At 50.5% G+C, this 57,671-nt stretch carries 49 protein-coding genes and 1 riboswitch (1 of these 50 running past the window's edge); of the genes, 19 read left to right on the top strand and 30 right to left on the bottom strand.

All coding sequences use genetic code 11. The features are described from left to right. The 4 genes from RN22_RS03330 to RN22_RS03315 all read right to left on the bottom strand — a co-directional run. Positions 1-445, bottom strand: the start of a protein-coding gene (locus tag RN22_RS03330; RefSeq protein ID WP_046303073.1) for a methanol/ethanol family PQQ-dependent dehydrogenase. 1,364 nt of this gene lie to the left of the window's left edge; the window shows 445 of its 1,809 coding nt (coding positions 1-445); its start codon is at positions 443-445; the stop codon falls past the left edge of the window. 512 nt (positions 446-957) lie between these two features. Further along, complete coding sequence (locus RN22_RS03325; RefSeq protein ID WP_046303072.1) at positions 958-1,743, bottom strand: quinoprotein dehydrogenase-associated SoxYZ-like carrier; 786 nt, start codon at positions 1,741-1,743, stop codon at positions 958-960. A gap of 15 nt (positions 1,744-1,758) precedes the next feature. Beyond that, positions 1,759-2,655, bottom strand: a complete 897-nt coding sequence (locus RN22_RS03320; protein WP_046303071.1) for a quinoprotein relay system zinc metallohydrolase 2 — start codon at positions 2,653-2,655, stop codon at positions 1,759-1,761. Continuing rightward, positions 2,652-3,143: a rhodanese-like domain-containing protein gene (locus tag RN22_RS03315; protein WP_156168159.1), complete on the bottom strand. Its 492-nt coding sequence runs from the start codon at positions 3,141-3,143 to the stop codon at positions 2,652-2,654. The genes RN22_RS03320 and RN22_RS03315 overlap by 4 nt, the downstream gene beginning before the upstream one ends. Before the next feature lie 205 nt (positions 3,144-3,348). On the opposite strand from RN22_RS03315, the gene RN22_RS03310 reads away from it, so the two are divergent. Continuing rightward, complete coding sequence (locus RN22_RS03310; protein ID WP_046303069.1) at positions 3,349-4,284, top strand: LysR family transcriptional regulator; 936 nt, start codon at positions 3,349-3,351, stop codon at positions 4,282-4,284. A gap of 59 nt (positions 4,285-4,343) precedes the next feature. Here RN22_RS03310 and RN22_RS03305 read toward each other — a convergent pair whose 3' ends face one another. Then, complete coding sequence (locus tag RN22_RS03305; RefSeq protein WP_002539493.1) at positions 4,344-4,964, bottom strand: FKBP-type peptidyl-prolyl cis-trans isomerase; 621 nt, start codon at positions 4,962-4,964, stop codon at positions 4,344-4,346. Positions 4,965-5,201: 237 nt separating this feature from the next. Here RN22_RS03305 and RN22_RS03300 point away from each other — a divergent pair, with 237 nt between their 5' ends. After that, positions 5,202-5,825 (top strand): OapA family protein, encoded by a 624-nt coding sequence (locus RN22_RS03300; RefSeq protein ID WP_046303068.1) that lies wholly within the window; start codon positions 5,202-5,204, stop codon positions 5,823-5,825. A gap of 60 nt (positions 5,826-5,885) precedes the next feature. Here the strand turns inward: RN22_RS03300 and RN22_RS03295 are convergent, their stop codons facing one another. Both RN22_RS03295 and RN22_RS03290 read right to left on the bottom strand, forming a co-directional pair. Continuing rightward, the gene (locus tag RN22_RS03295; protein WP_046303067.1) at positions 5,886-6,338 is read right to left on the bottom strand and encodes a GNAT family N-acetyltransferase; all 453 of its coding nucleotides are present in this window, start codon (positions 6,336-6,338) and stop codon (positions 5,886-5,888) included. A gap of 166 nt (positions 6,339-6,504) precedes the next feature. Beyond that, positions 6,505-8,457, bottom strand: a complete 1,953-nt coding sequence (locus tag RN22_RS03290) for a bifunctional 2',3'-cyclic-nucleotide 2'-phosphodiesterase/3'-nucleotidase (protein WP_046303066.1) — start codon at positions 8,455-8,457, stop codon at positions 6,505-6,507. 271 nt (positions 8,458-8,728) lie between these two features. On the opposite strand from RN22_RS03290, the gene cysG reads away from it, so the two are divergent. The 5 genes from cysG to cysC are packed head-to-tail and all read left to right on the top strand — an operon-like array spanning position 8,729 to position 14,922. Continuing rightward, a complete protein-coding gene (gene cysG / locus RN22_RS03285) occupies positions 8,729-10,150 on the top strand; it encodes a siroheme synthase CysG (protein WP_046303065.1) in 1,422 nt (473 codons plus the stop codon). A gap of 14 nt (positions 10,151-10,164) precedes the next feature. Beyond that, positions 10,165-11,073, top strand: coding sequence for a sulfate adenylyltransferase subunit CysD (gene cysD / locus RN22_RS03280; protein ID WP_002536513.1), 909 nt, complete (start codon positions 10,165-10,167; stop codon positions 11,071-11,073). A 10-nt stretch (positions 11,074-11,083) separates the two neighbouring features. Then, on the top strand, positions 11,084-12,517 hold the full coding sequence (gene cysN, locus RN22_RS03275) for a sulfate adenylyltransferase subunit CysN (RefSeq protein ID WP_046303064.1): 1,434 nt from the start codon (positions 11,084-11,086) through the stop codon (positions 12,515-12,517). Positions 12,518-12,522: 5 nt separating this feature from the next. Further along, positions 12,523-14,250, top strand: a complete 1,728-nt coding sequence (locus tag RN22_RS03270) for an SLC13 family permease (RefSeq protein ID WP_046303063.1) — start codon at positions 12,523-12,525, stop codon at positions 14,248-14,250. 51 nt (positions 14,251-14,301) lie between these two features. Next, positions 14,302-14,922, top strand: coding sequence for an adenylyl-sulfate kinase (cysC, locus tag RN22_RS03265; RefSeq protein ID WP_002536509.1), 621 nt, complete (start codon positions 14,302-14,304; stop codon positions 14,920-14,922). 95 nt (positions 14,923-15,017) lie between these two features. Here cysC and RN22_RS03260 read toward each other — a convergent pair whose 3' ends face one another. Next, on the bottom strand, positions 15,018-15,935 hold the full coding sequence (locus RN22_RS03260) for a TIGR03899 family protein (protein WP_046303062.1): 918 nt from the start codon (positions 15,933-15,935) through the stop codon (positions 15,018-15,020). Between the two features lie 293 nt (positions 15,936-16,228). Further along, the gene (locus RN22_RS03250; protein WP_046303061.1) at positions 16,229-16,783 is read right to left on the bottom strand and encodes a YtfJ family protein; all 555 of its coding nucleotides are present in this window, start codon (positions 16,781-16,783) and stop codon (positions 16,229-16,231) included. Between the two features lie 383 nt (positions 16,784-17,166). On the opposite strand from RN22_RS03250, the gene RN22_RS03245 reads away from it, so the two are divergent. After that, a complete protein-coding gene (locus RN22_RS03245) occupies positions 17,167-17,373 on the top strand; it encodes a DUF1107 domain-containing protein (RefSeq protein WP_002536503.1) in 207 nt (68 codons plus the stop codon). Between the two features lie 60 nt (positions 17,374-17,433). On the opposite strand, the gene msrA is transcribed toward RN22_RS03245, so the two are convergent. Further along, a complete protein-coding gene (gene msrA / locus RN22_RS03240) occupies positions 17,434-18,069 on the bottom strand; it encodes a peptide-methionine (S)-S-oxide reductase MsrA (protein ID WP_197076241.1) in 636 nt (211 codons plus the stop codon). Between the two features lie 303 nt (positions 18,070-18,372). Between msrA and RN22_RS03235 the strand changes: the two genes are divergently transcribed. Together RN22_RS03235 and RN22_RS03230 are read left to right on the top strand one after the other, a co-directional pair. Continuing rightward, positions 18,373-20,097 (top strand): autotransporter assembly complex family protein, encoded by a 1,725-nt coding sequence (locus tag RN22_RS03235; protein ID WP_046303059.1) that lies wholly within the window; start codon positions 18,373-18,375, stop codon positions 20,095-20,097. Beyond that, complete coding sequence (locus RN22_RS03230; protein WP_046303058.1) at positions 20,094-23,816, top strand: translocation/assembly module TamB domain-containing protein; 3,723 nt, start codon at positions 20,094-20,096, stop codon at positions 23,814-23,816. Before RN22_RS03235 ends, RN22_RS03230 begins: the two co-directional genes overlap by 4 nt. 68 nt (positions 23,817-23,884) lie before the next feature. Here the strand turns inward: RN22_RS03230 and fbp are convergent, their stop codons facing one another. Beyond that, positions 23,885-24,901, bottom strand: coding sequence for a class 1 fructose-bisphosphatase (fbp, locus tag RN22_RS03225; RefSeq protein WP_046303057.1), 1,017 nt, complete (start codon positions 24,899-24,901; stop codon positions 23,885-23,887). Positions 24,902-25,204: 303 nt separating this feature from the next. Here fbp and mpl point away from each other — a divergent pair, with 303 nt between their 5' ends. After that, positions 25,205-26,560 (top strand): UDP-N-acetylmuramate:L-alanyl-gamma-D-glutamyl-meso-diaminopimelate ligase, encoded by a 1,356-nt coding sequence (gene mpl / locus RN22_RS03220; RefSeq protein ID WP_082111344.1) that lies wholly within the window; start codon positions 25,205-25,207, stop codon positions 26,558-26,560. A gap of 7 nt (positions 26,561-26,567) precedes the next feature. After that, entirely contained in the window at positions 26,568-27,200 is a 633-nt protein-coding gene (locus RN22_RS03215) for a flavin prenyltransferase UbiX (protein WP_046303055.1), read from the top strand. 64 nt (positions 27,201-27,264) lie between these two features. Here RN22_RS03215 and RN22_RS03210 read toward each other — a convergent pair whose 3' ends face one another. The 3 genes from RN22_RS03210 to argR form a co-directional block, all read right to left on the bottom strand. Further along, the gene (locus RN22_RS03210) at positions 27,265-27,702 is read right to left on the bottom strand and encodes a universal stress protein (protein ID WP_046303054.1); all 438 of its coding nucleotides are present in this window, start codon (positions 27,700-27,702) and stop codon (positions 27,265-27,267) included. 51 nt (positions 27,703-27,753) lie between these two features. Continuing rightward, positions 27,754-30,324, bottom strand: a complete 2,571-nt coding sequence (locus RN22_RS03205; protein WP_046303053.1) for a TRAP transporter permease — start codon at positions 30,322-30,324, stop codon at positions 27,754-27,756. 404 nt (positions 30,325-30,728) lie between these two features. Beyond that, complete coding sequence (gene argR / locus RN22_RS03200) at positions 30,729-31,199, bottom strand: transcriptional regulator ArgR (RefSeq protein ID WP_046303052.1); 471 nt, start codon at positions 31,197-31,199, stop codon at positions 30,729-30,731. A 308-nt stretch (positions 31,200-31,507) separates the two neighbouring features. On the opposite strand from argR, the gene mdh reads away from it, so the two are divergent. Continuing rightward, positions 31,508-32,443, top strand: coding sequence for a malate dehydrogenase (gene mdh, locus RN22_RS03195; RefSeq protein WP_046303051.1), 936 nt, complete (start codon positions 31,508-31,510; stop codon positions 32,441-32,443). A 61-nt stretch (positions 32,444-32,504) separates the two neighbouring features. Here the strand turns inward: mdh and RN22_RS03190 are convergent, their stop codons facing one another. Together RN22_RS03190 and ispB are read right to left on the bottom strand one after the other, a co-directional pair. Further along, a complete protein-coding gene (locus RN22_RS03190) occupies positions 32,505-33,191 on the bottom strand; it encodes a DUF3313 domain-containing protein (protein ID WP_046303050.1) in 687 nt (228 codons plus the stop codon). Positions 33,192-33,247: 56 nt separating this feature from the next. After that, positions 33,248-34,219, bottom strand: a complete 972-nt coding sequence (gene ispB / locus RN22_RS03185; RefSeq protein WP_046303079.1) for an octaprenyl diphosphate synthase — start codon at positions 34,217-34,219, stop codon at positions 33,248-33,250. A gap of 269 nt (positions 34,220-34,488) precedes the next feature. Here ispB and rplU point away from each other — a divergent pair, with 269 nt between their 5' ends. The 4 genes from rplU (at position 34,489) to folA (ending at position 37,245) form a co-directional block, all read left to right on the top strand. Next, the gene (rplU, locus tag RN22_RS03180; RefSeq protein WP_002536481.1) at positions 34,489-34,800 is read left to right on the top strand and encodes a 50S ribosomal protein L21; all 312 of its coding nucleotides are present in this window, start codon (positions 34,489-34,491) and stop codon (positions 34,798-34,800) included. Between the two features lie 17 nt (positions 34,801-34,817). After that, positions 34,818-35,075, top strand: a complete 258-nt coding sequence (gene rpmA, locus RN22_RS03175) for a 50S ribosomal protein L27 (RefSeq protein ID WP_002536479.1) — start codon at positions 34,818-34,820, stop codon at positions 35,073-35,075. A gap of 384 nt (positions 35,076-35,459) precedes the next feature. Then, a complete protein-coding gene (cgtA, locus tag RN22_RS03170; RefSeq protein WP_046303049.1) occupies positions 35,460-36,641 on the top strand; it encodes an Obg family GTPase CgtA in 1,182 nt (393 codons plus the stop codon). A 121-nt stretch (positions 36,642-36,762) separates the two neighbouring features. Beyond that, positions 36,763-37,245: a type 3 dihydrofolate reductase gene (folA, locus tag RN22_RS03165; protein ID WP_046303048.1), complete on the top strand. Its 483-nt coding sequence runs from the start codon at positions 36,763-36,765 to the stop codon at positions 37,243-37,245. Between the two features lie 4 nt (positions 37,246-37,249). Here the strand turns inward: folA and RN22_RS03160 are convergent, their stop codons facing one another. From RN22_RS03160 to lptD, 6 genes are read right to left on the bottom strand one after another with little or no spacing between them, the layout of a single operon-like run. Continuing rightward, entirely contained in the window at positions 37,250-38,083 is an 834-nt protein-coding gene (locus RN22_RS03160; RefSeq protein WP_046303047.1) for a symmetrical bis(5'-nucleosyl)-tetraphosphatase, read from the bottom strand. An 8-nt stretch (positions 38,084-38,091) separates the two neighbouring features. After that, entirely contained in the window at positions 38,092-38,466 is a 375-nt protein-coding gene (gene apaG / locus RN22_RS03155) for a Co2+/Mg2+ efflux protein ApaG (protein WP_002536469.1), read from the bottom strand. 20 nt (positions 38,467-38,486) lie between these two features. Further along, positions 38,487-39,296: a 16S rRNA (adenine(1518)-N(6)/adenine(1519)-N(6))-dimethyltransferase RsmA gene (gene rsmA / locus RN22_RS03150; RefSeq protein ID WP_002536467.1), complete on the bottom strand. Its 810-nt coding sequence runs from the start codon at positions 39,294-39,296 to the stop codon at positions 38,487-38,489. Further along, positions 39,293-40,288 (bottom strand): 4-hydroxythreonine-4-phosphate dehydrogenase PdxA, encoded by a 996-nt coding sequence (gene pdxA / locus RN22_RS03145; protein ID WP_046303046.1) that lies wholly within the window; start codon positions 40,286-40,288, stop codon positions 39,293-39,295. Before pdxA ends, rsmA begins: the two co-directional genes overlap by 4 nt. After that, positions 40,275-41,573 carry a peptidylprolyl isomerase SurA gene (gene surA, locus RN22_RS03140; RefSeq protein ID WP_046303045.1) on the bottom strand — a complete coding sequence of 433 codons (1,299 nt, stop codon included), beginning with the start codon at positions 41,571-41,573 and terminating at the stop codon, positions 40,275-40,277. The genes pdxA and surA overlap by 14 nt, the downstream gene beginning before the upstream one ends. A gap of 22 nt (positions 41,574-41,595) precedes the next feature. Then, complete coding sequence (lptD, locus tag RN22_RS03135; protein WP_046303044.1) at positions 41,596-43,947, bottom strand: LPS assembly protein LptD; 2,352 nt, start codon at positions 43,945-43,947, stop codon at positions 41,596-41,598. A 161-nt stretch (positions 43,948-44,108) separates the two neighbouring features. Here lptD and djlA point away from each other — a divergent pair, with 161 nt between their 5' ends. Further along, positions 44,109-44,936 carry a co-chaperone DjlA gene (gene djlA / locus RN22_RS03130; protein WP_046303043.1) on the top strand — a complete coding sequence of 276 codons (828 nt, stop codon included), beginning with the start codon at positions 44,109-44,111 and terminating at the stop codon, positions 44,934-44,936. A gap of 4 nt (positions 44,937-44,940) precedes the next feature. Here the strand turns inward: djlA and RN22_RS03125 are convergent, their stop codons facing one another. The 3 genes from RN22_RS03125 to rapA form a co-directional block, all read right to left on the bottom strand. Further along, a complete protein-coding gene (locus RN22_RS03125; protein WP_046303042.1) occupies positions 44,941-45,894 on the bottom strand; it encodes a D-2-hydroxyacid dehydrogenase in 954 nt (317 codons plus the stop codon). Positions 45,895-45,936: 42 nt separating this feature from the next. Further along, complete coding sequence (gene rluA / locus RN22_RS03120; RefSeq protein ID WP_002536456.1) at positions 45,937-46,659, bottom strand: bifunctional tRNA pseudouridine(32) synthase/23S rRNA pseudouridine(746) synthase RluA; 723 nt, start codon at positions 46,657-46,659, stop codon at positions 45,937-45,939. 112 nt (positions 46,660-46,771) lie between these two features. Further along, positions 46,772-49,690, bottom strand: coding sequence for an RNA polymerase-associated protein RapA (rapA, locus tag RN22_RS03115; protein WP_046303041.1), 2,919 nt, complete (start codon positions 49,688-49,690; stop codon positions 46,772-46,774). A gap of 358 nt (positions 49,691-50,048) precedes the next feature. Between rapA and RN22_RS03110 the strand changes: the two genes are divergently transcribed. After that, entirely contained in the window at positions 50,049-51,422 is a 1,374-nt protein-coding gene (locus tag RN22_RS03110; protein WP_002536452.1) for a PhoH family protein, read from the top strand. Between the two features lie 53 nt (positions 51,423-51,475). Here RN22_RS03110 and RN22_RS03105 read toward each other — a convergent pair whose 3' ends face one another. The 5 genes from RN22_RS03105 to thiB form a co-directional block, all read right to left on the bottom strand. Next, on the bottom strand, positions 51,476-52,915 hold the full coding sequence (locus RN22_RS03105) for a GGDEF domain-containing protein (protein WP_046303040.1): 1,440 nt from the start codon (positions 52,913-52,915) through the stop codon (positions 51,476-51,478). Positions 52,916-53,092: 177 nt separating this feature from the next. Then, positions 53,093-54,094, bottom strand: a complete 1,002-nt coding sequence (locus RN22_RS03100; protein ID WP_002536449.1) for a GGDEF domain-containing protein — start codon at positions 54,092-54,094, stop codon at positions 53,093-53,095. Between the two features lie 93 nt (positions 54,095-54,187). Continuing rightward, a complete protein-coding gene (gene thiQ, locus RN22_RS03095) occupies positions 54,188-54,877 on the bottom strand; it encodes a thiamine ABC transporter ATP-binding protein (protein WP_046303039.1) in 690 nt (229 codons plus the stop codon). After that, positions 54,861-56,462: a thiamine/thiamine pyrophosphate ABC transporter permease gene (gene thiP / locus RN22_RS03090; RefSeq protein ID WP_046303038.1), complete on the bottom strand. Its 1,602-nt coding sequence runs from the start codon at positions 56,460-56,462 to the stop codon at positions 54,861-54,863. The genes thiQ and thiP overlap by 17 nt, the downstream gene beginning before the upstream one ends. Before the next feature lie 4 nt (positions 56,463-56,466). Further along, complete coding sequence (gene thiB / locus RN22_RS03085) at positions 56,467-57,438, bottom strand: thiamine ABC transporter substrate binding subunit (protein WP_369700087.1); 972 nt, start codon at positions 57,436-57,438, stop codon at positions 56,467-56,469. Between the two features lie 71 nt (positions 57,439-57,509). Continuing rightward, positions 57,510-57,612, bottom strand: a riboswitch (TPP riboswitch). Between the last annotated feature and the right edge of the window lie 59 nt (positions 57,613-57,671).

Raw genomic sequence — 57,671 nt, 5'->3', positions numbered from 1 at the left:
GCAGGAAGATCTTGCCGTCAGCGTAGGCAAGGCCGCGGTTGACTGTGTCACAACACATCACAGCGATAACCGACGAATCCTGTTTCGGTTCATACTCCCATTTGAGGGCTTTGGTTTTCAGGTCAATGGCGAACACTTTGTTGGGGAAAGGGGTGTGGATATACATGGTGTCACCCAACACAAGTGGCCCGCCTTCATGACCCCGCAGCACGCCGGTTGAAAACGTCCAGGCAACCTGAAGGTTTTTGGCATTCTCTGCGTTGATCTGATTGAGTGGGCTATAGCGTGTACCCGAGTAATCACCGCCCCACATGACCCATTGATTCGGGTCTTCCTGCAGCTTGATGAGCTCATCGTTCGCTTGCGACGCTGCGGGGAACAGCAGCGTAAGGGAGAGTGTGGCGACTGCTGCTAAGCAGCGGCGTAACCTTACAGCACCTATCATATTTATTTCCTCCGTGACAGCACGTTAAGCCGGACACCAAGGGCATCCTGACTTCGGCTTTATTGACTCAATTTGTCTGCGTGTTCCGCGGAGTTGTGGGGACGCTGTGCTGGCCAATGCTCGCTCTGTCTCTCAACCCTTTGTGGCGTGTTTGGCGACATTCACGATCTACAACTTAGGCGGTTTCGCGTTTATTGAATGAATCCAAAGATCATTTCACTTCAACGAAATGGCGCGGGCAGCCGTGCCGCATCGTGAGGTGAAAACGTCGTGAATTGAGTGTATGGCAGCTTTAGAGGTTGTGTGAGGAGGAAAAGGACACAACACTTTTGTCCGCGGGCAACAATGTTTAAGGGGTGGGATTGTGTGGCTAAGTCCCAGAAAAACCTGACACTTTATATGTCTTATTTTGGGGAATGATATCAATGGATGGCATAAGTGCCAGGTGCCATATCCTTAAAAGTCATTAGGATACGGCACTGCCTTTTGTCTGAGACTTCGCAAGGCTGATATCAGATGTCCCACTCACTGGAAAATTCACGCCCCGTGGAATCTTTCACGTCAGCTTTCAACTTGCCGCTTTTGCCTTTATCCAGATGAAAGGTAAAGGTGGGATTCTCACTGATGGAGATACCTCCGTTAAAGCGCATGACAGGTTCACCTTCGAGCGTAATATTCACATCACTCACGTAATCAGACGGGATCCAGTGGCGTGTGAGCTGGTCGATTTGCAGTCCGCTGTAGTTGGGGTGGCTGATTAACAGTTGCATCATGCGCGAATCATCCCCCGCCAGATCTTTCAGCTTCATCCTGCCCATTCGCTGGCGTGCCAGCATGTCATCAGCACCCGCGGGGGCTGAGCAACCACCCGATGCTTTCACGAACTTACTGTGCATATGCAGTTTACCATCGGCGGTTTGGGCGATCACCCGAACTGGGCTATAGGCATTGACCCTGACACGGGTAGCGATGTTTGCGATACCACTGTTCGGGCTCATGTCGAAGCTGCCGACAATCGGTGAAGGATTGTTGTCGACGATTAGGTGTATGCGCTCAATAGGATTTGTATCGTCCTGACGGACATTGACCTTTACTTCAAGTGGCACCAGTGCAGCGTCAATCGCACGTTTCGGTGCTGTGAGAGATACAATCTCCTCACTTTCTACAATGTCGGGTGAGCCAGGAAACAGGCTGTCACGGATCAGTGGCCAGGTGGCGCTGTCGGTTTCAGCTTCAGCAAAGCTTTGCAGTGGCAGCGCAGTGAGTAATGCCGATAGCAGCAGAGTGGTGATTTTCATCGGAGAGTCCTCTCATCATTCCCATTCCAACTCCTTGTAAGCCTGAATCACATTGCGAGGATGAAAGGCTTCGTAAAGCTTCCAGTCCCCCGGAGACGGCATGACGGTGGTGCTGGCAGTGTTGATATCGATGTTGTCGTTGATAGCGGCACGAACAGCTTGTGCCAGAGAAGAGAGATAGCGCGTTTGCTTTTCAAAAGCCTGTTTTGATTTTTGTAGTGGGCCATGCCCTGGAATCACCTGGCGAAACGGCAAGGCCTCCAGTTTTTTCGTTTCAGCCAGCCACCCCATCAGGTTGCCATCCAGGGTTGGCAGATGATCGATAAACAGCAGATCGCCAGTGATCAGCGTCCCTGAGCTTCGATCGAACACTGTGAGATCGTGGCGGGTGTGCGCCCGTTCATGGGGCGTCAGTACTAAGGTGCGGTTGCCGAGATCAAGCTCTGTGGTTTCATTGATCACCCGCGTTGCCCCAATCGGTGTGGTGCCGGTAAACCATGGGTTGGTCAGCCGTTGCAGGTAATAACCGGATTTGGCGTCAAAGTCGCCGGGATAACGGGCATGGGCGACAAACTCGGGCTTTTCATCGACAAAGGCAATGTTGCCGAAGTGATGATCGGGATGGACATGCGTATTGATCACAAAGTCGATAGGTAAATCGGTTTGCTGTCTTATGGCACGAAGCACCGCATTCCCCGCCCGTTTGCTGCCGCCTGTATCAATCACAGCAACGGCTTCGTCTCCGACAATAAAGGTGATGTTGGCGACCGGATCGCTGTCGACGGTAAACAGATCCGCAAGTTTGCCCTGATGCATGAAAACACCGGGGGCGACTTCACTAAACGCAAGTTCCAACGATGCTTGCACGGAGAATGGAAGCATTAGAAAAAGCATGACCAGCAGACGATTCATGGTCTTACCGGATACTGCGTTTCGAGCGCATAACCTGCCTCTTTCCAGCCTTTCACACCCGCTCGGTACCAATAGACTTCTTTAGCTCCCAGCTCAATTGCCCGTTTTCCTGCATTCCACGAATGCCAGCAATTGGGCTCGCAAAACACCACTACGGGGGCGTCATCAGGCAGTTGGTTTTTCAGCAGTTGGATAAGGGAGTCCGGTGCAATCCCGTGACCGACGTTGGCAAGCCATAGGGCATTCGGCAAGGTCTCGCGCGAAGGCTCAATCCAAAGCGTATCGGGTGAAAGGTTGTCGGGTTTGTTCGGAGCGGGGTAGACATCAATCAGTACAGGATGTCGCGTTTTGATAAAGGCAACCAGCTGTTCGGCAGACTCGATAACCTGACCGCCGGTTAATGCTGCAGGAACAGCTGACCGATAATTCTCTGTACGGTAATCACTGGGTTCCGGAACTGTTTCAGCACTGATGCTAGTGGCTTGCAATATATACAATATCGCGCATATGAAACTGATTTCCTTGGTTTTTTTAAGGATACTCATACTACTTTATTCTGATAATACTCATACCTTAGTAGGAGGTGGGCAGAGCACTACACATTATGGGTTAACATTAGGATAACAATCAGACCGTCAAGGGGCGGGTTTTATTGTTGCAGCCATCAATAAACTTCTTTTCAGTGGGGCAAAGATGAACCGTTGGAGTGGTGTTGAAGAATTTGTTGAAGTTGTCAACAGTGGCAGTTTTACCGCCGCCGCACGCAAGCTGGGCGTGTCGACTTCCCATGTCAGTCGTCGTATCGATGCACTGGAATGTCGGCTGAGTACCCGTTTGCTTTACCGTACAACACGACAAATCACGCTGACTGAAGTCGGCAAAATGTACTTTGAGCAATGTAACGATCTCATTGAGAAATTCGCTGAGGTGGAAGCATTGGTCACCCAAATGCAGACCGAACCGGTCGGCACATTGAAGATCACGGCACCGTCGGTGTTTGGTGAGAAGTTCATTGCGCCGCTCGCGAATGATTTCATTGAGGTGCACCCTAAGCTCAGTGTGGAGTTCCATTTCACCAATGACGTGGTGGATTTGGTGCATGACGGTTATGACCTGGCGATTCGCACTGGGGATCTGAAAGACAGTACCCTGATGGCGAAAAAGCTCGCGCCGCGAAAACTTTTCGTTTGTGCTTCGCCTGCCTACCTCAAGGAGTTCGGCGCACCTGCCAATTTAGAAGATCTGCAGAATCACAATTGCTTGGTCGGGCTGGTAGATATCTGGACGTTTCAGGATGGTGGCAATGCAGTCAACATCAAGCCGCATGGACGCTGGCATGGAAACAGTGGCAGTGCTGTGTTGGATGCAACACTTCGTGGATTGGGGCTGGCCCAGTTGCCGGATTACTACGTGAACCAGAAAATTCAGAGTGGTGAGCTGGTGGAAGTGTTGTCAGATTACCAAGCGCCAGATTCTGCAGTCTGGGCGGTGTATCCGTTTAACCGAAACCTGTCAGCTAAGGTCAGATTGTTTGTGGATTTCCTGTCTGATCACTTCCAGCACCACTTGCCCTGGATGGCAGAAGAGCATCCTGACAATGACGATGAGCATCGTGAAGCGGCGGGATAAGGCCGCACAACAGGCACAAAAAAAGCCAGCATGAATGCTGGCTTTTTTTTTCGCAAAACTTACAGGATATCCAGCAGTTCTACTTCGAATACCAGTGCTGCGAAAGGAGGGATCGCTGCACCCGCACCGCGCTCGCCGTATGCCAGATCTTGTGGGATGTACAGTTTCCACTTAGAACCTACAGGCATCATTTGCAGGGCTTCAACCCAACCTTTGATCACGCCGGTCACTGGGAATTCAGCTGGCTGGCCGCGCTCTACAGAGCTGTCGAACTTGGTGCCGTCAGTCAGGGTACCGTGGTAGTGAACGCGTACTTGCTTGTCAGAAGTTGGGATTTCGCCGTTACCTTCAACCAGTACTTCGTACTGCAGGCCAGATTCGGTCACGGTCACTTCGTCACGCTTTGCGTTCTCAGCCAGGAAAGCTTCGCCTTCTGCTGCTGCTTCTTTTGCTGCTGCTTGGCGAACTTCTTCTGCTTGGGTGTGCAGTTCACGCAGTGCGTTGTTGATCTCGTCGATCTCAATCTCAGGCATGTTACCCGCCAGAGCGGTTGCGATACCTTTCGCGATTGCATCTACGTTCAGACCTTCCAGACCAGAACCAGCCAGTTGCTGACCCATTTGCAGACCGATGCCGTAGCTAGCTTTCTGCTCTACGGTTTCCAGTTTTACATCAGACATGTCGTCTCTCTTTATTTGCGGGTTTAAAGTGGGCAAGGATAACAGTTTCAAGCTATCTGGGACAAATCGGTTTACAGTCGCAAGGTTGTAATTCAGACGGAATTCTTTGAAAGTACAAATGTCAGACAATTGTTCAGGTTAAGCCGACTGGCTGACATTTTGCTGATATTGCAGATCTAGTATTCAAGGTGATTGAATTCGTTGAGATACTGGACAATGAGGATCTTGAAAGAGGTAATGACCTTGAAAGGAAAGCGCGAAAAAGGAACAGCATCCGCCACGCCGCCCCTGGGCGAGGCAATCAAAAGCGCATTAGAAAAAGCGAAGGCCTCGCTGAGCCCGCTGGTTGAACGTGTTCAACCTTACTGGCAATCCTTGCCAAAACTGCATCGCACGGCGATTTCAGTGTTGGGCGCGTTGTTGGTGATGCTTTTGTTTTGGCCATCAAGCGATGACACAGCCCCTGAAACGAATACAGCCGGAGAGCGTGTGCCAGTGCCACTTGCGGTTGGGCAGCAGGAAGCCAGCAACGATGAAGGTTTTGATGCCGACGGTGATCAAGTCATCGCCACGCAGACAGTGGGCGCACAAACCGTGAATACGGACTGGGTGAACTATGAGGTGAAAGGCGGTGATACGCTGTCTAACATCTTCCGTGCACAGGATTTGCCGCTGCCAGACCTTTACGCCATCTCAGCGATTGAGGGTGACGATAAGCCTCTCAGCCGAATCCAGCCGGGACAATTGCTTCGCTTTAAGCGTAATGATCAAGGCACCTTGGACATGCTGCAGATTGAAACGTCAGGAGCGTCGGTGATTTTCTTCAGGCTGTCAGATGGCAGTTTTGCCCGCCGTAAATAATTGTTGAAAACAGAAAAGGGCTGCCATTGGGCAGCCTTTTTTACATCTGTTTACCGCCAATTAGGCTGCGACGCGGCGCATGTCGATGTGCGGAATCCCGTCTTCCAGATACTGCTCTGAAATTTCTTCAAAGCCGTGGCGACGATAGAACTCCCGCAGGTGATATTGAGCACCAATGGTGATCGGCGCTTTTGGCCACACGTCATGCGCCTGAATAATGGCTTGTTTGACCAGCTCACTGCCACAGCCGTTTCCGCGTTCGGTATTGGCGGTCACAATGCGTCCGATACTCATTTCCGGATAGGTGAGGCCGGCTGGCAGAATGCGGGCGTAGGCTGTCATTTTGTCATCACGGTATCCGAGCAAGTGTCGGGTTTCGGGATGGATGTCATGGCCGTCCAGCTCCGGATACGGACAGTTTTGTTCTACGACGAACACGTCGGTGCGCAACCTCAATAGGTCATAGAGTTGCCGGGTCGACAACTGACCAAAGGTCAGGGTTATCCATTGCATTATTGTTATTCCTGATTTTTAAAAATCTCTTGGGCTACTTTTTTCATAGCCCATTTCCCTTTGGGTAGCCGGATAACTTATAAAAAAACCGCGATCAAAGCCGCGGTTTTTCTGTATCAATTTTGGAGATTTTCAATAATTAAACATTGGGTTAACCAATCGTTAATTATTTCTTCAGGTCAATGCGATATTGCGCAAAGCCCACATCATCAGTACCCACTTTCTCCATTGGGTACTGACCCTTTGCCTTCACAAAATCAGCGGCTTTGTCACTTGGTGAGGTTTCAAACACCACCTTCAGATCAGCGTCGGTTTCGATTGGGGCAAACGACCAGTTATTGTCAGCCGTTGGGGTAACAACACCTTTCTCTTTGGTCACTGCACTGATGTAGTTGGCGACCACGGTGCGGTTTTCATCCGGTGAGGCGAAGGCAATGAAGTCATTACCTGTGCCAGGGAATTTACCGAGGTACGCACGGTAATTGTTGGTCGCAATCAGAAATGGCTGTGCCATATCAACGGGCTTACCGTTGAAGGTCAGGTTCTGGATACGCTCAGCATCCGCGTTGACCAGGTTGCAGTCACCGTCATAACGCGCTGGCTGGGTGATATCGACTTGGTAGTTCACGCCATCAATCACGTCGAAGTTGTAGGTGCGGAATCCATCCCAGTTGATGAGTGATTGCTGGGCGCTGGATTGAGGGTCGATTTGGTTAAACTGACCCGCGCTGCACTCCAGCCACTCTTTCACTTCTTTACCGGTCACTTTCAGTGTCACCAGCGTGTTTGGATAGAGGTAGAGATCCGCTGCATTTCGGAACGTCAGTTCGCCTGCTTCCACTTCGGTGAAATTCGCCGGGTCATTCTTACGGCCACCGGCTTTAAAAGGCGCTGCTGCTGATAGCACAGGAATACCGTCCAGATCCGGGTCACCCTGAATGAAACGCTCGACGTAATCTTTCTGCGCCAGGTTAACAATTTGTACCGTTGGGTCGTCCTGCACCAGCGAGAGGAAGCTGTACATCACATCGTTAGCTTTACCGATAGGCTGGTTGACGAAATCGCGAGTGCCTTTGTGGTCATGCTCTAACACTTTACGCATTTCAACGTCAGCGTCAGCCAGTGATTTGCCGTCAAAGATAGGGCGTGATTCGCTTTGTACCGGAGTCACAACCCACTCATCACCTTGCTTGTCGAGTTGTAGATCCATGATACCGACATGGCTGCCCCAACGACCTGGCATCACAGCAGCAACACCTTTGATGGTGCCTTTTTGGTTATCGACGCCTTTGATGTTGTCAAAGCCTTTGCCTGGAAACACCGCGTGGGAGTGGCCGAAGGCGATGGCATCAATACCGTCAACGTCGGCAAGGTAGTACACCGAGTTTTCCGCCATGGCTTTATATTCGTCTTGCGACAGGCCAGAGTGCGGCACAGCCACAATCACGTCTGCGCCTTTGGCTTTCATCTCAGGTACCAGCTTTTCCGCGCTGGCTTTGATGTCTTCAGCAATCACCTTGCCTTCAAGGTTCTTCTTGTCCCAAACCATGATTTGCGGCGGTACAAAACCGATATAACCGACTTTCACCAGATGAGCGTTGCCGTCGGTGTCTTTGAAGGTGTGCTCTTTGATGATGTAAGGATTGAAGTAGTGCTTACCGGTGTTGGCATCAATCACGTTGGCGGAGATATACGGGAATTTCGCGCCTTCCAGCGAGCGGTCGAGGAAGTCGAGTCCGTAGTTGAATTCGTGGTTACCGATGTTACCTACATCGTAGTCCAGCAGGTTCATTGCCTTGTAGACAGGGTGAACTTCGCCTTTCTCGATACCTTTCGCAGCCATGTAGTCACCCATCGGGCTGCCCTGTATTAGGTCACCATTATCGACCAATACGCTGTTTTCGACCTCTTCTTGTGCAGCCTTCACGAGCGTTGCAGTGCGCACCAGACCGATTTTTTCACTCGGCTTGTCCTTGTAGTAGTCGTAATCCATCACATTGGTGTGAATGTCGGTAGTCTCGATGATGCGCAGTTTAATGGTGTCCGCCATTGCTGGGCCTGCCATGGTAAGCATACCGGTCAGTACAGCGATAGAAAGCGGACGGGCTGAAAGAGTCATGATTATCTCCCAAGGACAGAAATGTGCCTGTATTTTGCATATCGACGACTAGGAATAGTTACATTTCATCTCTAACTGTGATCTATGACTTGATTAAGTGATATGTAATCGAATGCAGTGCTGGCGCGGCTTCGCAGCGGTTGGAGAAAATTTAGTCGCTATGAGAGTGAAGGTCTAATAGCCATAACGTTATAAAAAATGAATTTTTAGAATTTCAAGTAATAACATCAACTCTCTATAGTGGCCTCAATGGATTGAAAGGGCTGACACTATGGATTACTTGCCAATTTTCGCAAAGCTTGAAGGACGTGCTTGTTTGGTCGTTGGCGGCGGTGAAGTCGCATGGCGCAAAACGCGCATGCTGATGAAAGCCGGGGCGTCTGTCACCATCGTGGCGCCTGAAGCAGATCACGAAGTTATTGAAGCGGCTGAAAATGGCGAGCTGGTGTGGCTGAAAGAAGGTTTTAAACCGGAGCACCTCGATAACGTGTTTCTGGTGATTGCCGCGACTGATAACCCGCTGGTGAATGAGCTGGTTTCTAAAGCTGCCGACAAACGTCGCGTGCTGGCAAATGTGGTGGATGACACCCCGAAATGCAGCTTTATCGTTCCCTCTATTGTTGATCGCAGCCCGATCGTGATTGCGATTTCTTCTGCCGGTAAATCACCGGTTTTAGCAAGACTCATCCGAGAGAAGCTCGAAACCCTGATCCCGTCGCACGTTGGCCGCATGGCTAAACTGGCTGGCGATTTCCGCGACACCTTAAAACAGAAAATCTCGACCCTGAACGGTCGCCGTAAATTCTGGGAAATGGCGTTTGATGGCCGCTTTTCCTCACTGGTTGCTTCAGGTGACGAAGAGGGTGCCAAAGCAGAGCTTGAGCGACTGACTGACGGCGTTTCCTTGCAAGGTGAAGTGGCGCTGATCGGCGCTGGTCCGGGTGACCCGGGCCTTCTGACCCTGCGCGCGCTGCAACTGATGCAGCAAGCTGACGTGGTGCTTTATGACTATCTGGTCTCTGACGAAATCATGGAGCTTTGTCGTCGTGATGCCGAACTTATTTGTGTCGGTAAGCGAGCGAGCTATCACAGCGTATCGCAGGAAGAAACCAACGCCATGTTGGTGAAGTATGCGCAGAAGGGACACCGCGTGGTGCGTCTGAAAGGCGGCGACCCCTTCATGTTTGGCCGTGGCGGTGAAGAGCTACAAGTGCTGCAGGAAGCGGGCGTTCCGTTTCAGGTGGTTCCGGGCATTACTGCCGCAGCAGGTGCAACCGCTTATGCCGGTATTCCGCTGACACACCGCGATTATGCACAAACAGCGATGTTCATTACCGGACACCTCAAGAAAGAAGATGACAGTTTCCGCTGGGCGACACTTGCGCGTGGTCGCCAGACGCTGGTGATTTACATGGGTCTGATGAAAAGCGCCCATATTCAGCAGCAATTAATTCAGCATGGACGTGACCCGGAGACTCCGGTCGCAATCATAGAAAACGGCACGCGTACCAATCAAAAAATCTATAAAGGCAAACTCAACGAGCTGGAGTCGCTGGCGGAAGGTGTAGGTTCCCCTGCATTGATCGTCGTCGGCGAAGTGGTGCAGCTCTCAGACCAGTTGAACTGGTACGGAAAGCAATCATTCGAAGCGGTAGGTGATGTTCGTGCACCGTCCGTGGTTAATTTAGGCTAAGGAAACAACATAGAATGGAAGCCAAAACTCTTACCCACCTCAAACAGCTTGAGGCAGAAAGTATCCACATCATTCGTGAAGTGGCGGCGGAATTCGATAACCCGGTGATGATGTACTCCATCGGTAAAGACAGTTCCGTGATGCTTCACCTGGCTCGTAAAGCCTTCTATCCGGGCAAGATCCCTTTCCCTCTTCTGCACGTCGACACTGACTGGAAGTTCAAGGAAATGATCAAGTTCCGCGATGAAACGGCGAAGAAATATGGCTTCGAACTTCTGGTACACAAAAACCCAGAAGGTCTGGCAGCGGGCATCAATCCGTTTGACCATGGTTCTTCCAAGCACACCGACATCATGAAAACCCAGGGTTTGAAGCAGGCGCTTAACAAATACGGTTTTGATGCAGCATTCGGCGGTGCGCGTCGTGACGAAGAGAAAAGCCGCGCGAAAGAGCGTGTTTACAGCTTCCGCGACAAGAACCACGTCTGGGATCCAAAGAACCAGCGTCCTGAGCTGTGGCACACCTACAACGGTCAGGTGAACAAAGGCGAAAGCATCCGCGTATTCCCGCTGTCGAACTGGACCGAGCTGGATATCTGGCAATACATCTACCTCGAAGGCATCGATATCGTGCCGCTGTACCTGTCTGACGTGCGCCCAGTGGTTGAGCGTGACGGCATGCTGATCATGGTTGATGACGACCGTATGAAGCTGCAGGAAGGCGAGGAAATTGAACACAAGAGCGTCCGTTTCCGCACCCTGGGTTGTTACCCACTGACCGGTGCTGTGGAGTCGGAAGCCAACACCCTGACAGGGATTATTGAAGAGATGCTGGTGGCGACCTCGAGTGAGCGTCAGGGACGTGCGATCGACCACGATCAGTCCGCCTCCATGGAATTGAAGAAACGTCAGGGATACTTCTAAGGGATTAAACATGAATAGTGCTATTGAACAACAAGTGGCCGAGCTGGGCATCGAGGCCTATCTGGACCAACATCAGAACAAATCCCTGCTGCGTTTTCTGACTTGTGGCTCGGTGGATGACGGCAAAAGTACGCTGATCGGCCGCCTGCTGCATGACTCTAAGCAAATTTATGAAGATCAGTTGGCAGCGATCCACGCAGACAGCCAGAAAGTGGGCACCACAGGTGAAAAACCGGACCTGGCGCTGTTGGTAGATGGTTTGGCCGCTGAGCGCGAGCAGGGCATCACCATCGACGTGGCATATCGCTACTTCTCGACCAAAAAACGTAAGTTCATCATCGCGGATACTCCGGGACATGAGCAGTACACCCGTAACATGGCGACCGGTGCGTCGACCTGTGATCTGGCGGTTATCCTGATTGATGCACGTAAAGGCGTATTGGATCAAACCCGCCGTCACTCGTTTATCGCGAGCTCGCTGGGCATCCGCCACTTTGTGGTTGCGGTGAACAAAATGGATCTGGTGGATTTCGATCAGGCACGTTTTGAAAGCATCCGTGATGATTACCTGGCGTTTGCTGAGAAGCTGAATGCGGACATCGATATCAAACTGGTGCCACTGTCAGCGCTGGAAGGCGACAACGTGGTAGACCGCAGCCCAAGCACCCCTTGGTATGACGGCGATACCCTGCTGACCTTGCTGGAAGACGTAAACGTGACTGCGGAGAAAGATAACGGTGCATTCCGTTTCCCAGTGCAGTACGTGAACCGTCCAAACCTCGACTTCCGTGGTTTCTCCGGCACCATCTCCGGTGGTGAAGTACGCCCAGGTGATGAAATCAAAGTGCTGCCATCTGGTAAAACTTCGACAGTTGCGCGTATCGTAACTTTTGATGGCGACCTGGATTACGCACACGCAGGTCAGGCAGTGACCATTACCCTGACTGATGAAATCGACATCAGCCGCGGTGATTTGATTGTGCCGGCTGCTGATACCCAGCAAGCGACCAACAAACTGGCCGCGCGCATTGTTTGGATGGCTGAGCAACCGCTGGAAGTGGGCCGTCAGTATGATGTCAAAGTCGCGGGCAAGAAAACCGTGGGTGCCGTGAGCAAAATCCGCCATCAGGTGGACATTAACTCACTGGAAACGTTCGACACTGACAGCCTGCCACTGAACGGCATCGCTGAATGTGAGGTTGAACTGACTGAGTCCGTGCCGCTCGACGTTTACACTGATTGTGCCGACACCGGTGGCTTCATCCTGATTGATCGCCTGACCAACGTGACCGTGGGTGCAGGTATGATCAGCGAGCTGCTCGAAGACAATGTTGCCCAAACTTCAGGTACTGACATCTCTGCGTTTGAGGTAGAACTCAACGCGCTGATCCGCAAGCACTTCCCACACTGGAATGCACGCGACATCAGTAAGCTGTTGGGGTAATTTCAATGAGCTGGGATCAGTCTCTGGTGTTGGGATTGCTGCTGGCGATTGTGGCAGGTTTGGTGTTTACCAAAATCAAACCTGCCGTGCTTTTCGCAGGCGTAGCTTTCGTTGCATTTCAATCCGGACTGGTATCGGTGGAAGCGATGGCAGGGAACTTCACCAACAGTTCCCTGTTAACGCTGGTACTCCTCATCCTTGCCTCTGCGGCACTGGAAAAAACACGTTTGGTCAGCTGGGTCAGCGGGCAACTTGCCAGCGGCCGTTTAGGAACCGTCGTCGCTAAGTTAGGCGTGTCGACCGCGTTTCTAAGCTCTTTTACCAACAACACTGCTGTCGTGGTTTCCCTGATTGGTGCGGTGAAGCGTAACCGTCGTCATGCGCCATCACGACTGCTGATTCCTCTTTCTTACGCAGCCATCCTTGGTGGCACCCTTACCCTGATTGGCACCTCGACAAACCTCATCATTAACAGCTTTGTGGAAAGTGCTGGTCTGCCTACACTGAGCTTCTTTGCGCCATCGACGATTGGCCTTGCTGTGTTGGCTGGCGGTCTTCTGGTGTTGATCCCGTTTTGTTATCTCCTTCCTAACTATGACGACGACAGTGATGACGATTTGCCATATGTACTGGAAGCAGAAGTCAAAAGGGGCTCGCCATTAGCGGGTAAAACCGTGTCTGAAAATGGGTTGCGTGCGCTTCGGCGTTTGTATCTTGCGGAAATCGTACGCGATGGTGAGCTTATCGCCCCGGTTTGCCCGGATACTGTGATGCGCGAAGGGGACAAGCTTCAGTTCTGTGGCGATGTGGAGAGCGTGGCGACCTTACAGGAAATCGAAGGTTTAGTGCTGTTTGGTCAGCATCACATCAACGGACAGAATCTTCTTGAAGTGGTAGTGAGCCATAGTGCATCGATTCTCGGTAAGACGCTGAAAGAGGCCAAATTCCGTGAAAACTTTGATGCGGTTGTGGTCGCTATCCGCCGCGGTCATGAAAAGCTCGAAGGCGGTTTAGGCAATATTACCCTGCTTGCCGGTGACACTTTGGTGATTGTCCCTGGTAAAGGATTTGCGAAAGAGCAACAACGCATGCAGCGCGAATTCGTGCTGGTGAATGGTTTGGACTCCAGCGCGCGCCTCGATAGCAAAATGAGCACTTGGGTACTGGCAGGTTTTGCTGCAGTAATTGGTTCCGCTTTAATGGAGTGGATGCCACTGCTGAATGGTTTGGCTGCCTATCTGACAGTGCTGTTGCTGACAGGTGTGGTGAATCTGGTGGAGCTGAAACGCCGCTTCCCGGTTGAGATCGTGGTGATTGTCGGTAGTGCGCTAAGTCTTGCGCAGTTGATGATCCAATCTGGGCTTTCTGAGCAAATGGGCGAGCTGTTTATCTACTGGTTTAACGGCTGGGGCGTTTATGGCGCGCTGATTGCAACCTATTTGCTAACGCTGGTGTTAACGGAGCTTGTGACCAACAATGCCGCAGCGGCACTGTCATTTCCGATCGGATATAGCCTCGCTCTCGGATATGGCGTAGATCCAATGCCGTTTATTATGGCAGTCTTGTTTGGTGCCAGTGCGAGCTTTATTTCGCCATATGGTTACCAGACTAACCTTCTGGTCTACAGTGTGGGTAATTATCAGTTAACGGATTACCTGCGGATTGGATTGCCGTTGTCGTTGGTGTACTCCGCATTGGTGTTGGGTCTTATCCCTCTGTTTTTTCCATTTTAATCACCTCAAAGGCCAATAGAGCCTGAGATGAGGTCAACAAAGGATTGAGTTATGAGTGCAGCGGATACGCCGCATCCGGATGAAAACGTCGTTTGGCATAAACACGTTATCGACAAACAATACCGCGCAGAACAGAAAAAACAGCGTCCGGCGCTGCTTTGGTTTACTGGCCTTTCAGGCTCTGGCAAATCCACCGTAGCTGGCGCGCTGGAAAGCAAACTGGCACAGATGGGTTACCACACCTACCTGCTTGATGGTGACAACGTGCGTCACGGTCTTTGCCGTGATCTGGGCTTTTCTGACCACGACCGCCGCGAGAACATCCGCCGTGTGGGTGAAGTCGCGAAACTGATGACAGATGCGGGTTTGATTGTCTTCTCCGCGTTTATCTCTCCGTTCCGCGAAGAGCGCCAATTAGTGCGTGAACTTCTGCCTGAAGGTGAGTTCTTGGAAGTCTTTGTCGATACGCCTTTGGAAGTGTGTGAATCACGCGACCCGAAAGGCCTCTACAAAAAAGCCCGTGCGGGCGAAATCAAAGCCTTCACCGGTATCAGCTCTGCCTATGAAGCACCGGAAGCACCGGAAGTGCATCTTCATACTGACGAGCATTCGGTTGAAGCTTTGGTGGATCAGTGCATTGCATCACTGCGCCAGGCAGGCATTATCGGCTGACTCTGATAGTTGCTAAAAAATGAAAAACGGCTGGGACTTCCCGGCCGTTTTTGTTTTTAGCCTTTCAGTGCTTCATCCCCCAAATAGGGTGGAGATTAAGCTTTCTCGTTGACGGTGGAGCCTACATCGCTCTCTACCACAAATGCTTTCGAAAGCAGCGCCATCAGGGCATCGAGATATTCAGGATGCGCTTTTTGACCCACGAGTTTTGCGAGCTCATTACCTGTTGGGCTGAAGCGATAGTAGTAAATCCGAATGCCTTTTTTCAGTGGCGTGAGCATAAAGGTTTTGTTTTGTCCCATCAGCGGGAAGGAAGCAGGCGGCTCAAGCAGGCCAGATTCCAATTCGGTTCTCAATATGAGTCCCAAATCCATCAATAGCATCAGGTCGGTGAATGGCAATTTGAAATTTCCCAGCGCCAAACGCTCGGCAATGTCCGGTTTGAAATAGCGCTTCATGCCATCTTCCGGTTTTCTAAACCCCGTAATCAGCTTGTTGCTGCCATCGCCGCCGAAGGTACAGGCTAATGCGCAAGCACGTTGAAGAGCTTGTGCTTCGCGTTGTGTCATGGTTTCCAGCAATGACAGGGCCTTCAGCGAAGTGCTGCCGGGTTTAATGATTTCCTGTTTCAGGATCCGTGCCCACAGGTTTTGCATGCCATCGCCATAGATGGTTTTTGCCATTTCAAAGAAACGGTACAGCCAGTCCGGATCGGGTGAGCTCGCTGTTTCATCGCGACAAAGATCGTTACAGATCTTGATGATTTGCTCGAGGTTCTCTTGCTGTTTCTGTTTGATCTCAAGCTGGCGGAAAGCAGCTCGGGTAGTCAGGGTGTCGTGTTCAATATCGTGCAGCTTTGCATCAATGTGGTGAGCAGCAGCAATGGCGGCCAGACGATGCTGACTGGATTTAATGTGGCTCTCCTGCTGGCTTTGTGACTTTTCGCCACGCTTCGGGTTCTCTTTTTCGACACTCTCGGCGTCAATCACGACTGGTTTGTTTGGTTCGGCCATGCTATTCCCGCTTTGAACACGTTAAGGTAATGTTTTCGCGATGGTTTGGCGCAAATCGTGTGCAATCAACTATGTTAAAATTAAATTAAATTTGTTAACATTTATCCATGTTATGGAAGCGAAAGGAGGAATGATTGCTGTGAAGAAGTTCAAGTTGAATTCAGTCAATATCCTGCTTGTCGTGTTTTATATTGCCACGCTGCTCTATCTTTCTCAGTTTATCGGCTAATTTCCGCGAAACATTAAAAAAACCCGCTTTGAGCGGGTTTTTTCATTTCAGGCAGTGAGCAAGATCACTTCATGAGCTTATTCACTAAATCAATCACTTGAGTGATCTCAGCCTCATTCAGAGCACCTTCTTTAACAAAGCGAACGGTGCCTTCGGCATCTAGCAGCACGATGGCTGAGCTCTCGTCCTGAAGTCTCCATGCGCCAGCAACAGCACCGTTTTTATCCAACACAATGGATGACCAGCTGAATTCTTTTTTGCTGTCTTCTGCTGAAGATTTCACAAAACCACCGGTTCCCCAGATGGCATCATCTTGGTTGATGATGGTGGTGGTTTGGTATTGTTCTCTAGGAAAATCAGCCGCTTTGATTGCTTCAATCAAAGGAGCATTCATTTCCTTGGAGCTGCTTCGGCCAGCTATCGCCTGAATGATGCGGACTTTACCTGTGAGATCGGCGCTGTTCCAAGTCTGATAATTGACACTGTCGCCATTCAGGGTGAGTTCGCCATGTTTTTCAACGGAGACCGAAGGCAGCGCCTGACCGTTTGAGAGGTTGTGAGCCGAGGCAAAGGTGGAGATGAGAGCAGTCGCCAAGGCCAGAGTTTTAATACGACGCATGAGAGATTGTTTCCTGTTCATTGATATTTAGTTTTTATGCGTAAGCCCACTGAATTTGTTCAGTTTTAAGGCTACGTTAATCAATATAGCCGATACAGGATGTGAGCCCGAATCAATAACTGGCCTTACCACTCAAATTTCGACATTGGATCGCTATCTCTTTGAATCTTTTTTAAGACGCTGTGTCGTATATTTGCCATGTGAGAATTTTTGTCTACGCTTAGTTCGGTGGGGGAAACCTGAGTCCATTGTGTTGTCAAAGTTGTTATGGCCACTGCCCCGAACACTTGGCATTTAGATTGCATCGTACAAATGTCAGCCAATCCTGAACGGAATGGCGTGCAATGCAGGTCTTTTATCATTGGCATGGAAGGAGTTCATCAATGTTACGTATATTTCATCAATACCGTCCTCGTCAGGTTGCCCGCTATGTAAAAGGCTTTTTCCGCGGAAGAGTATATATCGATGGCGTAGGCGCCTTTGAGTTTGACCGAGGCAGGCTGTTACCGCCGCACAACAAAGATAAACGCGCGCTGGCGGTGATGACCGAAGTCAACAACGAAATCAAAGCGATGGCAGCGGCTGCCTGATAAGACTTTACGAACATAGAAAAACGCCCGTCGTATGACGGGCGTTTTGCTTTTCAGGGGTTATCTTTCCCACGGTGGCAGACAAACCCCGGTACCACCAATACCACAATAGCCGTTTGGATTTTTCTCCAAGTACTGCTGGTGATAGGTTTCAGCAAAGTAGTACGGGCCTGCTGGAGCAATCTCTGTCGTGATTTCAGCTTTGCCTTCCGCGTTCAATGCGGCTTGGTATGCATCGCGGCTGGCTATTGCTGCCGCTTTCTGATCGTCATCGAAATAGTAGATAGCCGAACGGTACTGGGTACCCTTGTCATTTCCCTGACGCATACCTTGCGTTGGATCGTGACTCTGCCAAAATTGTGTCAGAATTTCCTCCAGAGAAATACGCGCAGGATCGAACACCACTTGCACCACTTCGGTGTGGCCTGTCTGTGCACTGCATACGTCTCTATAGGTCGGATTGACGGTGAAGCCGCCGCTGTAGCCGACTGAGGTAGATGTTACGCCATCAAGTTTCCAGAACAGGCGCTCTGCGCCCCAAAAACAGCCCATGCCTAGGAGAATTTGTGATTGTCCGGCGGGTACCTCTTTACTCAACAGTGAGCCATTGACGGCATGCGGTTCTGACGGAATAATTTCGTCGAGTCGATCTGGCAACGCCTGATCAGCGGTGATGGAGAGTTGCTTGTGGTTGATAAGCATATATCGACTCCTTGTCGTGTCTGGATTGCGCCTGTCTTTCTGTCGGGTATCCACGATGGAACCATACAGGCTGGAAAACACAAGAACGGCGCAATGAGCTTATTCTTTCATTGCTGCTCGAATCGGCTCAAGCTGCACGCATAAGATGATTCTGCCGCATCCTCATATGAATCGTTGAGGACATTTTTCCTTGCATTGATGCATATTTGCAACAGAACAACCGAGTACATGGACGGTCATACTGTCACTAATCTTATTTTAAACAGGCTCTCAGGGTGAGAGAAAAGCATACGGTTGATGATTAAGAAACGATTAATACCTTGGGTTGTCGTCGCAACAACATGGGTTCCTGGGGTAGCAATCGCCGAAGTGGACTTCGATATCAAAGGGTTGGACGATGCCCTTGAGCAGAATGTCTCCATATACCTCGACGCTATCCCTGCCAGCGAACGCCGGCTGACGTTCCGTTTTCAGTCCCGCGTCTCTGATGAGGTGGCAAAAGCGCTGCAGGCGCTGGGATATTACAACCCTACGATTGCTTATAAAGTCGAGGACAAAGAGTCCATTGATGATGCCACGGTGGTGCTGGATATTACGCCTGGTGAGCCTGTGCGCATCGCACAAGTGGATATTGAGCTGACGGGTGATGCAAAAACCGATGAGGCATTTACCGATCTTCTGAAAACCGCGCCGAAAGTAGGCGACGTGCTTAATCAGGGGCAATACGATGCCCTGAAATCGTCGATTCAAAGCCTTGCAGTGCGTCGCGGTTACTTCGATGCCGAATACACCCTTTCCCGTTTGGAAGTGGCACCTGGTCGCCATCAAGCCTTTATTCGCCTGCACTTCAGCAGTGGTATGCGTTATCACTTTGGCTCGGTGATTTATCATAACAGCCAGATCAATGAAGAGCGGCTCGACAGTATGCTGACCTTCAAAGAGGGCGACCCGTATCTGGTGTCAGATTTAGGGGCGTTTAACCAGTCGCTTTCGAACACGGGCTGGTTTTCTTCTGTGCTTGTTGAAGCAGGGCTCGATGATCTTCGTGATGATAGGGTGCCAATTTCCGTCAACCTAGAACCTGCACCGCGCAACCAATTTGAAACCGGTATTGGCTATTCCACTGATGTAGGGCCTCGGGTCAAAATCGGGTGGAAAAAGCCTTGGTTTAACAGCCGTGGACATAGCCTGAATACCGACTTGTATGTCTCTCAGCCAAAACAGACGCTGGAATCTACCTATAAGATCCCGCTTGAAGACGTCCAGCGTGAGTACTATCAAGTGCAGGTGGGTCTGGAGAATCTCGATAACAACGACACCGAAAGTTTGGAGCTGACGTCCTCAATTTCCCGTCACTGGAAGTACGACACTGGCTGGCAACGCGCGCTCTATCTCCGCTGGCTCTACTCTGATTACACTCAGGGCAGCGTCTCGAACATTTCAAATCTGATCCTGCCGGGCATTAACTTTTCCCGTGTGCGCAGTCGTGGCGGGGCGATGCCGTATTGGGGAGACAAACAGTCGATCACCTTTGAGGCGGGCGACCCTGCACTATTGTCAGACATCAGTATCTTCCGCGTGGTGGGGCAGACGGCCTGGATTCGTAGTCTGAACAGCGATAACCGTTTCCTGACTCGCGTGAATGCAGGCGGTATTTTTACCAGTGAATTTGAGCGCGTGCCGCCATCGCTTCGCTTCTTCGCGGGTGGTGATAACAGCATTCGTGGCTATAGCTATGAATCGATATCCCCACGCGATAGCGAAGGCAAGCTCGAAGGCGGTGCATATATGACGACAGGTTCGTTGGAGTATAACTACCGCGTGACGGGCAACTGGTGGGCCGCACTGTTTGTCGACGGCGGTGATGCCTGGACGAGCAGCGACCCGGAATGGAAAACCTCAGCAGGTGTCGGTGTCAGGTGGGAGTCGCCGGTAGGTCCTATCCGATTTGATATTGCCCATGGCTTTGAAAATAAAGACGATGATTTCATGATCCACTTTAGCCTTGGACCAGAACTATGATGCGTTGGATCAAGCGATTCGTTATCGCCATCGTATTGTTGTTGGTTCTGGTCGTCGCCGGTGTCTTTGCGGTGTTGCTGACCCCCGCGGGTGTGAAACTCGCGGTTTGGGGTGCTCAAAAAGCCCTGCCTGAGTTAACCATAGAAAAAAGCAGCGGTGCGCTGCTGAATGGCTTTGCACTGGAAGGTGTGGCTTTCAACATGGAAGGCTTCTCGTTGTCGGGTAAATCTCTTTCCCTTGATATCAACAGCCGATGTCTGAGTGGTCCTGCGCTGTGCGTGGAGTCACTGACGGGTGACGGCATTGAGGTGGTGGTAGGAGAAACTGAGCCATCACCGGAATCGCCGCCTTCAGAGCCCCTGACGGAAATTAAAACGCCAATCCCACTCTTTCTCAACGGCGTCGCTCTCTCGGATATTTCTCTCGATATTCTCGGCACCAAGGTGCATTGGGACAGTCTGACCACCGCTGCCCAGATGCAGGGCAACACGCTGACGTTAAAGCCTACCGAATGGAAAGGCATCAAGGTCGAGCTTGCCCAGAGTGAAGAAAAGCCGTCTGACCCTGCTCCGTCTCCAAGCAGTTATGCACCGATTGAACTGCCCGCCGTGAATATTCCGCTGAATGTGGTGATTGAAGGCTTTGCACTGAAAGATGCAGAGCTCCTGTTACCGCAAAAACAGGTGATTCACGAGTTCTTTGTCAAAGGCAAAGCGGGCGGTTATGACATTGCTTTGGATGAAGTCCGTCTTGATGCTGAGCAGGGTAAAGTGACGCTCAATGGCGATATCACGCTGCAAGATAACTATCCGCTGAACCTTGCTGCCAAGGCCAATGTTCGGATGGAGCCATTGCAGGGACACTCACTGACGCTGGATGCAAATGGTGACCTTCGCGATTTGGCGCTTAATGCGAATCTGAAAGGCGTGCTGCAAGCCGTGCTTTCCGGCAAGTTGGATGTGCTTGATCCCAACCTGCCTTTTAATGTGCTGCTGACCAGTAAGAACCTGCAGTGGCCGATTGACACTAAAGCCGAATACACATTGGCTTCCACGGCGATTAACGCCAGCGGTAGCCTGAAAAAATACAGTGCATCGGTCAAAACCCAAGCGTCCGGTGAAGTGATTCCTACTATCGACTTGTCGACCAAGTTAACGGGGGATCTCGGCAAAGTGATGCTGGGGGATATCTCGCTGAAAACCCTCGGTGGTGGCATTGATGGTTGGGCAAGTGTCGATTGGTCTAAGCAGGTGAAATGGCAAACCCGACTGGCATTTTCCGATATTCAGCCAGGGCTGCAGTGGCCGGAAGCAGAAGGAAAGCTATCTGGTGAGGTGCAAAACAGCGGTGAACTGACGGAGCAAGGCGGTTGGTTAGTGCGCCTGCCAGAGCTTGATATTGAAGGCATCATCCGCGATCAGGGGCTGGATTTAAGCGGCCAACTCAATGCCTCGGATGTGAAAGGCAAAGGCGACTTGCTGGTAGAAACCAATGGGCTTTCCCTTCGCCATGGTCCAAACCAGATTGATGTGTCTGGCAAGGTGGATAAAGCGCTGGCGCTGAAACTCAATCTCAACCTTCCCAAGCTTTCTGCTTCGGTGCCGCAGGCTGGCGGCAGTATTCAAGGCAATATCGGTCTTTCAGGTACGCTGGAAAAGCCTGAGGCGGCGCTGCAAATCAATGCCAATGCGTTGCGTTGGGAAGAGCTGGTCACGGTGCAGGATGTCAGTATCCGCGGCTCTGTGACGCCACTTCCTATCATTGGTGGTGGTCTGATTGTCGATGTGAATGGCGTGAAAGCAGAAGGCGTAGAGGTGAAAACCCTCGCGCTGCGAGCGTCTGGTGATGAAAAAGATCAGACCGTGAGCCTTAAGGTTGATGGAAAGCCTGTGGGGGCAAACCTCTCCGTTCGTGGCAGTTTGGACAGGGAAAAAGGCTGGAAGGGAAGCTTGTATTCTTCTTCGCTCACAACGCCTGTAGGACCTTGGAAGCTCGCGAATGATATTCCTCTTGATGTGGCTTTTACATCGGGTGCTGTCGATATTGGCGCGTTTTGCTGGACACAAAAACAAAGCAAAGTGTGTCTGGACAAGCCCGCAAAAGTGGCGGACAGCGGCGAAGCCCAACTTTCTATCGTCGATTTCAACCTAGATATTGTGCAGTCCTTCCTGCCTGTGACGACCACGATTGAAGGACTGGTCAATGCCAACGCCAATGTCGCGTGGATGCCAAACACACTGCCAAACCTGAAAGCATCGGTAGATTTGTCAAAAGGGAAGGTGACGGAACAGTTGGATGCGCCGCTGACCATTGGTTGGGATGCTGTGAACATTGATGCGACGCTGGCTAATAACACCCTGAACGCAGATGTGCTGCTGGCATTGACTGACAACGGTAAAGTGTCGCTCAACGCGGTAATGGGGGATTTGGAGAGCAAGAAACGCACCCTCAAGAGCACCTTCGGCATTGATAATATCGACCTCGACATTCTTGCTCCGGCTTTGGGTGAAGACACCACACTGGCGGGAATGCTGAATGGTAAGGTTATCCTCAATGGCGACTTGGATGCGCCAACCGCCAACGGCAGTATTGAGCTAAGCGGCCTTCGACTCCAGAGCCTTGCTGCGCCTGTGGAGGTGAGGGAAGGTCAGATAACGGCGTTGTTAAATGGCACCAATGGTCGCATCAATGGTGATATCAAAACGCCGGATGGCGATCTGGTACTTACCGGTCAGGCGGACTGGAAAGATCTTAATGCCTGGCTGGCATCACTGAATGTGAAAGGACAACGCCTGAAAGTCGTCGTGCCGCCAATGGTTGCACTGGAAGTCAGCCCAGATATGACGTTGAATGCGTCGCCGAAGTCTGTGAATGTGAATGGCAATGTCTCGGTGCCTTGGGGGCGTATTGTGGTGGAAAACCTGCCAGCATCGGCGGTGCAGGTTTCGAGTGATGTGGTGATCCTGAACGACGATCTTCAGCCTGTTTCTGAGGAAGAAAGCAACCCGATCACGGTGAACGCTAACATTGCGGTCAATATTGGTGATGACGTTCGCCTTGAAGCCTTTGGTCTGAAAACCAATCTGGTAGGTAAACTGGATGTGGCCAGCAATAGAAAAGGACCAAACATTAACGGCGAGATCAATCTGGAAGAAGGGACATACCGTTCATTTGGTCAGGATCTGCAAATCAAAAAAGGTCAGATCCTGTTTAATGGTCCGCCTGAGCAGCCGTATCTGCAAGTGGAAGCGATCCGCAATCCAGATGCCATTGAAGATGGCGTCGAAGCAGGTATCCGTGTGACAGGACCTGCGGATGCACCGGAAGTACAGGTGTTCTCAGATCCTGCCATGCCGCAGGCAAATGCCCTGTCTTACCTTACACGCGGTCGAAATCTGGACAGCGAATCAGACGGCAATGCGATGACGTCGATGCTTATTGGCCTTGGCCTTTCCCAGAGCGGTAAGCTGGTGGGTCAGATTGGCGAAGCCTTTGGTGTGCAGGATTTAACCGTGGACACATCAGGTAGCGGTAATGACGAGAAGGTCGAAGTGTCTGGTTATATTTTGCCGGGGCTTCAAGTGAAATATGGTGTGGGTATTTTTACCAGCTTGCCGGAATTCACGGTGCGTTACCGCCTGCTGTCTGATCTTTATGTTGAGGCGGTTTCCGGCGCGGACAATGCGGTCGACCTGCTTTACCAGTTCAGTATCAAGTAACCAAAGGTCAACAGATCCTAAAATGAACAAAGCCCGGCAATATTGCCGGGCTTTGACGTTTTAGATGCTTACTCTTCGCCAGGGTAAGTCTCGAGGAATTCTTCGACTTTTTCCACCATATGGGTGGAGCCAACAAAGAACGGCACGCGCTGGTGAAGCTCAGTGGGTTTGATGTCCATGATGCGCTGTGCGCCATCAGACGCCTTACCGCCCGCCTGTTCGATGATGAAGGCCATGGGGTTGCATTCATAAAGCAGGCGAAGCTTACCGCTGCGATATGCGGCAGTACTTGGGTACAGATACAGACCGCCTTTAAGCATGTTGCGGTGGAAGTCTGACACCAGTGAGCCGATGTAGCGCGACGTGTATGGGCGTCCGTCTTCCGGCACATTCTCCTGACAGTACTTGATGTACTTCTTCACCCCGAGAGGGAAGCGGATGTAGTTCCCTTCGTTGATGGAGTAGATTTTGCCATCCTCTGGAATCGTCATGTTCTCGTGGGAAAGACAGAACGCACCGATGGATGGGTCATAGGTAAAGCCATGCACGCCATTACCAGTGGTGTAAACCAGCATGGTTGAGGAGCCATAGATGATGTAGCCTGCCGCGACTTGTTGGCTACCCGGCTGAAGGAAATCCTCCATCGTAGCCGGTTGACCAATAGGAGAAACGCGGCGGTAGATGGAGAAGATGGTTCCGACGGAGACGTTCACGTCGATGTTGGAAGAACCATCGAGTGGGTCCATCAGGATGACATATTTGGCGTTGCGGCCAAGTTCGGTGTCGAAGATAACTGCATCATCTTCTTCTTCACTGGCTACGCCACACACTTGATCCCGTGCAGCCATCGCTGCTTTGAATTTCTCGTTGGCGTAGACGTCCAGTTTTTGTTGTTCTTCGCCCTGGGCGTTCTTTCCACCAAATGCACCCGTGATATCAGCGAGTCCCGCTTTGTTGATTTCACGGTTGACGATTTTGGCCGCAAGTCGGATAGAAGAGAGGAGTGAGCTGAGCTCTCCACTGGCGTTCGGGTATTCATGTTGCTTTTCAACAATGAACTCGCCAAGTGTACGCATATCGGACATTCCAGATCCTTTTGATGTCTGTTATTAGATTCTTGGGTAAGATGCTGGAAAACAAAGTCGCAAGCGAAGAGCAATAAGGCCTTTGCTTTCCTGGTTGATTCGATGCGTCCGGTGCATCGCTTGGGTGGCAGGCAAAAGTTTTTGCCAAAAACGTGACGTCACAACCGGACAAAAAATCAACTTGTTACACATTTTATAGTGTAGAACTTTTTATTCGTATCGAAGTAATTTGGACATGTCGGGATCTGTGATCCTTAGGGAATCAGACCGGGCAAAGTCACTGATTTAAGCTGACGGAACCTTATGCATATACACATTTTAGGGATTTGCGGCACCTTTATGGGCGGTGCAGCCATTCTAGCCAGACAACTGGGTCATAAAGTGACAGGTTGTGACGCCAATGTTTACCCACCAATGAGCACACTGCTGGAATCTCAAGGGATTGAGATCATTCAGGGCTATGATCCTTCCCAACTTGATCCTGCGCCGGATCTGGTGGTGGTGGGTAATGCCATGAGCCGCGGAAATCCGTGTGTGGAATATGTGCTGAACAACAACCTTAATTACACCTCTGGCCCTCAGTGGTTATTGGATTTCTTGTTGAAAGATCGTTGGGTGCTGGCGGTGGCGGGCACGCACGGAAAAACCACGACAGCGAGCATGCTGGCTTGGGTTTTGGAAGATTGCGGTTACCAGCCGGGTTTTTTGATTGGTGGTGTTCCGGGTAACTTTGGCGTATCTGCGCGCCTTGGTGAAACCATGTTCTTCGTGGTCGAAGCCGATGAATACGACAGTGCTTTTTTCGACAAGCGTTCTAAGTTCGTGCATTACCATCCACGCACGCTGATCATGAACAATCTTGAGTTCGATCATGCTGACATCTTCGACGATCTGAATGCTATCAAACGTCAATTCCATCATTTGGTAAGAACCGTACCTGGGATCGGCCGTATCATTGCGCCTTCAAATGATGAAAACATCAAATCGACGTTAGAGATGGGTTGCTGGAGCGAGCTGGAGTTTGCTGGCGAAGATGGTATCTGGAAGGCGGAAAAGCGTGTAGCTGACGGCAGTGAATTTGATGTTTGGTTTGAAGGTGAGTTGGTTGGCAGCGTGAAGTGGGATCTTATTGGCGACCATAACGTCAGTAATGCATTGATGACTATTGCTGCAGCCCGTCATGTGGGGGTGACCCCGGATTTGGCGTGTGAAGCCTTAGGCAGTTTTATCAACACCAAACGCCGTCTCGAGCACAAAGGCGATTTCAATGGCGTCACGGTTTACGACGACTTTGCCCATCACCCAACCGCGATTAAAACCACACTGGAAGGCTTGCGCGCCAAAGTGGGAGAACGCCGTATCCTTGCGGTGTTAGAGCCTAGATCCAACACCATGAAGCTTGGCGTACATAAAGATGAGATTGCACCATCACTGGATGCTGCCGATGAGGTATTGCTGTTCCAACCAGAACACATTAAGTGGTCGGTGAAAGACGTAGCGGACGCCTGTAAAGCGCCGGCAAAAACCTTCGATGAGATTGATGCTCTGGTTTCAGGCATCGTCGGTGAAGCCAAGACAGACGACGTTATACTGGTGATGAGTAACGGTGGTTTTGGTGGCATTCACGACAAGCTCAAAGCCGCGCTGGAACAACGATAAGGAACACATGGCAACTTCAATGAGTGACAAACGCATCACACTGGCCTGGAGCGGCGCTTCCGGTGCACCTTATGGGCTCCGCCTACTGGAGTGCTTACTCGCGGCTGACTATGAAGTGTATCTGCTGGTGTCATCCGCTGCGCGTGTGGTACTGGCAACGGAACACGGTTTGAAACTGCCATCCGGCCCTGAAGCTGCGAAAGAAGCCTTGGTGAAACACCTCAATGCACCCACCGATAAATTGGTAGTGTGTGGTAAGGAAGACTGGTTCTCGCCAGTGGCATCTGGCTCAGCAGCTCCGAAGAAAATGGTGGTGTGCCCCTGTTCTGCGGGCTCCCTGGCAGCGATTGCCCATGGGATGTCGGATAATCTGGCTGAACGTGCGGCCGATGTGGTGCTAAAAGAGCGCGGCCAATTGCTATTGGTGGTGCGCGAAACTCCGTTTTCCACTTTGCATTTAGAAAACATGCTGAAGCTGTCGCAAATGGGCGTGACCATCATGCCCGCGGCTCCGGGGTTTTATCACCAACCCAAGTCTATCGACGATCTGGTGGACTTTATGGTGGCGCGTATTCTCGATCACCTCGGTATCGAACAGGTCCTCGTACCGCGGTGGGGCTACGATCAGCGCGATAAATAACTCTGATTCAGATAAAGAAAAAGGGCGGTATTTATACCGCCCTTTTTAGATCTTGGTGTTGCAATCAGCCTTGTGGCTTCATGATCAACACGTTGATTTTTGACTGCTCCAGCACCTTAGATGCTACAGAGCCAATGATAAGTTTGTTCGCTTTAGAGCGTTTGTGGCTAGGCATCACGATCAAATCGCAGCCAAGGCTGTCAGCAGTTTTGACAATGGCCTTGTAAGGTTTGCCCTCCGCTACAGATAAATCATACGCCAGACCTTCCGGCACCATGCGCTCGGCAAAGGCTTTCAGGTTGTTACGCACGTCCTGTTTCATCTGGCGGGCAGCATCTTCCGGGAAGTAAGACTGCACCATGGAGTTGTGAATGCCCGGTAGGGCGGTCAACAGGTGCAAGGTTGCACCCGTTTGTCCTGCGATCCAAACAGCGTGCTCAACGGCTTTGTCAGCGAAGCTTTCATCATTCAAATCAACAGGGACCAGAATGTGTTTATACATATCGTCTACTCTCTTATGTGGTAGTGACCGGGGCTTTAAGCCCCGGACTGATTACGCTGTTTGTTGTTTTTCTGCTCTTGCACGGCGGCGTTGATTCCATGCCATGGCAGCAAGCAGGATAAGAGTTGGCACAAATACCCATTCTTTCGCCGGGCGCTCAGCAGGTGTGCTTACCTGAACTATTTCCCAGTCGAAATCGATACCTGCATCAGACGCCGGACTGCCCCACTGAACCATATCGACCAATTTCGAACCTTCTTCATCACGAAGCTCTAAGCCGGTAGACAGCACACGTGCCAGACCTTCTGCTTCTTCATAGTTCACTGGAAGGTGTACGTGTTTGGTAACGACGTCACCATCAATGGTTTCACCACGAACCTGTAGGTTAAGCGTTTGACCATTCGGCAGTTTTTCTGCCACTTCAATGATAGCTGAACCTGGGTAATCGTTTGTTGGCGGAAACACCTGATCCCACCAGTAACCCGGGCGGAACAGTGAGAAGGTGATCAGCAACATGAGAAGGGTTTCCCACCACTTGTTCTTGGTAAACCACCATCCCTGTGTGGCGGACGAGAATACCAGCATGGCGATCACTGCTGAGCCTATGGTCAGCAGTAGATGCACTGGGCCTTCTATATCCATCAACAGCAGTTGGGTGTTGAAGATGAACATAAACGGCAGGATTGCAGTACGGATATCGTAAGTGAAACCCTGAATACCGGTTTTGATTGGGTCAGATTTCGCAATCGCCGCTGCCGCAAAGGCCGCGAGACCAACTGGTGGGGTGTCATCTGCCAGAATACCGAAGTAGAACACGAACAGGTGAACGGCGATCAAAGGAATAATAAGGCCTTCCTGCGCACCCAGTGTCACGATAACTGGTGCCATCAGGGTCGATACCACGATGTAGTTTGCCGTCGTTGGCAGACCCATACCTAGAATCAGGCTGATGATTGCGGTGAACAGCAGCATCAACATGATGTTACCGCCAGAGATGAACTCGACGAAGTCAGTCATCACCAGACCGATACCAGTCAGTGTGACCACGCCTACCACAATGCCTGCAGCAGCAGTCGCTACACCGATACCAATCATGTTACGTGCACCGGCAACAAAGCCCTCTGCCAAGTCGATGAAACCGTTTTTGATTTCTTCACCGAAGTTAGATTCGCCATGAAAGAAAGCAAAAAGTGGGCGTTGAGTGACGACGATGAACATCATAAACAAGGTTGCCCAGAATGCAGACAGACCTGGTGAGAAGCGTTCAACCATCAGACACCAAACCAGTACTACGATTGGCAGCAGGTAGTAGAGACCAGAACGAGCGGTTGGACCCGGATCCGGCAGCTCTGAAAGGTCAGTGTCTGCAGGGTCTTCTACTGCGTCTTTCTTGTATTGCGCTGAGTAGCGAACCAGTGCGATGTAGGCAATGAAAATCGCAACCGCAATGATTGGGCTTGCCGCAGCGCCAAACACATCTTTGGTCCAGCCAATACCGTAGTAAACCGCAAAGCTCAGCACGCAGATACCAATCACGATGGTCAGGAAGCTCAGCAGAGACTGTACCAAGGTTGATTGATGGCGACGTGGAAGGCCTGTCATGCCTGCCTTACAAGCTTCAAGGTGAACGATGTAGATAAGTGCGATGTAAGAAATGATGGCAGGCAAAATCGCCGCCTTAATCACTTCGATGTAAGGAATACCGACGTATTCCACCATCAGGAAAGCCGCCGCACCCATGATAGGTGGTGTCAGCTGACCATTGGTTGATGCAGCAACCTCTACCGCACCCGCTTTTGTTCCTGGGAAGCCGACTCGTTTCATCAACGGGATGGTGAATACACCAGTGGTTACCACGTTTGCGATAGATGAACCTGAAATCAGGCCGGAAAGGCCAGAAGCCACAACGGCTGCTTTTGCCGGACCACCACGCATGTGGCCGAGCATAGAAAACGCCACTTTAATGAAGTAACCACCTGCACCCGCACGATCAAGCAAGGCACCGAAGAGTACAAACAGGAAGACAAAAGACGTTGATACACCCAGTGCAACACCAAATACACCCTCTGTGGTCAGCCACATGTGCGACATGGCTTTATTCAGGCTTGCCCCTTTGTGCGCGATAACATCGGGCATGTGGGGACCTGCGAAGGTATAGAGCAGGAAGACCAGCGCGACCACCATCAGCGGCGGGCCTAGGGCGCGTCTTGTCGCTTCCAGCAACAAAATCATGCCTGTGACTGCAACAACAATATCAAACGTTGTTGGTGCACCAGCGCGTGAAGCGAGCTCGGTATAGAACAGGAAGAGATACCCGGCTGCAAAACTTCCTGCGGCCGCAAAAATCCAATCCTGGACAGGAATGCGATCTCGTGGAGAGTTTTTCAATGCAGGGTAAGCGGTGAATGCCAGAAAGATAGCAAACGCCAAGTGAATCGATCGTGCCTCGGTATCATTGAGCGCGACAGTAAATGGTGAGGCATACCAGAGCTGGAAAATAGACCAGCACAGGGGAACGAACCAGAGGATCTTCCCTGATATACCTGACGGAGCGCGGGCTCCGGTGTCCGCTTGAGCGACGATATCCTGCGCTTCTTGCGGTGTCTCGGTCGTCTTCGTCATGCCATTGTCCTTTAATCGGCAAGTAAAAGTGTAAAAAAACCTGACATCAGATGCGGATAACCCGCAACGAAGCGGGCTATCTCCACAGCGTGTTTTATACGCCTTTATTGTCTTCACCTAATGACGAGTACTGCTTGGTACGGTCTTGTGTAAGACTCAGTTTATTTTGTGTATTTAGGATTCTTTGGTTATGAATGATAACAAATCCGTTTCCAAAATTTAAAACTAGCGAAATATTTTGTCATGGTATTTCGCATCGAATTGAGGCGTGAGGGAAGATAAAAGTCAGAAAGTCTCAATAATGAGATAAAAGATAGTGTCGGAGTATGACTACTTGGATAAGGAAATAGGCTGGATGATCGGAAAATCATCCAGCCTATTTTGGAAGGTTTTCTCTGTTTGAATTAGCGGGAGTAATCGAAAAGTCCGCAAACGGCTTCAAACAGTCGCGCAGTGGTGGTTGAGCGCGTTGGGGTGATAAAGATGGTGTCATCACCGGCAACCACACCCAGAATGCCTTCTGCTTTACCCAGTGAATCCAAGAGACGAGCGATAAGCTGAGCTGCACCAGGACCAGTATGGATAACCACCAAAGCATCGTTGTAGTCGATATCCATGACCAGCTCTTTCAGCGGGCTGCTGGTAGTGGGTACGCCAAGTTCTACTGGTAGGCAGTACACCATTTCCATTTTTGCGTTGCGGGTGCGTACAGCGCCGAACTTGGTCAGCATGCGGGAGACTTTAGATTGATTAATGTTCTCAAAGCCTTGCGCTTTCAGAGCATCCACGATTTCGCCCTGGGAGCTGAATTTCTCTTCTTTCAGGATGGCTTTGAAAGCCTTCACCAATTGATCTTGTTTATCTGAATTGCGCATATTTCTTCTTTCTTCCCCGTGTCAGGATGGCGCATTCTTGCATAGTGATTCAGTCACGGGCAATAAAATCAGCGGCAAAGTGACGCACCTATCACCTTTCAACAGGCTTGAGGAGCTTTGACGGTAAAAATGAGAAGCGCGGCTTATCCTCATGCCGATAAGCTTGTGGTTATCTATGATGGGAACGTATCATGCGCAAAGGTCCGTTATGCATACGGGGTTGTCAGTGAATGTAAGTAAACCACCTTATGCTGACTTACCTCGTATCCAAGGTCTGAAATAATAAAATCGTAAATAAGGAGAACGAGATGAAAGTTGCTGTGATTGGCGCCGCTGGTGGCATTGGTCAAGCTTTAGCCCTGCTTTTGAAAAACCGTCTGCCTGCGGGTTCAGATTTGGCTCTGTATGACATAGCACCGGTAACGCCAGGTGTTGCTGTCGATCTTAGCCACATCCCGACCCCAGTATCTATCAAAGGTTACAGCGGTGAAGATCCAACACCTGCACTGGAAGGTGCTGACGTGGTTCTGATTTCTGCCGGTGTAGCGCGTAAACCAGGTATGGATCGTTCAGATCTGTTCAACGTGAACGCGGGTATCGTTCGTTCTCTGAGTGAAAGAATTGCTGATGTGTGCCCGAAAGCACTGATCGGTATCATCACTAACCCTGTGAACACCACTGTAGCTATCGCGGCAGAAGTGCTGAAAGCAAAAGGTGTTTACGACAAGAACCGTCTTTTTGGTGTAACAACACTGGATATCATCCGCTCGGAAACTTTTGTGGCTGAGCTGAAAGGCAAAGATCCAGGTCAGGTACGTGTGCCGGTTATCGGCGGTCACTCTGGCGTAACTATCCTGCCACTGCTGTCTCAGGTTGAAGGTGTTGAGTTTACTGAAGAAGAAGTGGCTGCACTGACACCACGTATCCAAAACGCGGGTACTGAAGTGGTTGAAGCAAAAGCGGGTGGCGGTTCTGCAACTCTGTCTATGGGGCAAGCTGCATGTCGCTTTGGTCTGGCGCTGGTTCGCGCAGCTCAAGGCGAACAAGACGTTGTTGAGTGTGCTTATGTGGAAGGCGATGGTAAATACGCACGCTTCTTCGCTCAACCAGTGCGTCTGGGCAAAAACGGTGTGGAAGAGATCCTGGATCACGGCCCACTGAGTGCTTTCGAGCAAAACGCACTGGACAGCATGCTGGATACACTGCGTAAAGATATCCAACTGGGCGAAGAGTTCGTTAAGTAACTTTTCCCTCAAAGAGAAAAAGCGGCTTGTCAGCCGCTTTTTTTATGCCCGCGCAGTCCGATTATTCGCTGGTAACTTTACTGTCGAGTGTTTTGCCTAAGCGCTCGACCCAAAAGTTAATCGCATCTTTGGCATCGTCCAGTGAATCGATCATGGTGGACAGGTCTTTATTCCCTGCTTCACGATCTATGACGGCGAAAAGTGGCTTGTCATCACTTGCGTCACTGACCAATAACTCAATCGTCGCGCTGCCGACATTGGTGTGTTCACCAGTGGTGATCTTTGAGATCGTAGAAATACCTAATCCGACAGGGAGCAGGCTACTGGTCACCGCCAGAATTGGATTTGGCGTTTCTACGTTGCTGATTGCAATACTCAGTCGAAGCGTATTGTTTTCAGGTGTTTCAACGATACGTTTGTGCGGAGCAATCTTTTCTTTAAGTGTTTGTGCAAGATATTCTGTTAACTCGTGAATATCTTCGTCATCTAGTTCATTGCTTTCTGACGTTAATACGTAAATCCTGTCCAAAACGACGGAGTCATATTGGGCAAGCTTGCGTTTTAATCTTGCTTCATCGCGTAATCCCACGCGCGCCCATACCAGATCAACGCCGCCTTCAGGGCCGGCTTTAAAATCCTCGTATGAGGTGAATGAAGTCGCGGGAATACGATTGCCTCCGGCACAGCCGAAAAGCATGGCACTGCCTAACACAATGGCAGCGGCTTTCATGGGAAAGGGCTTCAACATTTCTTCCTTAAAATCGCATCAAAAAGAAAACGCACCCTGGGGTGCGTTAAACAAGATTACTTTTTACGGTGCACAGCAATGTGTGCCAGCGCCTTGAGCGCCTCTTTATATTCTGACTCTGGAATAGGCGCGAGGGCTTCTATGGCCTTCTCCGCTTCTTCCTCCGCGCGTTGGCGAGTGTATTCCAGAGAGCCGCATTGCTCCATGCAGGCAAGGATAGGATCGAGTTTGTCCAGACCATTACCTTGTTCGATCGCTTCACGGATCATGGCTGCCTGCTCGGTGTTACCGTTGAGCATGGCGTGTAGCAATGGCAGGGTAGGTTTGCCTTCAGCCAAGTCGTCTCCGGTATTTTTGCCCATCTCATCGCCTTGTGAGGTGTAATCCATCACATCATCAATAAGCTGGAAAGCGGTGCCAAGGTAGCGGCCGTAATCCTGCATCGCTTTTTCAATATCTTCTGAAGAATCAGACAGGATCGCACCGATCTGGGTTGCCGCTTCAAAAAGACGCGCAGTTTTTGAGTAGATCACCTGCATGTAACTTTCTTCAGTGGTGTCGGGGTCATTACAGTTCATCAACTGCAAAACCTCGCCTTCTGCGATCACATTGGTAGCTTCACTCATCAGATCGAGGATCCTCAAAGATCGAAGCTCTGTCATCATCTGGAATGAGCGTGTATAAATGTAGTCGCCCACCAGCACGCTGGCTGCATTGCCAAACATAGCATTGGCAGTTGCTTTGCCACGGCGAAGGTCCGATTCATCGACAACATCGTCGTGTAGCAGGGTAGCGGTATGGATGAATTCGATAAAGGCAGCGGCGGTGATGTGTCCTTCACCTTGATAATTCAGCGCACGGGCTGATAAAACAGCAAGCATTGGGCGCAGGCGTTTGCCTCCACCACTGACGATATAAAAACCTAATTGGTTAATCAGGGCGACGTCAGAATTCAGTTGCGCAAGTATTTTTTTGTCCACTTTTGCCATGTCATCGGCAGTCAGTGCTTGGATGGTGTTAAAATCCATTGATGCGTCCGGTCCAAGGGAAGATTGCAGTTTGCTGCTCTCGTTTTTGCGATGATAGTACACTAAAATTCCTTACTCGACACAGTATCAATGTTGGCAAAATAAGCGGTTAAATACAGTGAACAGGTTTTCGCCAATTTTCTTTCACTACCCTCTTGCCAGAAGGTGAATCTTACCGTAGAATTCGCGCCCTATTGATGAATTAAATGCGCACCCCTCACTGCACAATTTTTAAACGCAGAAGGCTGTGCGGAAATGCGGAGAAAACCATGTACGCAGTTTTCCAAAGTGGTGGTAAACAACACCGTGTAAGCGAAGGCCAAACTATTCGCTTGGAAAAGCTAGACATCGAAACTGGCTCAACTGTTGAGTTTGATTCTGTTCTGCTGGTAGCTAACGGCGAAGAAATCACCGTTGGTGCACCGTTCGTAGCAGGCGGTAAAGTAACTGCTGAAGTAGTTACCCACGGTCGTGGCGACAAAGTGAAAATCGTTAAGTTCCGTCGTCGTAAGCATTCTCGTAAGCAAATGGGCCACCGTCAGTGGTTCACTGAAGTCAAAATTACTGGCATCAGCGCTTAATCTAGGAGAAGAGATAAATGGCACATAAAAAAGCTGGCGGTTCTACTCGTAACGGCCGTGATTCAGAAAGCAAACGTCTTGGTGTTAAGCGCTTCGGTGGTGAGTCTGTTCTGGCAGGTAACATCATCGTTCGTCAACGTGGTACTAAGTTCCACGCTGGCACTAACGTAGGTTGCGGTAAAGACCACACTCTGTTCGCTCTGTCTGATGGCAAAGTGAAGTTCGAGGTTAAAGGTCCTAAGAACCGTAAATTCGTTAGCATCGAAGCTGAATAATAGCCCTCGATACTGATTCTGAAGCCCTGCCTTACGGCGGGGCTTTTTGTTGCATAGCTAAGTGACTTTTGTCCAAGAGCATTTAGCTATAAAACATAAATGTAAGCTCAGGCGGCTCAGCAGCGAATTTACGCATGCCGCGTATCGTTCGCGGCTTGAAGGGAATCGCGTCACGTGAATGTCACAGATGTCACTAATGCATCTGTCGGCATATATAGCGAGACAATACTGAAAGCAACCCGGCTTTTGATCCTAAGATCTTCCATAGCGGACAATGATCATCGGCCAGAAGTGCTCCATCAGGGTGCTGCTCGATCGCCAATGTAAACCCAGAACACGTAATACCTTCCAAGACGAAGGTGGTGAAGGGCATGGAGAAGAAAAATGAAATTTGTAGATGAAGCGGTAATCCGCGTTGAAGCCGGCGATGGCGGTAACGGTACAGTCAGTTTCCGTCGTGAGAAATACGTACCTAAAGGTGGTCCTGACGGCGGCGACGGCGGCGATGGTGGCGACGTTTACCTGCTGGCAGATGAAAACCTGAACACCCTGATTGACTACCGCTTTGAGCGTTTTCACGCTGCTGGCCGTGGTGAAAATGGCCGTGGTGGTAACTGTACCGGTAAGCGTGGTGACGATCTGATATTGAATGTCCCTGTGGGTACCCGTGCCGTTGATGAAGACACCGGCGAAGTCATTGCTGACCTGACTCACCATGGTATGAAAATCATGGTGGCGAAGGGTGGTTGGCATGGCTTGGGTAATACCCGTTTCAAATCCTCTGTAAACCGCGCTCCTCGCCAAAAATCGATGGGCACCAAGGGTGAATTGCGTCACCTGCGTCTTGAGCTGCTTCTGCTGGCTGACGTGGGTATGTTGGGTCTGCCTAATGCGGGTAAATCAACCTTCATCCGTGCGGTATCAGCGGCTAAGCCTAAAGTGGCGGACTATCCGTTCACCACATTGGTACCAAGTTTGGGTGTGGTGCGTGTTGCTGACAACAAGAGCTTTGTTGTTGCCGATATCCCAGGTCTGATTGAAGGCGCAGCGGAAGGTGCGGGCCTTGGTATTCGATTCCTGAAACACCTTGAGCGTTGTCGTGTGTTGCTGCATATGATTGACCTGATGCCCGTTGACGGTTCTGATCCTGTCGATAATGCATTCACTATCATCGAAGAGCTTCAACGCTACAGCGAGAAGCTGGCTGATAAGCCACGTTGGATCCTGTTTAACAAGATCGACCTGATGAGTGAAGAAGATGCGGAAGCGGAAATCGAACGCATTCTGGATGCATTAGGTTGGGATGAACCTTACTACGCGATTTCTGCCATCAACAAAGGCAATACTCAGCAGCTCACTTACGATCTGATGGAATTCATCGAATCACTGCCAACGGCAATCGAGCCGGAAGAAGTGGCTGAAGAAGCAAAAGTTGAATTCAAGTGGGATGACTACCACGAGCAGGAAATCAAGAAGCAGTCTAAGTCTGATGATGATGACGACGATGATGACTGGGATGATTGGAACGAAGACGATTACGACGTAGAGATCATCTACCGTCCATAATCCGGAATACATAGAAAACCGCCTTGCCCAAGGCGGTTTTTTTTTCGCCCAAATAAGTTCCGTAGGGAAAACCTGTGGTGTAGCATGACGCAGCCGTTTGAAAATAAAGGATCAATAGCAGATGAAGATCAGTATGATTGCCGCAATGGCGAAGGGACGTGTGATAGGGAAAGACAACGCTATGCCTTGGCATCTGCCTGCCGATTTTACCTGGTTCAAACAAAACACGTTAGGCAAGCCAGTCATCATGGGTCGGAAAACTTTTGAGTCCATTGGCCGCCCGCTGCCGGGTAGACGTAATATCGTGATCAGTCGAGATGAAAACTGGTCAGCAGAAGGCGTGGAGAGCACTACCAGCATTGACGCTGCGATTGCGCTAGCGGGCGATGTTGAAGAAGCGGTGATCATTGGTGGTGGTACCATTTACGAAGCGAGCATGTCCCGGGCGGATAAGCTTTGTTTGACCTTTATTGATGCGGAGATAGACGGTGATACCTGTTTCCCTGATTGGGGGCAAGGATGGTCAGAAACGCACCGCGAATCCTATCAGGCTGATGAAAAGAATCGCTACAACATGGAGTTTGTGGTGTTAGAGCGGGCGTAAGCGGTCAGGCATGAATCGGGCAAGGGCGAGAAAACCTTTGCCCATCTTCCCATCTCACCATGGTGAGTGAACCACCCCAAACACAGCCGGTATCCAGCCCTAACAGATTGTTAGTTAATACGCCGCCCAGCGCTGCCCAATGACCAAAAACCAGTGTTTCGTCAATCTTGCGACGATTTGGCATCTGAAACCAAGGCATGAGACTTCCATCTTTTACTTTCTCAGGAGGGAGTTTGCAGGCCATATCCAAGCTACCATCCGGTTCACAAAAACGCATCCGTGTCATGGCATTGATGGTATAGCGGTACTTGTCGATGCCTTCCAATGTTGGGGACCAAAGCGCCGGCTCATTGGCATACATATTCTTGAGTAACCAGATATAACGGTCACTCCTCAGGACACTTTCTACCTCTTTCGCGTTCTTTTTTGCCGTTTTAATGTTCCAGACCGGAGGAATGCCAGCATGGGTCATGACAAATCCTGGACTCTCTTCATTGGCCTGATCAACATGGATCAGCAGGGGCTGCTGGCGAAGCCAATTGAGCAATTCATCACGATCGTCAGCTTCCAGTATCGGTAGGGTTTTGTCTTTACCTTTCGGTTTCATGATCCCTTCTGATACCGCTAACAGGTGGAGATCATGATTCCCCAGAACCGTATGGCCATGCTTTCCTAGGGATTTTACATACCTCAGTACTGCAAGGGAGTCGGGGCCGCGTGCGACTAAATCTCCAGCTATGTATAGGTGATCGCTCGCGGGATCAAAGTTGGCCTCTTTCAACAGCGCGTTAAGATCGTCAAAACAGCCCTGAATGTCGCCGACAAGGTAAGTAGCCACAGATGTTCCTAGTGGAGAATATTGGGAAGCGCGAGACGGAAAGGTGAGACTTCGATGTCGAATTCTTTCTCGTCGACATCGATCATGGTGTAGAACCCTTGCATCACTCCCACTGGGGTTTCCAGCACAGTGCCGCTGGTGTAAGTATATTCGTCGCCCGCTTCTATTAGGGGCTGTTCACCCACAACACCTTCACCTTCGATCACCAGTTTTTTGCCATTGGCATCGGTGACTAGCCATTTACGGCGAAGAAGTTGCGCGTGACGATCACCATTGTTTTCAATGGTGATCGTATAGGAAAACACATAACGTTTTTTATCCGGCTCAGATTGCTCTTCCACATAGTGAGTCAGCACACGAACCGTAAAGTTGTTGTTTATCATCCCTGAAGTGTTCCCTGAAATTATTGTTGATGGTTTGCATCCATCCAGTTTGCCAGTGCAACAAACTGTGCCAGCGTGAGGCTCTCTGGGCGCGCCGAAGGATCGATACCCAGCGATTCCATGGTCTCTGCATCAATCAGTGATTTGAAGCAGTTACGCACGGTTTTACGGCGTTGGTTAAAGCCTTCTCGGCAAACACGCTCCAACCATTTAAGGCTAGTGGTTGGGTGTGGCAGCTCTTTGTGTGGAATAAGGCGCACAACGGCCGAGTCCACTTTTGGCGCAGGTTTAAACGCTGTTGGCGGCACTTCCAATACTGGTACGACTTTGCAGTAGTATTGTGCCATAACAGTCAATCGGCCATAGGCTTTGCTGTTTGGACCCGCAGCCAGACGGTTAACTACCTCTTTTTGCAACATAAAGTGCATGTCTTTCACTTTACCTGCAAAGCTGAATAGGTGGAACATCAGCGGTGTCGATACGTTGTACGGCAGGTTACCGAAAATACGCAGAGGGTTCTCTTCAGAGGACAGTTGCGTAAAGTCGAACTTCATCGCATCGCCTTCATAGATGGTCAGCTTATCTGCCAAATCTGGGTGGTGGCGAAGACGTTCTGCGAGATCGCGGTCTAGTTCTACCACGCTCAGTTTGTCGACTTCGCGCGCAACAGGCTCAGTTAAGGCACCAAGGCCAGGGCCGATTTCAACCAGATTTTCACCTGGCTGAGGGTTGATGGCAGAAACAATGCCGTCGATGATGTACGGATCGTTCAGGAAGTTCTGGCCAAAGCGCTTACGGGCGCGGTGACCAAGGTGGACTTTATCGCTCATGCTTTCTTATCTACTAATTCGAGGGCGTGGGATAGCGCTGTCCGCAGGCTTCCAGTATCCGCCGTTCCGGTACCCGCTAAATCCAATGCGGTACCATGATCTACTGAAGTTCGGATGAAAGGCAGGCCAAGCGTGATGTTGACTGACTTTCCAAATCCTTTGAATTTTAACACAGGCAGCCCCTGATCGTGATACATCGCCAATACGGCATCTGCATCTTTCAGGTACTTGTCCTGGAAAAGTGTGTCTGCAGGCAAAGGGCCAATAAGATTCATGCCTTGCTCGCGAAGTTTTTCAAGTGCCGGCTCGATGATGTCGATTTCTTCGCGCCCCAGACAGCCATCTTCCCCAGCATGGGGATTCAAGCCGCAGACGTAAATCTTAGGTTCAGCAATACCGAACTTGGATTTGAGGTCGTCGTTCAAAATACCAATGACTTGGAAAAGACGATCTTCGGTAATGGCTTTCGAGACATAGGCCAACGGAATATGGGTGGTGACCAAAGCAACGCGAAGTCCTTCAGTTGCCAACATCATCACGACTTGTTGAACGTTAGCATGATGCTGGAAAAATTCTGTGTGGCCGCTGAATGACACGCCGGCACGGTTAATCACACCTTTGTGAACCGGACCTGTCACTACTGCGGCAAACTCCCCTTGCATGTTACCTTCTGCTGCGCGGGTTAGGGTGTTTAACACATAGTGGCCATTCGCTTCATTGAGCTCGCCTGCTACTACGTCAGCTTCAAGTGGCTCATCACAAACTACCAGTACGCCCGGTTGATGGGCTTTTGGAGTTGCTGACGGGTCGTAATCTTCAAAGCGGACATCAATACCAAGCTGCTTGGCGCGCACTGCTAGCATTGCTTTATTGGCGCAAACCACCAGCTCGTGGGGCCAATTGTCATGCGCAAGCGCGAGAACCAAATCAGGACCGATTCCCGCTGGTTCTCCTGGGGTGATCGCAATGCGTTTTGGATTAGCTGTCTTCATCAAGGTTACCCACTTGTTCTACGTAAGCACCGGCACGAAGTTCCTGCAACCAAGCTTGTGCTTCTTCATTAAACTTACGGTTCAGCAGCATGCGGTAAGCTCGGTTTTGCACAGCCGCATCGGTGCGGTCAGCCTGGCGACGATCCAACACTTCGACAATGTGCCAGCCATGAACGGTTTTAAATGGTTCGCTGATTTGACCTTCTGGGAGCGTGTCGACTTTATCTTTGAATTCAGGCACATAAAGCTCTGAGGTTTGCCAGCCAAGGTCGCCTCCTTTCACCGCAGAGCCTGGATCGGCACTGTATTGTTTGGCTAAATCGTCAAAGGTTTTCTCGCCCTTGTTGATTTGCGCAATCATTTGGTTGAGCTGACGTTTCGCACCATCATCACTCAGTACGATAGAAGGCTTAATGAGGATATGACGGGCTTTCACTTCGGTGACGGCGACAGATTGAAGGCCTTTTACATCAGCAATTTTCAGAATGTGATAACCCACACCGCTGCGGAATGGACCAATGACAGCACCTTTGCCGTTGCTTTTGATTTGATCGGCGAAGATGGTTGGCATTTCCTCAAGGCGCATCCATCCCCAATCACCGCCATCAAGTGCTTTCGGGCCTTTGGAGTTTGCAAGAGCGAGCGCTTTGAAATTGGCGCCAGCCTCAAGCTCAGAAACCAGCTCGTTGGCTTTGGCCGCGACAGCATCACGCTCGTCCTTGTCTGCGTCTTCATCTAATCGAAGTTGGATATGACTCAGTCGGTATTCAACGTTCTCTAAATTCTTTGCGTTGAGTTGGGATGCCAGTGACTCCACTTCCTGAGGAAGAATATTAATGCGGCGTCTAACCTGAGCATTACGCGCTTCGCTGATGGTCATCTCACGGCGGATTTGGTCTCGGTAAGACGACCAAGTGATACCGCTACGTTTTAACTCTTCACGTAGTTGGTTTACAGACACATCCTTGTCTTTGGCGATAGAGTCAATGGCCTGCTCTAAGCGGGTGTCGTCGATACGAATACCCAATCTTTTGGCTTCTTGAAGCTGGAGTTCTTCAATGATGAGCTGGTCGAGGATTTGTTGCTCGAGCACATCTTCTGGTGGTAGGTTTGCCGTATCTGCGTTCAAAGCCACTGTCTTTTTTAGAGATTCGACATCACTTGAAAGGATCACTCCTTCATTCACAACAGTGATAACGCGATCTAATTCTGCCGGGGAAGCCGACACCATTAACGAACTGGCTGAGATTGCCGTGGCCAGTAAAGCTTTCGTCCATTTATTCATTTGCGTTTCCAAAATCTCAAAATTAGTTCTTAAGGCCAAACGGATTGCGGTAACCCAAGGCGTTGCCGCTCGCAGAGCTATAGCCAAAGCCAGCGTTCGCACCAAGGCCAAGCAAACTGAATGACAGGCTAATGTTGTTGTCGTAACGCGCGGTATCATTGATATTGCTGCGCGCCAGCAGATATTCGTTGTAACTCAGGCCTATCACCCAACAATCGGAGCGGTAGGTAATCCCAAGTTGATTTTCCAACATGAGATCCTGCGTCAGGTCGTGGAAGTATTGACCACGGACAGTTACACCGTCTGCAATCGGGAAGCCTGTTACCAGACCTACCTGCGAAATACCATCTTCAGTGATTTGATCAAGATTGCTGAACCCTACGGAGCTGGCAATGTAATCTTTGGCAACATATCGGTAGCTGGTCTGTGCAAAGAATCCTCCGTCACGATACTCGACGGTGGCATTACCAAACTGTACATCGCTTAGGTTGCTATCGTATTCGAGAGAGCCTCGAACGAAGAAGTAATCATTGAGGTTTAGCTCACTTTCAATCGCCCATGCAGAGTAATTGATAGAGGTCTCCTCCTGATTGCCGAAACGGTCGAGGTAGTAAATTTGACCAAATGCCACATTAAATCGCTCCTTGTAGCCATCGTCAAAGAAGCGGGTCGCAGCACCAACCGTAAATTGGTTAGCCGGGTTGATAAAATCGACGCTGCTGTATTGATTGGCTCGGAACAATCCGTAGTAATCGGTTTGCAGACGAGCAGTATCGTAACCACCACCTGAGTAGTTGACCGGGTTGTAAATGCCAGATTGGTCAACGTCTTTGATATACAGATATTGAACCTGTGGTTCCAGAGTTTGCGTATACGGGGTATCGAAGAATGCACCGTTACGTTCCAGCGTCACTACCGCATGTAGTCTTGCCATCGGGACCACGCGGGATACCGTTTCTTCGAGCTCTTCCCCGTTGACACCGGTTACCCCGTCAATGTTTGATTGGTCGTAATAGGTGTAAAATACCTTACCTTCAGCGGTAGCACTGAGCCATGGCAGGTTGTAAGGCAGAACAATGGTCGGTTCGATGTTAAAGCGCAGTGCATCTGGCTTGCTGTCATTGTCAGTAGCAAATTTGCTGATTTGCGCAGGCATGTAGAAATCGATGCCATAGCCAGTATCTGGGCGATAATAGTTCATCGCCAGTTGAGGCAGCAGGCGGTATACCGACGTATTTGGGCTTAATGGCTGAAAGTTTCGGATGCTAAGTGTCGAATCCCAATTGAGATCACGATAGGACACTTCACCTGTTTGCAACAAGGTGTTGTCTTCTCGGCTACCCACGCGCGAATCGGTGTGGCGTGTGAAGTAACTAAAATCACTGACCTTGCTATAGTCTATATCGTATAACCAGTGATTTTGGATCCCAGTATGCGTCCAGTTAAAACCCCAGCTCTTATCAAACTCTGGGTAGAGTTTATCTTCCCCCATGTATTCGAGCACCATGCTGCCTGAGCCCATTTCGGTGAGGTAACGGGGCTCCATGGTCATAAACAAGCCACGGTTAGACATATACTTAGGGGTAATGCGCATGTCAGCCTGGGGATGAATATTCCAGTAGAATGGCGTTTCTAGTTCGAAACCATCGGTATCGTTCCAACTGATGGAAGGATAAAGGAAACCTGTCAGTCTGCCATCTTCAACCGGCACGCGAAGGTAAGGCAGATAGAAAATCGGGGTATCTAACACTTCAAAGCGGGCGTGGTAGAGGTCAGCAAAAATGTCACCATCTTCCTTTTCCAACTTACCGGCACTGAAACGCCAGCTTTTGTCATCATCAGGACAGGTGGTGTAAGTGCCATCTTCCAACTCGTAGAAGGTGGTGCCGTTTTTAAATACGCGCTTGGCTTCGCCGCGGCCCGGGGTACACATCATTTTGTACTGGGCATCGTTCAGAGTGGTGTCTTCATTATCCAGATTGGTTTGCAAAGACTGGCCGGAAATAGCGATTTCCCCGTCATGGAAATAAACATTCCCTTCTGCTGTGACGATATTTTCCGGCTGGCGCAGCGTTGCTGTGTCGGCTTTAACAGTGCGATTACCCTGAGTCACCACGACGTCACCACGGTAAATGGCTTTTTCGTTAGCTTTGGCTTCAGCACTGTCTGCTTCAATTCTCACCGGTAAATTGTTGATATCGTCTGTGTTGCCTGTATTGGGGCGACAGCGGTATTCCGGTGCAAGGCATTTTTCAGTCGGGATCACCAGCGGTTCAGTGCTGCCCTGAGTAACTTGGCTCTCTTCCGCCATGGCCTGTCCATAAAGGGCAAGGCAAATCATCGTGGATAAAAAACTTCTGGCAGTCAGTGACATTAAAACTCAATCCTGTTGTTGGCATACAGCACTGGTATACTCTTGCGCTGCGTCCTGGCAATTTTTTGCTGAAAAATGGGGGTTATGATAATGCAAATCATCTCTCACGGCACCTGCTTGCTAGCGGAATCGAGATAAATTAGTCAAATAGAGAATAATGCATGGCGATTTGGGGAAAAGTGCTGGGGGCATTTTTTGGCTTCCTGCTCGGTGGTCCTTTCGGATTATTGTTAGGTCTGTTTTTGGGGCATAAGTTCGATAAGGCAAGACAAAACGTTTCCTTGGGCGGTGGTTTTCAGGGGCAGAACCAGCAAGCGCGTCAACAGGCTTACTTTCATGCCACTTTTGCAGTGATGGGACATGTTGCCAAAGCCAAAGGTCAGGTGACACAAAACGAAATTCGTCTTGCGACAGAGCTTATGGATCGGATGGGGCTGCATGGTGAAGCGAGACGTCAGGCCCAGAATGCGTTCCGTGAAGGTAAAGACACCACCTTCCCGCTGGAAGACACATTAGCGTCGGTTCGTCGCAACTGTGGTGGCCGGTTTGACCTGTTGCAGTTCTTCCTCGAGGTGCAAATTCAGGCTGCGTATGCCGATGGTTCTATGCACCCGAGCGAGCGTCAGGTGCTTTACACCATTGCCAGCACTCTGGGCTTTTCCCGTCAGCAACTAGAGCGACGCTTGGCGATGCAGGAAGCAGCTTACCAGTTTTATCAACAACAGGGTGGCCAGCATCAAGGTCAGCAACAGTGGCAACAAGGTTTTGGCGGGCCCAATATCGCTGACGCCTACAAAATTTTGGGTGTTGATGAAGATGCCAACGCCCAGACGGTTAAACGTGCTCATAGAAAGCTGATGAATGAGCACCATCCGGATAAGCTGGCGGCGAAAGGTCTACCACCCGAGATGATGGAGATGGCAAAACAAAAAGCGCAGGAAATTCAGGCCGCGTACGATCTGATCAAAAAAGAAAAGGGCTTTAAATAAGCCCTTACACGAGATTCTGTGGTTGACCTTCGATAAAGGCATTCAGGTTGTCGGTAAGTTGATTTGCCAGTGTCTGGATGCTGGAATCGCTGCCCCAAGCGACATGAGGGGTCAGGATTAAGTTCGGCATTCCTGCATGCGCCAACAATGGATTGCTGGTTGTAGCAGGCTCTTCAGTAAATACATCCACCCCTGCGCCAGCAATTTCGCCTTTCTTAAGCGCCTCAACCAGCGCCATTTCATCAACCAAGCCACCTCGTCCCGTGTTGATTAACACCGAAGTAGACTTCATTTTTGCAAGTTCTTCAGCGCCAATCAGGTTTCGGGTAGCATCGCTGAGCGGACAATGCAGGGTCAGGATATCGACCTGTTGCAACACATCCTCAAATGAAACATACCCGTCTCGGACCGATGTCGCGCCTTTTCGTTCTGAGCGAATCACCTTCATGCCGACAGCTTGAGCGAGTAACGCTACTGCCTGTCCTAAACTACCTGACCCAATAATCCCGAGCGTGGCGCCAGCAATATCACCAATAGGATGAGTGAAGAAGCAAAATTGGTTCTTCTCTTTCCAAACACCCAGCTCAATGTCCCTGTGGTAGGCATTGAGGTTTCTTCTCAGAGCAAAAGCGAGCGCGATGACATGTTCTGGCACGGAGCGGGTGGCATAACCACGGATATTACAAACGGGGAGGTTGTTAGCTTTGCACCAGTCGATATCGACATTGTTATAGCCCGTTGCAGCCACGGCAATCAGCTTAAGCGATGGCAGTCGCGCCAGTAAATCGCCGCTGAGGATAACCTTGTTGGCGACAACAATGGTGGCGTCTTTGAGTCTGCTTAATACTTCTTCGGGTGATGTTTCTTCGAAGCTTTCCCATTGGTGAGGAAAAGAGGGCGAGGGAATACGGATATGAGAGGGGATAGTGGCGCTATCCAGAAAGACGATCTTTTCCATGGCGAACTTCCTTTTTTCGCCAGTGTAAAACTGAACTGTTGATTACTTCAACAGTTCCGGGTTAGCTTTGATGCCTCGTCGTACCAGCGTGTCACCCGGAGCACTGCTGTAAAAATCGCAAGGCGCAGACAAATGCATAGGCTCTCCCGAACCTGGATGCAGGAAGCAAAGTTCACCAGCGTGAAGTTGCAGTCTTGGTGAGTATTTCAGTGCCTGTGGATGAGCATAAAACTCGTCGCCGACAATCGGGTGTTCAAGCGCTAGCATGTGCACACGAAGCTGGTGGGAGCGGCCTGTGATTGGCAGAAGGCGCACCAGCGAGGTTTTCTTCTCCCGCTTAATCACTTCGTAGTCTGTGACTGACGGCTTGCCGTTTTCGAAACACACCATTTGCTTTGGGCGGTTTGGCCAGTCACAAATCAGCGGCAGGTCGATGCGGCCTTCATCCTGCTCAACACTACCCCACACGCGTGCGTAATAGAGCTTGTGGGTTACACGCTCACGGAATTGGGCTTTCAAGTGGCGTTCTGCCTCCTTGTGTTTAGCAAACACAATCAGGCCAGAAGTCGACATATCGAGTCGGTGAACCAGTTCAGCGTCAGGATATTCCGCCTTGATGCGTGACCATGCACTATCGTAATGCGCAGGGTCACGTCCCGGGTTGGTCAGAAGACCACTCGGTTTGTTGATGGCAATGATGTCGTCATCCTGATAGATAACATCCAACCAAGGATCCGTTGGCGGGTTATAGATAAAGTCGCTCATGGTGTTGCTCGAAGTTTAGACGGGCGGCAGTTTAGCATGCCCCGATGTAAAGGGAAGACTGGATACAAAAAGGCACCGCCGAAGCAGTGCCTTGCCTTTGGGCTAGCTCAGATTACTGATGGCTGACCACAATCACACGCAGCGCATCCAGATTTACCTGCGCTTGATTGATATAGCCGCGAAGCTCGCCCATCTGGGTTTCAATTGCTTCCAGCTCATCGTCACGGATGTTTGGATTCACGGCTTTCAGTGCCTGAAGGCGATCCAGCTCAGCGCGAAGCTTGGCTGCCATCTCAGCTTCTGCCGCTTCTTTGACCACGGCCAGTTGTTTTTCAGCCAGCGGGTCGCCCATTTCAATAAGGCCATGAATTTGGGTTTGAACTGAGGACACCAGTTTGCTTGCCAGATGGCGGTTCACAGGGCTCAGTTGGCGGTGGAAGCCTTCAAACTCTACCTGCGCTGCCAGATCGTTGCCTTTTGCATCCAGAAGTACACGGATTGGGGTCGCTGGCAGGAACTGGTGAATGCCTGAGTTCTTCGGTGCCTGTGCATCGGCTACATACAACAGCTCAAGGAACAGGGTACCAACAGGCAGAGCCTTGTTCTTAAGCAAGGAAACCGCAGTGGTGCCCACATCTTCAGAAAACAGCAGATCAATACCGCCCTGGATCATTGGGTGTTCCCAACTGATAAAGTGCAGGTCTTCACGTGATAGCGCTGTTTCACGGTCAAAGGTGATGGTGCAGCCTTCGCTTGGCAGGCCAGGGTAGCTCGATACCAGCATGTGTTCTGAAGGCGTGACCACAATCGCGTTCTCGCCTTTGTCGTCCTGATTCAGGCCAATGGTATCAAACAGGCCTAACGCAAAGGTTACCAGATTGGTGTCACCGTCATGGGAGGCGATCGTTTCTGCCAGCGCCTTGGCACTGTCTCCGCCATTGGAGTGCATCTCCAGCAGACGGTCTCGGCCTTTTTCAAGCTCTGCTTTCAGCCTATGGTGCATCTCGGCACTGGTTTCAACCAGCGTATCCAGCGATTCATCCAGACTGCCTTTCGCCAGCAGTTGCAGCAAATCCTCCTGAACGTGTTCGAATACAGCACGGCCCGTCGGACAGGTCTCTTCAAAGGCGTTCAGGCCTTCATTGTACCAACGCGCCAGCAGTGCTTGCGACGTCCCTTCCATGAATGGGACGTGGATTTCGATGTCACGCTTCTGGCCGATACGGTCCAGACGGCCAATACGCTGCTCCAACAAGTCTGGGTTCATTGGCAAATCGAACATCACCAGTTGGTTAGCAAACTGGAAGTTACGGCCTTCAGAGCCGATTTCAGAACAGATCAGCACCTGTGCGCCGGCTTCATCCTGTGCGAAGTAAGCGGCTGCTTTATCGCGCTCCAGAATCGACATACCTTCGTGGAAAACAGTACCGCGAATACCTTCACGCTCGCGAAGTGCTTGCTCCAGCGACAATGCAGTTTGCGCGCGTGAACAGATCACCAGCACTTTTTCCTGACGGTTGGATTTGAGCAAATCCAGCAGCCAGTCAATACGTGGGTCAAAGCCCCACCAAGAGGCATTTTCACCTTCAAATTGCTGGTAAATATCTTCAGGGTACAGCCACTGAACCGCTTTTTGTTCGATAGATTGGCTGCTGCCACCCATCATGGCGGCAACACGCATCGAGGTCTGGTACTGGCTTGGCAGTGCCAGTGGGTACAAGTTCAAATGGCGCTGTGGGAAGCCCTGAATCGCCGCGCGGGTGTTACGGAATAACACGCGGCCCGTACCGTGGCGGTCCATCAGGTTATCTATCAGCTCGTTGCGAGCGTCACGGCGTTGGTCGTCGTCGACATCTCCTGCTTCGATAATACGCAGTAGAGGCTCAACGTCCTGCTCGGAAAGCAGTTCGGTAATGCTGTTTTTCGCCTCGTTACTGAGTTTGTCTTCAGACAGAAGTTGGCTCACTGCGTCTGCAACCGGGGCATATTGGGTTTCTTCTTCCACAAATGCCTGATAGTCATAGAAACGGTCTGGGTCTAGAAGACGCAGACGGGCAAAATGACTCTCGTGACCGAGCTGCTCCGGGGTTGCTGTCAGCAATAGCACGCCTGGGGTGTTTTCTGCGATGCCTTCAATCACCTGATACTCGCGGCTGGCTTTCTCTTCGCTCCACTCAAGGTGGTGCGCTTCGTCGACGACCAGTAAATCCCATTCGCCTTCAGCGGCTTGCTCAGCACGTTTGCGGCTTTTACGCAGGAAGTCCAGTGAACACAGTACCAGCTGCGCGGTATCAAACGGGTTATCCGCATCCGCAAAGGCTTCGATGCAGCGCTCTTCGTCGAAAATGGAAAAATGCAGATTGAAGCGACGAAGCATTTCAACCAGCCACTGGTGTTGGAGGGTTTCCGGCACAACAACCAAAACACGGGACGCACGGCCAGACAGTACCTGCTGATGGATGATCATGCCTGCTTCAATGGTTTTACCCAGGCCTACTTCGTCAGCCAGCAATACGCGTGGCGCGTGACGGCGGCCCACTTCATGGGCGATGAAAAGCTGATGAGGGATCAAACCCGCACGCATACCACACAGGCCGCGCATCGGGCTTTTGTGTTGTTCATACTGGTTCTTCAGAGCGCGGTAGCGCAGTGCAAAACGGTCCATGCGATCGATTTGACCAGCAAACAGCTTATCCTGCGGGCGGTTAAAACGGATTTGGTGGCTCAGGAAAATTTCACGAAGCAGAGTGTTTTCTTCACCCGTGTCGGTGCGTGTACCCACATAGGTCAGCACGCCGCCTTCCTCTTCAACACGTTCAACGGTCAGGAACCAGCCTTCATGACTTTCAATGGTATCGCCTACGTTAAACATCACGCGCGTGATGGGCGCGTCGTTATTGGCGTAGAGTCGATTTTCTTCACTGGCTGGGAACATCAGGGTCACAGTACGCGCATCAAGCGCAACAACTGTACCCAGACCCAGGTCACTTTCGGTATCGCTGATCCAACGTTGTCCGAGGGCGTAAGACATAGGGGAGAAACCTCTGGTTAAAGCTGACACAAATTGGAGATGACGTGCCTCATGCGAACTACAGTGTAGGCCATGATGCGCACGGAGAAAAAGGTTGCCAATGGTACTCGAACTTGTGAGCAGGGTCACGGCGAATGTTGGAAATTTGGCGGTCGTAACAAACAAGTAACAAATTCATGAAAATGTGGCGTAGTCGACGGGTAAACACAGAAATATGTCTTACGATTAAGATTATGCAGACACAGACTTTTTTAGCGTAGTGGCTGTATTTACCCGATTACCGTGGCACGCGGTTTGCTTGCGGGATCAGGGGAAACTCGTGGGGCTCCCACAAGCCTATGCAACCAAGGAGGTGCCTATGGGCGATGCCGATCGGAAATTCTTTGTGCTGGACACCAACATCCTGCTTCATGAACCTTTCGCCATCTATTCCTTTCAAGAACATGACGTGATCATTCCCATGACCGTCCTCGAAGAACTCGACCGGATCAAAGACAGCAAGCGGGATGTCTCCCGTGACGCACGTGTCGCGATTCGTGCCCTCGAAGATATCTTTAAAGACGCCACCCCAGACCAGATTGCTGAAGGCATTATTGTCGGCAAAGAAGGCAGCACGGGGACCGTCTCCATTTTTGCAGACTACGAAATTAAGGAAACCGTTCAGGCGTTTGCCGACAAAGCGGGAGACAACCGTATCCTCAATGCGGTGCTGCACCTGCAGGCTAAACGCTCACCAAGAACCGTGGTACTGGTCACCAAAGACATCAACATGCGCCTGCGTGCGAAAGGGGCTGGCGTACTGTTTGTTGAAGACTACCGTACCGACCAGTTGATTGATGATGTCAGCCTGCTGACCAAAGGCTTCCAGGTCTTTGAAGGCGGCTTTTGGGACAAAGTCGGTCAAGTGGAAACGGAAAACAGCGGCCGCACCACCTTACACACTTTGCCGCGTGAACTCGCCGATACGACCTTCGTGAACCAGTACCTGCTGGATGAAGGTGACGATTTTGCCGGACGTGTGGTGGGGTTAACCGAAACGGAAATGACCGTTAAGGACATCAGCCGTGAACGTTTGATGCACCGCGAAGCCTGGGGAGTGCGCCCAAAAAATATCTATCAGGGAATGGCAATGGATGCATTGCTCGACCCGAATGTGGATCTGGTGATCCTGACTGGCCCTGCGGGTTGTGGTAAAACCATCTTGGCCATGGCAGCTGCTCTTGAGCAGGTGGTCGAAAAGGGCATGTATGACAAGATCATCGTGACCCGAAACACACCGGAAATTGCTGAGTCTATCGGTTTCCTTCCCGGCACCGAAGAAGAGAAAATGCTGCCCTGGTTAGGTGCAGTGACCGATACGTTGGAAGCGCTGCACAAAAATGACGAGTGTGCAGATGGCTCGATGCGTTACATCATGGATAAAGCCAATATCCAGTTTAAATCCATCAACTTTATGCGTGGCCGCTCCATCCAGAATGCTTTTGTGATCCTGGATGAGTGTCAAAACCTCACCGCATCACAGTTGAAGACCATCATCACCCGTTGTGGTGAAGGAACGAAAATCGTTTGCTCCGGTAACCTGGCGCAAATTGACAGTCCATACCTGACCCCTGTGACATCAGGGCTGACATACATTGTGGAAAGATTTAAGAACTTTGAAGGCAGTGCCTGTGTTTACCTCAATGGTGTGGTGCGCAGCCGTCTCGCAGAGTTTGCTGAAGAAAACCTCTAACCGGAACCGAATTGAAAAAGGCTGCCATTAGGCAGCCTTTGTTTTTCTTGGGTTTAAGCCCAGCGATGTTCCGTAAACAAATCATCGTCATTGTTGCCCGCAGTGAAGTTGTTTTGTGACTGCTTGTTGGCGCGCATACGGGTTGATGCGATACGAACTAACTTTTCACCACTTTCACCATCGTAGGGGTAGCAGGCAATCCCGGAACTGAATTTTACTGGTACCACTTGCTGGTCGATGTAAAGAAGGCTGAGCTGAAGCGTTTTCTGCAACTGTTGCAACTTGCGTTGTGCCTGACTGCTGTCGCTTAAATCAAACAGGACCGCAAATTCTCCCCCGCCCAAACGAGCGCACAGTGTTTGGCTCGAAAGCTGAAGCCTAAGCTGAGTAGCCAGATGCTTAATTGCCATGTCACCGACATCTTGCCCATAGCTTTCATTGACTTGCTTTAGATGATCAATATCTAACACGGCGACCACGTAAGGTGATGGTGAAAATCGTTTATCACTCAATGCTGTGAAAAATTGATGACGGGTTTTGGTGCCAGTCAGTGGGTCGTTTTGGGTCGCAGTTTCCAGCTTTTGCTTTGAATCCTTGAGTGCTTTCACGGCAGATTTTAGCTCTGCGGTGCGGTGCTTGAGTAGGCGGTGGTACAGGAACAAACCGACCGTCAACAGTACCATGGAACCGAGAAAAATAAGGTATTGCGCGGTTTTGTTTAGCCAAGGTAGCGCCAGGTGAAGTTTGTTCTGAGGCAGCCACTTATCATAAATGGCCTGCAAGTCAGACGGGTCAATGTTGTTCAACCCTCGCTCGACCTTTGCGATGGTTGATTTGGAATCCTTACTGACAGCGAAATGCATCGGGAAAGAATAGAGTTTCTGGCGTGATGTGAATTGGCCGCTGTTGCCTGTATGGCGCATGTCGTATAGCGCAGTGCTGTAGTCATCAATAAATACATCGACCTCGCCACGGTAGGCGGCATCATTCAACGAGCCAAATGTCGGGAAAAGGCGGATGTTTTTTTCTGGAATTCGGGAAATCAGAAAAGCGTGTTTAGTGCTGTCTTTGACGGTGCCGACGATGGCGGAGTCGAGCGAATCAAGCCCTTCAAATGAGCGGTCTTTTTGCGCAAATAGGTGAACATTGTAGTGATTTAGCGGAAGTTCGCGGGAAAAAGCCAGAGTTTTAGCGCGATCCCCAGTATAACCTAATCCACCATGTATCACGTTCGGTGTCGAACGGGCGTACTCCAGTGATTCACTCCAGGGCTTGAGTTCAAAGGTGACATCAACATTGTTGGCTTTGCCATAGAGGCGCCAAAAATCCACCATGATGCCGTCGGGTTGACCAAAGCGGTTGATGAATGAGAAGGGTTGCCAGGTCGAAGAGCCCGTAATGATCAGCTTTTTGGTTTCAGCAAATGAGAATGGCGAAAACGAAAAGAGTACTGACGTCAGCAAAAGAGCGGTGAGCTGGCGAATACTGGGCATAAGAGAACTCGGGTACATCAACCTGTCTAGATTATCTGACGAGATTATACGCAACCCTTTGCGTTGTGTGAAACGATTAATCAGATTTCTGTCAATCGTTAATGTGATGTGAAAATTGAACTTACATCCCAAAAAGAAAAGCCGCCTTATGTGGCGGCTTATTGAACAGTGTGATGGTTAAAACAATTCGACATCATCCTCGGGGACAAGCTCTTGTAGCTCACCAGAGGCTATCAAATCTTCGTAGAAGGCGACTTGGTTTCGACCATTTTGCTTCGCTTTATAGAGTGCTTGGTCAGCGAAACCCAATACAGTAATAGCATTCAGCTCCTGATCACTGATGGCCGCAGCTCCCATAGAAATTGACACTTCCTTAGCTTGACCATAATCGCGTTTGTTGACGGTCTCCAGGAAGTTTCTCACCGTGGCTTCCATCTGTTCACGAGGCTGTGGATGCATAATCACGACAAATTCATCGCCACCATAGCGGAACAGGATATCTTCCTCGTCGAATGACTGCTTCATCATCGCAGTGATAAGCAGTAGCACTTCGTCGCCAAATACATGACCAAGTGCATCGTTGATTTGCTTGAAGTGGTCAACATCAAAAATACACACCCAGTGATGATGTGTAGGGTCGTCAGTGATGCTGGTGCCCTGAATCAAAAAGCGATCGAGCAAGAGATCGATTTTGGTCGTCAATACTTTGCGGTTATAGAGACCCGTTAGGCCGTCACGTTCACTCGCAGAGATGATCTTCTGGTAGTTCTCGTAGATCTTCGCGAGCCCTTCAATGAGTTGTACTTCATCGCCTTTGAGCTCGTCGGCTTTGCAGAACACGACTGCGTGGATGTCATTGTTTTCACCGTAACGGATGGGGACGGCTAGCAAGGATTGATTATCATCCTTACTGTATTCCACCACGTTCTCTCCAATGATCACGCAGTTGCGAAGTACCCGCTCGATGGCGTCTTTCTCTTCTTCGAACAAGAAGATGTCTGAACACGCGACAACCATGAACTCCGGGCTTGCTTCCGCATTGTAGTCCAACACCAATACCTGGTTAGCCGGTGTTAGCTGTAAAACAGTCGTAATAAGGCTTTCGGAAATGGTATCGGACTCTGTCTGGGCTGTAATATCGACCACGGAGTCCAGTACATCGATACTGGTAACAGTCACAATCGCATCTCTCTTATGGGTTGAGTGTCTTAAAAATAAGTATAGATGCGGTTAGTTGATGCGCAATATTTCACCACAGCACATCAACTAAGATTATGAAAGATAAGATTTTATGACTTCTGGTGGCGCGCTAAGTTCTTCAATGTCAGCGTGATAAACCACTTTTCCGCCATCAATAAACAACACTTTATCGGCGATGGTGATGGCATCTTCCGGGTGATGGGTCACCATCAAAATGGTGGTTCCTGTTGTTTTGGCAAGTTGCTGAACTTCCAAAAGCATATCCCGTCGCAGGGAAGGATCCAGCGCCGAAAACGGCTCATCAAGCAAGAGCAAAGGGCGGTTACGGACAAGACATCTCGCCAACGCTACCCGCTGTTTCTGGCCACCTGAAAGTTCACCAGGCTGACGATTGAGGTAACCTTCTAATCCAACCTTGGCGGCGGCTTCTTCAACACGAGCCTTGTCTTCAGCGCTCAGAGAGAGTTTGGGACTGATACCCAACGCAATATTGTCAAACGCACTCAGGTGACTGAACAGGTTGTGTTCCTGGAAAAGAATAGAGAGTGGGCGGTCATGCGATGGCTTTTGTGTGAAGTTGTCATCATTAAAGCTCACCGAGCCTCCTTTAGGCGGCAAAAGCCCACACAGCAAAGAGAGCAGAGTACTTTTTCCTGCACCGCTGGGACCTAAAATGGCGGTGATGCTGCCAGGCGCTGCTTCAAAAGAGAAACTTAGCGTTTCAGACTGATATTGATAATTGAGCTCACTGACGCGCAGCATAACGTTTTCCTGAAATGACTTTTTCGATAAGGGCGTAACTGCCAAGGCTGAGTGCAAACAGAATTAGCGATGCCGCCGCAGCTGCATCCATTTGATAGCTCCCCATTAGATGGAACAGGTACAAAGGCAGGGTTTGAAAATCCTGACTGCCGACCAGAGCAATCGCACCAAGATCGCCGGTAGAAAGCACAAAACTGATACCGACAGCACGGGCAATCGGCGCCTTTAGAGCGCGCCACTCAATGAGCTTGAGGCGGTTGATTCCTTTTACGCCGAGGCTACTGCACAGGTTCTGATATTGCTGCGAAAGTTGGAAAGCGGGTGTGCTTAACGTTTTCACCACATAAGGCAACGCCATCAATGTATTGACTGCAAGAACCAGCCAATAAGGTGAACTGAACACATCGATGTGCTCGCGCAGCATCAGAAATAGACCCGTGCTGAGGACTACGCTGGGCACCACCAATATCAGCGAAGCGGTCATTTCTATGCTATCTGCACGCCGGCTTGCGCCACATAAACGCCAAAAACGGCTAGTGAGCACAATGGCACTGCCAAGTACAAAAGCGCTAACCGCAGCTCCTGCTGCCAATGATAGGGAGTTGGCAGTCGCCTGCCAAAGCGCTGCGCTTGTTAGTACATTCAGCGCGCTGGGGTTGATACCACTCAGGGCCACCATCAGAAGGGGAGGAATGACAAAAAGTACCGCGAGGACAATCCATGCGATGTCCCAGATTTTTTCAGCAGTGCTGTCGAGTCTTGGTGGAAGCACAATATGGCTGTCCTTTCCTTGCTGGGAAACAGGACGAGTCAGTCGCTGGATGGCGAGGTGGAAAAGGCCACAAAGCAGCAATTGCCATAGTGCCAGCAGCGCACCTGTCTGCAAATCAAAATCAAAGCGGATAGCCTGATAGATAGCAAGCTCAATGGTTGTTGCGCCTGGACCGCCACCCAGTGCCATCACAGTCGCAAAGCTCGTAAAGCAGAGCATAAAGACCAAACCAATCACATGTGGCAATTGCTGCCGAAGGTAAGGCCATTCCAATAGGCGGAAGCGATGCCATCCGCGCATTCCGAGTTGATGCGCAAGTCTTTGTTGATCACCTGGAACCCGCTCTAAAGCCTGTACCAGAAGTTGAGTGGAAAATGGCAGGTTAAAGAATACGTGTGCCAGCAAAATGCCGGAAAGGCCATAGATGTTGACGTCCCAGGTCTGCCCAATCAATGGGAGCCAATCTGAAAGCAGTCCCTTTTTGCCGTAAATCGCCAGAATACCGAACACGCCAACCAGCACAGGGAGGACTAGCGTCATGGAAAATAATTTCAGTAATAAGCGCTTGCCAGGAAAATGTCGACGCGAGAGCGCATGGGCAACAGGAATCGCCAACCCGACGGATAACAGCGTGGAAAAGACAGCCTGTTTAATGCTGAACAGGGTGACATGCTTGAGGTAAGGGTCGTGCCAAAGTGAGGCGACATCTAGCGTTGGAGCCTGAGTCAGTAAAGAAAACAACGCGGTGCTAATCAGCACCGCGATGACTGACGCCGACAATATGCCGGGCCAGGTTCTGGAAGGGTTTAGCACGGACTTATTTCACCAGCGCCGATTGCCATTCACGAATCCAGTTGCGGCGGTTGTCGGCTACTTTTTCTGGTGCGAATTGCAGACTTTTCGACGGTACAGAAAGGGTGTTGAAGCCCTTTGGCAGTTCAACGCCCGTCACCGGATACATCCATTGGCCGGTTGGTACTGCATTTTGGAAGCCATCACTCAGGATGAATTGCATGAACTGATCAGCCAGTTCCTGCCTTTCCGAACTTTTTACTTTGGCTGCGACTTCGACCTGCATGTAGTGGCCTTCTTCAAAGTTAGCACTGCTGAAATTCGGATTTTCTTCCGCAATCAGGTGATAAGCCGGAGACGTGGTGTAAGACAGCACCATGTCTGACTCGCCGTTCAGGAACATGCTGTAAGCTTCAGACCAGCCTTTGGTCACAGTAACTGTTTTCTCTGCCAGTTGCTGCCAGGCACCCGCAACATCATCGCCGTAGACGGATTTCATCCACAGCATCAGGCCTTGGCCTGGCGTTGATGTGCGTGGGTCTTGATAGATAACGGAGATGTCATCACGCTTCTCAACCAGCTCTTTCAGGCTCTTTGGTGGGTTTTCCAGCTTGGTTTTGTCATAAACAAAGGCGAAGTAGCCGTAGTCGTATGGAACGAATGTGTTGTTGTTCCAACCGTCAGGCAGAGTGACAGACTTTGTGTCCACACTGTGAGGGGCCAGCAGACCCGTCTTTTCTGCTTCAGTCATTAGGTTGGTATCTAAGCCCAGAATGACGTCAGCTTTGCTGTTTTTTCCCTCTAGACGCAGGCGATTCAGGATGGTTACGCCATCTTCCAGTGCGACTAGATTCAAGGTGCAGTGACATTCAGCCTCAAACGCTTCTTTAACTGCTGGGCCTGGGCCCCAGTCAGCGGCAAAAGAGTCGTAAGTGTATACCGTCAAGGTATCAGTAGAGTGTGCCAGCGCAGGACCAGCCATGGTCATTGCCAACATCAGAGCAGAAATAGAATATTTCATCGGTGCCTCACATCAATGTGCGGCGAGGGTGAGGTCATTGAGCGGGTCAGCTTTGGACATCTCATTCCTACGCCAGCATTATCTGGTTCAGGTACATGGGTTTAGCGTTCGCAATCTCAGCCGACGAAGTCAGCACCCCACGAGATGGTCAATATTGTAAACCAATCGTAGTGATATACCCAAACGACTTGAAGATGCTCGCATTCAGA

This window comes from Grimontia sp. AD028, from assembly GCF_000973155.1.
Classification (GTDB): domain Bacteria; phylum Pseudomonadota; class Gammaproteobacteria; order Enterobacterales; family Vibrionaceae; genus Enterovibrio; species Enterovibrio indicus.
The sequence above is the reverse complement of the archived record's forward strand: the minus strand, read 5'-3'. Positions and strand labels throughout refer to the sequence as shown.

Coding starts and splice junctions, on each gene's coding strand:
- RN22_RS03325 (WP_046303072.1), bottom strand. CDS start 1,743: ATGAAAATCACCACTCTGCTGCTATCGGCATTACTCACTGCGCTGCCA.
- RN22_RS03320 (WP_046303071.1), bottom strand. CDS start 2,655: ATGAATCGTCTGCTGGTCATGCTTTTTCTAATGCTTCCATTCTCCGTG.
- RN22_RS03310 (WP_046303069.1), top strand. CDS start 3,349: ATGAACCGTTGGAGTGGTGTTGAAGAATTTGTTGAAGTTGTCAACAGT.
- RN22_RS03305 (WP_002539493.1), bottom strand. CDS start 4,964: ATGTCTGATGTAAAACTGGAAACCGTAGAGCAGAAAGCTAGCTACGGC.
- RN22_RS03300 (WP_046303068.1), top strand. CDS start 5,202: ATGACCTTGAAAGGAAAGCGCGAAAAAGGAACAGCATCCGCCACGCCG.
- RN22_RS03295 (WP_046303067.1), bottom strand. CDS start 6,338: ATGCAATGGATAACCCTGACCTTTGGTCAGTTGTCGACCCGGCAACTC.
- RN22_RS03290 (WP_046303066.1), bottom strand. CDS start 8,457: ATGACTCTTTCAGCCCGTCCGCTTTCTATCGCTGTACTGACCGGTATG.
- cysG (WP_046303065.1), top strand. CDS start 8,729: ATGGATTACTTGCCAATTTTCGCAAAGCTTGAAGGACGTGCTTGTTTG.
- cysD (WP_002536513.1), top strand. CDS start 10,165: ATGGAAGCCAAAACTCTTACCCACCTCAAACAGCTTGAGGCAGAAAGT.
- cysN (WP_046303064.1), top strand. CDS start 11,084: ATGAATAGTGCTATTGAACAACAAGTGGCCGAGCTGGGCATCGAGGCC.
- RN22_RS03270 (WP_046303063.1), top strand. CDS start 12,523: ATGAGCTGGGATCAGTCTCTGGTGTTGGGATTGCTGCTGGCGATTGTG.
- cysC (WP_002536509.1), top strand. CDS start 14,302: ATGAGTGCAGCGGATACGCCGCATCCGGATGAAAACGTCGTTTGGCAT.
- RN22_RS03260 (WP_046303062.1), bottom strand. CDS start 15,935: ATGGCCGAACCAAACAAACCAGTCGTGATTGACGCCGAGAGTGTCGAA.
- RN22_RS03250 (WP_046303061.1), bottom strand. CDS start 16,783: ATGCGTCGTATTAAAACTCTGGCCTTGGCGACTGCTCTCATCTCCACC.
- RN22_RS03245 (WP_002536503.1), top strand. CDS start 17,167: ATGTTACGTATATTTCATCAATACCGTCCTCGTCAGGTTGCCCGCTAT.
- RN22_RS03235 (WP_046303059.1), top strand. CDS start 18,373: ATGATTAAGAAACGATTAATACCTTGGGTTGTCGTCGCAACAACATGG.
- RN22_RS03230 (WP_046303058.1), top strand. CDS start 20,094: ATGATGCGTTGGATCAAGCGATTCGTTATCGCCATCGTATTGTTGTTG.
- fbp (WP_046303057.1), bottom strand. CDS start 24,901: ATGTCCGATATGCGTACACTTGGCGAGTTCATTGTTGAAAAGCAACAT.
- mpl (WP_082111344.1), top strand. CDS start 25,205: ATGCATATACACATTTTAGGGATTTGCGGCACCTTTATGGGCGGTGCA.
- RN22_RS03215 (WP_046303055.1), top strand. CDS start 26,568: ATGGCAACTTCAATGAGTGACAAACGCATCACACTGGCCTGGAGCGGC.
- RN22_RS03210 (WP_046303054.1), bottom strand. CDS start 27,702: ATGTATAAACACATTCTGGTCCCTGTTGATTTGAATGATGAAAGCTTC.
- RN22_RS03205 (WP_046303053.1), bottom strand. CDS start 30,324: ATGACGAAGACGACCGAGACACCGCAAGAAGCGCAGGATATCGTCGCT.
- argR (WP_046303052.1), bottom strand. CDS start 31,199: ATGCGCAATTCAGATAAACAAGATCAATTGGTGAAGGCTTTCAAAGCC.
- mdh (WP_046303051.1), top strand. CDS start 31,508: ATGAAAGTTGCTGTGATTGGCGCCGCTGGTGGCATTGGTCAAGCTTTA.
- RN22_RS03190 (WP_046303050.1), bottom strand. CDS start 33,191: ATGTTGAAGCCCTTTCCCATGAAAGCCGCTGCCATTGTGTTAGGCAGT.
- ispB (WP_046303079.1), bottom strand. CDS start 34,219: ATGGATTTTAACACCATCCAAGCACTGACTGCCGATGACATGGCAAAA.
- rplU (WP_002536481.1), top strand. CDS start 34,489: ATGTACGCAGTTTTCCAAAGTGGTGGTAAACAACACCGTGTAAGCGAA.
- rpmA (WP_002536479.1), top strand. CDS start 34,818: ATGGCACATAAAAAAGCTGGCGGTTCTACTCGTAACGGCCGTGATTCA.
- cgtA (WP_046303049.1), top strand. CDS start 35,460: ATGAAATTTGTAGATGAAGCGGTAATCCGCGTTGAAGCCGGCGATGGC.
- folA (WP_046303048.1), top strand. CDS start 36,763: ATGAAGATCAGTATGATTGCCGCAATGGCGAAGGGACGTGTGATAGGG.
- apaG (WP_002536469.1), bottom strand. CDS start 38,466: ATGATAAACAACAACTTTACGGTTCGTGTGCTGACTCACTATGTGGAA.
- rsmA (WP_002536467.1), bottom strand. CDS start 39,296: ATGAGCGATAAAGTCCACCTTGGTCACCGCGCCCGTAAGCGCTTTGGC.
- pdxA (WP_046303046.1), bottom strand. CDS start 40,288: ATGAAGACAGCTAATCCAAAACGCATTGCGATCACCCCAGGAGAACCA.
- surA (WP_046303045.1), bottom strand. CDS start 41,573: ATGAATAAATGGACGAAAGCTTTACTGGCCACGGCAATCTCAGCCAGT.
- lptD (WP_046303044.1), bottom strand. CDS start 43,947: ATGTCACTGACTGCCAGAAGTTTTTTATCCACGATGATTTGCCTTGCC.
- djlA (WP_046303043.1), top strand. CDS start 44,109: ATGGCGATTTGGGGAAAAGTGCTGGGGGCATTTTTTGGCTTCCTGCTC.
- RN22_RS03125 (WP_046303042.1), bottom strand. CDS start 45,894: ATGGAAAAGATCGTCTTTCTGGATAGCGCCACTATCCCCTCTCATATC.
- rluA (WP_002536456.1), bottom strand. CDS start 46,659: ATGAGCGACTTTATCTATAACCCGCCAACGGATCCTTGGTTGGATGTT.
- rapA (WP_046303041.1), bottom strand. CDS start 49,690: ATGTCTTACGCCCTCGGACAACGTTGGATCAGCGATACCGAAAGTGAC.
- RN22_RS03110 (WP_002536452.1), top strand. CDS start 50,049: ATGGGCGATGCCGATCGGAAATTCTTTGTGCTGGACACCAACATCCTG.
- RN22_RS03105 (WP_046303040.1), bottom strand. CDS start 52,915: ATGCCCAGTATTCGCCAGCTCACCGCTCTTTTGCTGACGTCAGTACTC.
- thiQ (WP_046303039.1), bottom strand. CDS start 54,877: ATGCTGCGCGTCAGTGAGCTCAATTATCAATATCAGTCTGAAACGCTA.
- thiB (WP_369700087.1), bottom strand. CDS start 57,438: ATGTTGGCAATGACCATGGCTGGTCCTGCGCTGGCACACTCTACTGAT.